Raw genomic sequence first — 57,352 nt, forward strand, 5'->3', positions numbered from 1 at the left:
TGAAGGCACAATTCGTTGTCGCGTGTTGCATTAATAGTTTTAGCCGTTTTAGCGGAATGAGTGTTAAGGCGAGATAGATATCTCGCCTTTTTTATGAAGCGTTAAATGTAACCGGTCGGTAGTTTGTAAAAATCCAGTAATGTTATCAGCGATTTTTTAAATCGCTATAAGTGGGGTATATATTAAGACTATGTAACAGTCTTAAGTTAATGATTCCATTTTCTTCCCATCCTTGGCTCGCTCTGTAGCGATTAATGGCAATGGTTAAGTTGTCGCCGGCACTGTTTATGTCAATTCCTTTTTTAGCCAATTTATTCTCTAATGATTTTTTCACTTGTTCACTAATAGGTATGTTAAAACGTGATGCGTCAATCGTCAGTGTGTTACCGTTTTTTTCGATTTTTTCTTGATTTAATAACTTTCCGACAGCTTGATTTTTGTTGCTTTCAGGGTAGGCATGGTAATACGTTTGTTCTGGTAGCATCAGCCGCGATGATGCATTATTAAATAATACCTGTTGAACAACACGATCGATATTAAGGGCAAAAACATTAGGTAGAGATTGGTAATCATTTTTTTCATTAATGATTTGCCAAGCGCCTAAATCGTATTCTAGGGCGCTATTATAATAGCTTGAAAACTGTCTATCCGACTCCCGGTATCGCCAGCCGTTTTTATTTTTTTCTGATGTGATAACAAAGCCAGAATAAGCGGCGCGTAAAAATTCCAGATCCATTAATAATAATTCATCTGTATTTTTTGGCGCTATATGGTTGGGTATGTTAAGTATTTCTATGGCTTTCAAGTAAGAGTCATAAAAAATATTTTCGTTACTGGCGTATTGCATGACAATTAAATAAAGCTGCGCAAACTGTGTTTTATTCTTTTTATAATCCTTTATAAACTCCGGTTGGCTTTCAGCCTCCCTAATATATTGCACAATGTTTTTTGCTTGCCGAATGATAGTGTTTTCTTTCTCAATGCTGGCGGCACTTGATTTTTCTACAATAGGTGTGATGGGTGCTTCTGAAGATTGATTTTTATTTTCTAGGCGTTTTAATGCAATCACCTCTATTTGCTTTTTTGTAATTTCTTGCTGTATTTTTTGTTGCTGCATAAATTGAGTTAATTGGTCTTGTATGGCACCTATTTTTTCATTTAGTAAAATATTTTGTGTGTAAGTGAGGTATCCTGCTGAAAAATAACCCGCCGCCAATGACAGAGCCGTTGCAATTAAAATAATAATAATGGCGCGGTTTCTCAGTTGTTTAGATGGTTTTTCAAATAGTGAAGCTATAATGGGAGCGTAGTTTTTTTGATTGAAGCTGCGTGCAAGTTCTGAGTCGTCGACTGCTAATTTTGCTTCGGTGCTTGCTTTATGGCTTTCTTTTTCTTGCTCTTTTACAATTTTTTGTAAGTTGTCGACTTCTTGCTCTAAGCGTTGAATATCATTTTTTTGCTGAATTAATTTATTCTTTACCTTGTTGATATCAATAGCAGGGGGCTGTGTGTGTTCGTTCATAGACAAATACTACCTGTGTTTAAAAACTACTATTCTTATTCATTGTTATTGTAGAGGAATAGTGTAATTGAATGATAGTTGAATTCAAGAGTCATAAAAGCTATCGCTAAATCCCCCTCCCCATAAGTGAATCAATAGGCGTTAAGGCATCGCTTGGTTGATACGCGCTAAACTTGCTACACTCTAGCGATTATCAGAATATATATTGCATTAGTACTAATAGGAGATGCTCCATGAAAACACGCGCGGCGGTGGCTTGGGAAGCGGGTAAGCCATTATCTATTGAAGAAATTGACGTTTCTGGCCCTAAAGCCGGTGAAGTGTTATTGCGTATGGTAGCGACGGGTGTTTGTCATACCGATGCTTATACCTTGTCAGGGGCAGACCCTGAAGGTTTGTTTCCTTCTATATTAGGGCATGAGGGCGGTGGTATTGTCGAGGAAGTCGGTGCAGGAGTGACCTCATTGGCGGTGGGTGATCACGTGATACCACTTTATACCCCCGAGTGTGGTCAATGTAAGTTTTGCTTGTCAGGTAAAACCAATCTTTGTCAGGCTATACGTTCAACACAGGGGCAGGGCTTGATGCCTGACGGCACGTCTCGCTTTTCAAAAAACGGCCAGCCACTCTTTCATTATATGGGCACGTCCACTTTTGCTGAATATACAGTGGTGCCTGAAATTGCGGTGGCTAAGATTAATCCGCAAGCACCTCTTGATAAGGTGTGCTTGTTAGGCTGTGGGATTACTACGGGCATTGGTGCGGTGCTAAATACCGCAAAAGTCGAAGCAGGGTCTACGGTTGCTATTTTTGGCATGGGAGGCATTGGTTTAAGTGTTGTTCAGGGTGCGGTGATGGCTAACGCTGAGCGCATTATATGTGTTGATATTAATACCGATAAGTTTGACATGGCGAAGATGCTTGGAGCAACGGATTGCATCAACCCCAAGGAGTACGATTCACCGATACAGGATGTTATTGTCGATCTGACCGACGGTGGTGTTGACTACTCATTTGAATGTATTGGTAATGTCGATGTGATGCGTTCAGCACTCGAGTGCTGTCATAAGGGGTGGGGAGAATCGGTAATTATCGGGGTTGCTGGCGCAGGGCAAGAAATCGCGACGCGCCCTTTTCAGCTAGTGACGGGTCGTACATGGAAAGGAACCGCGTTTGGCGGAGTAAAAGGTCGTTCTCAGCTACCGGATTATGTTGAGCAATACCTGAAAGGGGATATTAAAATTGATCCGATGGTGACACATACTATGCCCCTTGAGGAGATCAATCGTGCATTTGATTTAATGCACGAAGGGGAAAGTATACGATCAGTGATTATTTTTTAACGATGAATCAATGAGGAGTAGCAGGATGGAGCGTTTATCTACGGTTCGCAGTTTTGGTGGCGTTATGGAGCGGTATCAGCACTATAGTCAATCGACTAACACCGCGATGACCTTTGCTATTTATTTACCTCCACAAGCTGAGCACCAACCTGTTCCCGTAGTGTATTGGTTGTCTGGCTTGACCTGTACCGATGAAAATTTTATGCAGAAAGCCGGCGCTCAGCGAGTGGCAGCAGAGCTAGGTGTGGCGATTGTATGTTCTGATACTAGCCCTAGAGGAACAGAGCTACCCGGTGAGCATGAGAGTTATGATTTTGGTTCAGGTGCTGGTTTTTATCTTAATGCAACTCAGTCGCCTTGGAACCAGCATTACCGTATGTACGATTATGTTGTCAGAGAACTTCCCGACATTATCGAGAAAAATTTTCCGGTAACAGATAAACGTAGTATTAGTGGGCATTCAATGGGCGGGCACGGTGCACTCACTATCGCCTTAAAAAATCCACATTTTTATCGCTCGGTTTCCGCATTCTCTCCTATTTGTCATCCGGTAAGCTGCCCTTGGGGCGAAAAGGTTTTTCGGCGTTATTTGGGAAGCGATATATCTGACTGGATACAATATGACACCTGCGAATTGATTGCTCAGGCCGATGTAAAAATTCCCCTTCTCGTGGATCAAGGCAGTGCCGATGAGTTTATGGTGGAACAATTGCAGCCTTCTGCGCTGCAGGAGGCATGCGATAAGAATCAGCACCCACTCAATCTACGTATGCAGCAAGGCTATGATCATAGTTACTTTTTTGTCGCAAGTTTTATAGAAGATCATCTGCGTTATCACGCAAATTACTTAAGCGGTAAAACAGATAATGAGTGATTTACAAGAGCAAAGCCGAAGTGATTGGGTCGATTATGCAAAATGCATCGGCATTGTTTTGGTGGTTTATGGTCATGTGGCGCGTGGTGTTTATAACGCAGGTATTGCGATGCCTGAAAGTTTTTACCATTGGACAGATAGTATTATTTACACTTTTCACATGCCTTTATTCTTTTTTTTATCGGGTTTATTTTTTTTAAATACTTTCCAAAAAAAAGGCGGACTTCGTCTGTCGATAAGTAAAATTGATACGGTATTTTATCCATATATTATATGGTCTCTGTTTCAGGGAGTTATCGAGGCGACACTGTCTTCCTATACTAACGGTACGGTAAGTTATGCCGATGTTTTTCATCTTTTAGTAGAGCCAAGAGCGCAGTTTTGGTTTTTGTACGCCTTATTCTTTATTTTTATTGTATCGGCTATTTTATTTACTTTGCTGCCCAAAAAAGCAGTGAGTGTTGGCCTGCTTGTATCATTAGTATTGTATTTATTGATCGGCCACGTGTATGTGGGCGCAATGCCTAATCATGTTTTTCATAACTTATTGTTTTTTATTTTAGGCATTGCCTTTTTTCATTACTTTACGCTTGATGCTGCTGTTGTTTCTCGCTGGTTCTTGCTGTGGCTGCTTTTGTTTGTGGTCGGGCAATATGGTTTTTATTTGCACGAAGAAAGTTTAGGTGTTTTTTCACGTGTAGCTAAAGTGCTATTGATTGTTGTATCTATATTGTTGGTGGTATCAATTGCTTATTTAGGCGCAAAAAAACCCAAAAAATGGATTGTTTTTGTGGGCACCGCTTCTATGGCTATTTATGTGATGCACATATTGGCGGGTAGTGGAGTGAGAATTATGTTAAGTCGTTTTTTGGATATTGATTCTTATATCGTACATTTATTGTTGGGCACCTTGATGGCTATAATTGCGCCATTACTTGTTTTTGCATTTATTAAAAAATACCGTATCCCTTTCGTATTCTCTCTGCCGGTTTCTCGGTGGATTGATAAACGCTAGGCATCGTTTATGGACAATTGTTGTCGTAAGGCGTTAGCAATTTCTGTAATCGCCGCCTTGCCATCATCTAAAACGCCCGCGAGTGAAATAAAAGGGTGGAACATTCCTTCGTATTCTATAAGTTGGGTCTCGACCCCGCTATTCATTAAGCGGTTGGCATAAGCCTCACCTTCGTCCCGCAATGTATCGTACTTTGCGATAATGACTAGCGCAGGCGGCAAATCGCTAAGGTCTTCTGCAATAAGTGGGGCATAGCGGTAATCTTGTCGGTCTTTATCAGAGCGTAAATAACTGCGATGAAACCAGAGCACAGTTTCGCGCTCTAAAAAATAACCTTGGGCATAGTTGATATGTGATTCACTGTCGGCATAAGGCGCGGTTGCGGGGTATATTAATACTTGATATTGAATAGTGTGTTCAGGGTGCGCTTTGGCGAGTAACGTCACCACCGCAGCTAAGTTACCTCCAGCACTATCGCCACCGATGGCAATACGATGTTTGTCACCATTGAATGTTGAAGCCTGTTGTGCAACCCATAAAAACGCCGCATAAGCATCATCAATGGCGGCAGGGAATTTGTGTTCTGGTGCGAGTCGATAGCCGACAGAGATAACAATGCACGATGACTGCATGCACAGTTGTCGGCATAGCGTGTCGTACCCTTCGATATTGCCAATCACCATCCCGCCGCCATGATAAAAAATAAATACAGGTAGTGGCTCTAGAGAATGCTTTGGCGTGTAGATTCGGATCGGTATGTTAAGCCCGTTGCTAGAGAATGTTTTATCATCGACTGCATGCACATCAATCCATGCGGGTGCTAATTCTGCAGGACGTTGATTGTAGACTTCACGTGCTGCCGCTGCACTCAATGTACGAAGTGGCGTGCGTTCAGTATGATTAACAATATCTAAGAATGCTTGTGCTTGAGGATGTAGTGGCATGATAGGTATTTAGCTCAAGTCGTAGTATGGTTGATCGGTTGTTGCTTATAGTATGCTACTTTTTGGAGCATACTGGGCTATTAATATCATTTCACTGAAAGCAAACGGGTTATTCCAATTGAAGCTATACTTCTTACAGATTCGTAACGCTCGGTTTCAGTTTACACACATTATCAGGTGCCTCTATGATACGTTTAGCCACCATCTTATTAGTTTTACTTTTAAATGCTTGCGCATCAACAACGCAACCTCAAAAAATTACGCTTCCGTTGTTAGTCGGTTGGTATGAAGCATCGGCGGTGCATTACATTACGACAGATGTGTCAAACGCGGCAATGGCGGCTAAAATGCAGGCTAATTATGCACCTAGATTACGTGATGCTATTCCGGTTTACCCTAAAGCACCTCAAGCAAAAACGGTTATTGAGCGGGTTTATGCCTTTCCTGATGGTGAGCAATCACGTAATGTCTTTGCTTCCATTCCTCAGCCTGTGGGGGCGAATAGTCAGGATCAGCATTACAGCCCGATCTGGTTAATGTATAAAGTCGAATGGATCGACAAAAATAATAGTCGCGAGCTGCGTTCTGAAGGTGACATATTGGCGGCTGAGGCTCAGGGTTTAGTGAGTGTTGCGCGTACTGATATTGTCGTCAACTGCCCCATTGTGAGTATAGACGGCCAGTAATTATTGTTGCAGTCACTACTGCCGAATTTATGTTGTGTGCATAACAATAAAAATGAGAGTGTCATAATGCTAGATCTACAAACATGGTTTATTTTTCTATCGTCAGCGCTCGCATTAGCTTTTGCGCCGGGTCCGGGCATTCTTTATGTGTTGTCGCGCACCATCGCTGGCGGGCGGTTTGTTGGTATGGCATCAACCTTGGGTTGTGCTGTTGGCGGTGTTGTGCACGTTATTTTTGCGGCGCTGGGGGTATCGGTTATTTTGGCTAAGTCGGCGAGCGCAATGATGATACTCAAATACTTAGGTGCGGCATTTCTTATTTATCTGGGTATGAAAATGCTTTATTCCATACGCCAGAATATGTTGATAAATAACCACTCGTTAAAATCGCTTGAGCAAGCTGATCCGATGAAAATAGAGCGCGATGTGGTGGCGCAGAGCGATAATTTCTCAACTCCTAGCCAAGACATTCGTTCGGCTTTTTTTCAGGGTATCATTGCCGAGATACTCAATCCGAAGACGGCCATTTTCTTTTTGGCGTTTATTCCGCAGTTTGTACATCCCGAACAAGGTGATATCTTTCAGCAGTTTATTGTTCTCGGTATGGTCGTTGTTGTTATCAATATGATTCCTGATGTACTTATTGCGTACTTTGCGCACCCAGTGGCGCGTCATTGGCAGTCTAATGCGCGTATTCGTGCAGTTCAGACGGCAGCATCGGGTAGTTGCTTGTTGGGCTTGGGTGCGTATTTGGCTATATCAGACCTTTCGGTATCTAATACTTAATACTTTGCCTACTATGGGCTCTGTATTAGGTGTGAGAGCCGAAATGGTAGGAACTCCCTCCAACTTTTCTGTACGGTTTTTCACAATACTAGCCTCTATGCGCATCTGCTGTTACAATTTCGCCCTTTTTTGATCACCAAGCACCATCAAGTCGCTTAGTTTTTCCGCATTTACGCCTACTTTTTCAATGCTTGCCTTATTATTCTTCTGTTTATTAGAGGAGATGGTGAGTTGTTTTTGAAGGTAATGACGTCCAAGCTGCTTAGATAAAGTGCTGATATACCTAGAGATATACCGTTATGAGTGTGACTGTTAGCATTATTATGGGCTCCCGTTCAGATTGGCCGACCATGTCAGAGGCGGCAGGCGTGTTAGATCAACTCGGCGTTACTTATGAAACCAACGTAGTGTCTGCACATCGCACACCCGAACGATTAGTCGAATTTACCCAAGCCGCACATACGCGTGGTATCAAGGTCATTATTGCGGGTGCCGGTGGTGCAGCGCACTTACCCGGCATGGCAGCAGCGCTTACCCACTTGCCGGTTGTTGGTGTGCCAGTAAGCAGTAAACAACTTAAAGGCATGGATAGCTTAATGTCTATCGTGCAAATGCCGCGAGGTGTGGCGGTAGCCACACAGGCTATTGGTGAAGCAGGTGCTTATAATGCGGGTTTAATCGCCGCGCAAATGTTGGCTTTGTCCGACGATGCACTGTCTGAACGTATTCAGACTTGGCGTCAGGCGCAAACCGATAATGTGCCTTGGTCTGTAGAAGATACAGAATAATACAATAGATATCGCCACTTTTTGAGGTGGCTGCCTTGGGGGAGTTTATGCATATCGCAATTTTTGGCTGTGGTCAGTTGGCGCAAATGACGGCACAAGCGGGTATTCCTCATGGCTATCGTTTCTCCTTTATTGCTGATGAAGATGAAGATGCCCGCTGCGTTGATGATTTAGGCGCGGTTGTTGTTTTCCAAGAAGGCATGACGGCAGAGGCTTTATTCAGCGCCCTTGAGCAACCCGATGTGATTACCGTTGAGAAAGAAATGGTCAACGCACAATTGCTGTCTGACCTGCAATCACATACTGCGGTTTACCCCAACAGTAACGCCATTTATTTATCACAAAATCGCATTCGCGAAAAAAACTTCTTGCGCCATAACGGCATTCCCACTGCCGATTTTGAAATTATTGAAAGCCAAGCACAGCTTGATAGCTTGCCTGAGCGTTTAGGTTTGCCTATTTATATTAAAGCGGCCGAATCGGGTTACGACGGATATAACCAATGGCGTATTCAATCCCCCGATGATTTAGCGCAAGTGACACTTAATGAAAGCGTGCAATTAATTGCAGAAAAGCACGTTGATTACACGCGCGAGATTTCGGTGATTGCCGCGCGTAATGCGACAGGCGATATTGTGTATTACCCCTTAATGGAAAATCGCCACGAAGAAGGTGTGCTAATAGCGACCATGGCACCCGCGCCGAATACTGACGTTATTCTTGAAGAAGGCGCGGTGGCTTATATGGAAACCATGCTGTCTGCATTAGATTATGTGGGTGTGTTAACCATGGAGTGTTTCGATACACCACAAGGCTTAGTTGTTAATGAATTAGCCCCGCGCGTGCATAACTCAGGCCATTGGACAATGGAGGGTTGTAAGACTAGTCAATTTGAAAACCACTGTCTGGCGATTGCGAATACCACACTCGGTGAAACAACGCCGAATGGCATCGGTGGTATTGTTAATATGTTAGGAAAGCACGGTAAAGAAAGTGATTTTTCTGCACCAGAGTTCTTTTATCACGCTTACGGAAAAGAAGAGCGGCCGCGCAGAAAGTTGGGGCATATTGGTGTGCTGACAGACAGCTATGAACAATTAACTCAGCAACTCAATGTAGCGTTAAAACAATTGTATGGCGAAAAATACGCGCCGTATAAATAATATAACCCGTGGAGCACTCTAAAATTTCGAACAAAAAAGCAGGTTGTTACTTCAGCAGCACGCTGTAAATATATCCTATAAGCTTCACGGCAGCTTGACCAACATGGAAGTCGGGAATACAGGTTTTGCAGGAGCAAAAACCTGCCTCTGCTACCAAGAGCTGCTAAATAAATATCTCACCGTCATACCTGCGGATGCAGGTATCCATATTGCGATGACTCATTTTTGCACATTATAAAAATTACTATTTTGTCTGTTGTCAGTGTTGTATCTTTAAAATAATTTATCGAATAACTTTTTCTTGAGCTTATCTTTCAATGCGTCTTCAGGGCTTTGGGCGTCATTGCCATCGGTGTTATTTAATTTAAGTTTTTCTGATAACTTATCTTTCAGTTTGTCCTTTTCTTTTGCTAACGTTTTAGCGGTATTTGCTTTCAATAAGGCTTTGGTATCAATCGCATATTTGGGTGAGGCGAGGGCGCCGCTAAAGCGTACAGGAATGGTAAAGCCTTTAAGATTTGCTAAATCTTCGCCGCCTTGCCCTTCATTGGTGTTAACGACAATGATAGACGTAAGATAATCCAGGGTTTGTTCTGCCGTATTTACCGATCCTTCTCCATTCACACGAAATACCGGTGCTTTCATTGAGAGGTCGTTGTTAGTGATAATGTCGTTATCAATTAACAGTGTGGCTGTCATCTCAGCAAAACGAGTGCTGTCTTCACTGGTGTCAGCATTATTTTGAATATCTTTTCCACGTATTTTATCGATAGTATTTTGTGCATCATCTAATACTTTTTTAATATCGACACCTTCAATTGTGCCGTCTTTGACCAGCACTTTCACTGTCCCTTTGCTGCTTGGTTTTTCTGCTGTCTGGGTGACTTTAATATCGGTATTAATCGTAGCGATGCCAGAAAACTGATCAGTGACATCAGCATCGGTTAGTAAGGGGCCAAGATCAACATTAGTGAGTGTATTTTTAACCAACAGCGTTGGTGTATTGCCGCGTTCTAAAATCGTTGTACCGGCTAACTGCCCCTTGTATAAATTAACGGTGGGAGTAATCGTGACACGTTTATCTGTAGAGGTAACCTGAATAATATTGTCGGTGAGTGTGAGTTTACTGGCGACTATTTTGTCAGCACGAAATACACCATTGGCATATATGTCTTTCAGTAAAACAATGGGGGCCGCGAGTGCTTCGGCGGCAGTGGGTGCGGCTGCATCGTCGTTGCTAGCGTTTTTATCGCTCACCGGTAAGTAATCGTCAACGATAAGGCTGCTAAGTGCGAGGTCAAAACTATAACGTGGGTTTGCAAAGTTCACGATTGCTGCATCGCCTGTCAATATGGTGTTATCAATATTGGCAGTGATGTTTTGCAGTGCAGCGCCATTCGCAGTGGCATTAAATTGTGTTTCAATCGACAGTGCGCTTAACGCAGATGCATTGGTCGGTGTGTAATCAATAGCGAGTTTTTTTAATAGTGATTGCGCATCAAACGTGTTGGAGCTGATACGACCAATGGCCATTGGTGCTGTATTCCAATTTTTAAGATCTATGTTACCGGTCAGTGCTAGGTTATGACTGTTAACCGAAAAGGTTTCTATCGATGCGATGGCGGTCGATAGGTTTGCAGTTATGCTTGGGACAGATAACTCGATTGGATACCCTTCAGCTTCGGCAGATAAATTGAGATCAGAGACGGTAAGGGCGCTCTTAGCATGTTGGTAGTCGAGAGAGGCCAAGGTTAAATCAGCGGTATTTTGGGATTGTTGTACGGAAAGGTTAAGGCTGCTCAATGTGGCTGCCATGGTATCTTTATTTAGCGATAAATCACTTTGTAGCGTTAAGATAATTGGCTCGATGTTAGTGCCTGCAGCCTTAGCTGAAATAGAAAAAGGAGCGCTGGCCTCTAAAATGTTGCCGCTTTGAATGGTTAAGTCGGAGAGTTCATAGCGAACCCCAGCTTGTTTATCATCAAAAATAAGTTGTCCGTTACTAATATCAACGCCTGCAATAGAGAAAGCGGCAATGGCTGCAGGGGTATCGGCAGTAGGGGATGATGTATCCGTCGGTGTTGTTTCTGGTGTTTCGGCGGTAGCCGTCGCTGTTTGTAATCCGGATAAGCTATTTTTGCCTGTCTTGTTGACTACAAATTCAATCAGCGGTTGTTTAAGTAAGACAGTATCAACTTCTACTTTTTTACTGAGTAAGGGCAGTAATTTAACCCGAATGTCGATAGCGCTCACATCAACAAAGTTACCGGCATCGGGTATCGATGCTTGGATCACTTTAGGCTGCTCTAATACGACCTGACCAGTACTTACACCTAACCACGGAAATACCGATAATGATAAATCGCCTTCTATGCTGGCATTTAATCCCGTGTGCTGAGTTATCGCATCGGTGATCTGGCGTTTATAATCATTCGGATTCACCAGTTGCGGTAAGGTAATGGCGGCCACCACAATCAGTAAAATAACAATAGTGATAAGGCTAAATGCAATTTTAATCAGTTTCATAATGATCCCAGCAAATGATGATTTTAGGTGGTGGCTGTTATTGTCGAGATGTATCCCGTCGCCTTGTTATGGTTCTATATATGCAAGACAACAGATAATCCTGCACACAGGTAGACAAGCATATTGTAGATCAGTTCGAACATCACTTCACCCGCCGCGTATGAACACGTATAATCCCCTTTTTTATAGCCTGACCTAATACGATAGCCGGAGAAGCTCATGAGCGCCCGTACTGCCAGTGTCCGCCGCGACACGCTGGAAACCAAAATTAATGTTGACCTTAACCTCGATGGTACCGGTGCAGCAGTGTTTAATACTGGCGTCCCTTTTTTAGAGCATATGATGGATCAAATCGCACGTCACGGCTTGATAGATCTTGACGTGACGTGTGATGGTGATACACATATTGATGATCACCACAGCGTTGAAGATATTGGTATCACCATCGGCCAAGCCGTTGCCAAAGCGGTGGGAGATAAAAAAGGTATTCGTCGTTATGGGCACGCCTATGTGCCACTCGATGAAGCGCTATCGCGCGTGGTCATCGACTTTTCTGGCCGCCCTGCGTTGCTTATGGATATTCCTTTTACACAAAAACGTGTTGGGCAGTTTGATACCGAACTATTTTGGGAGTTCTTCCAAGGTTTTGTGAATCACGCTCAGGTGACATTACATATTGATTGCATCAAAGGCCACAATGCTCATCATCAAATTGAAACCGTATTTAAAGCCTTTGGTCGTGCTTTGCGTATGGCATTAGAGCACGATCCCCGTATGGCAGGTGTTATGCCTTCGACCAAAGGGACGCTGTAGCTAGCTCCCGTTTAACCCTGTCACGTTTCAGACATTTCTTTAACGCGTTTTTCTTTATTTTTCTCGCAGGTGATGACTAATGACAACCGTCGCAATTATTGATTACGGCATGGGAAATTTACACTCAGTGGCGAGTGCCTTCACTCACGTTGCGCCTGAGAGCGATGTCGTTGTGACGGCAGATGCCAATGTGATTGCTAACGCCGATAAAATTTTATTTCCTGGTGTGGGCGCTATTCGTGATTGTATGGCAGAAATTCGTCGCTTAGAGTTCGACCACTTGGTCCCTTCTCTTATTGCCGAAGGCAAACCCGTATTGGCGATTTGTGTGGGTATGCAAGCACTGATGTCTAGCAGCGAAGAAAGTGGTGGTGTTAATTGTATTAACCAGCTCCCCGGCGACGTTAAATTTTTTACCGAAAATGCTATAGATGACCACGGCCAAAAACTTAAAGTCCCGCACATGGGCTGGAATCGTGTGCAGCAAACACTTCCTCATCCTCTATGGCATGGCATCGATAATCACAGCCGTTTTTATTTTGTGCATAGCTACTTTGTTGAAGCACAAAACACCGCGCAAGTGGCAGGTATCTGTGATTATCAATTACCCTTTGCGGCAGCGCTAGCGCACAATAATTTATTTGCCACACAATTTCACCCTGAAAAAAGTGATGTTGTCGGTCTGCAATTACTTAAAAATTTCGTTGAGTGGAACGGTAAACTTTAATCGTATTACTCTTAACGCCATTATTATCGGAATAACTTTATGCTTATTATCCCTGCAATAGATTTAAAAGATGGACAGTGCGTTCGTCTACGCCAAGGCCTAATGGACGACTCGACCGTATTTGGCGATAACCCCGTAGATTTTGCTAAGCAGTGGGTCGACCAAGGTTGCCGCCGTTTACACCTCGTTGATCTTAATGGTGCTTTCGCAGGCGAACCCGTTAATGGCGAAGTCGTCACCGAAATTGCCAAAGCGTTTCCTTCGCTACCTATTCAAATTGGTGGCGGTATTCGCAATGGTGAAATCATAGAAAAGTATCTACAGGCGGGTGTTAACTACGTCATTATCGGCACCAAAGCCGTCAAAGAACCGGAATTTGTTAGCGAGATGTGCCAGCAATTTCCCGGACATATTATTGTCGGTTTGGATGCTAAAAATGGTTTAGTTGCGACCGACGGCTGGGCTGAAGTCTCAGAAACAAAAGCCACTGATCTCGCCAAGCGCTTTGAAGCCGACGGCGTAGAGTCTATCGTTTATACCGACATCGCACGTGATGGCATGATGCAAGGCGTCAACGTCGAAGCCACGGTTGCTATGGCGCAAGCGTCGAGTATCCCCGTGATTGCATCGGGCGGTATTACGAATATGGATGATATTAAAGCGCTAAAAGCGCAAGCGCATCACGGTATTTGTGGCGCCATTACCGGTCGTGCTATTTATGAAGGCTCGCTCAATGTGCAAGAAGCACAAGCGTATTGCGATAAACAAACTAGTGGTTCAGCATCGTGACCTCACAACCTTCTGCAAAATGGCACATTATTAATAGTGTGTTCGTGTGCGTGATTGCAGCGGGGGCGATTGCGTGGTTGCTGCAGTTGAATACTTTTGGTATTACTCTAGGTTTAGCTGGCTTAGTGATCAGTTATTTTTTATGGAAAAAAAATCGCATCGCGTATTTTGTGGCCGCCGTATGGTGTTTTGGTTTGTTGCGCATCGCCATGGATGACGGTTATGCTTTTCACGGTGATTATGGCGCTTACGTTAAACTACCTTATGTTATTGGTATTATTATCGCGATAATTTTGCATGAAAAAGTGGCGATAAAATCACAGCGTTCAAAGCAGTAGTTCTCGCTTTTTATTAGTGCTTTAGGGATGAAATGATATGAGATTGTTGTACGAAGCGCAAAACTCAATAGAAGCGCATATGATTCGGCATCTTCTTGAGCAAGAAGGTTTGTCAGTCCAAATTGATGGGGAGTATCTGCAAGGCGGCGTCGGTGAAATTCAAGCGTCGGGTATAGTCAGAATAATGATTGCAGAGAGTGATTATCTTGAGGGTAAGCGGATAGTTGAAAAATGGGATGAAAGGCAACGGGAGTCAAATTCGCCGCCCCCTGCGAATTATCGTCGAAAAAGTTCGTTTTTAGTTATCCTTACGGCTTTTCTATGCGGCATAATTCTTACAGTAGCATATTATTATACTCCGATAACGGAAGACGGCATTGATTACAATGACGATGGTGTATTAGATGAAACATGGACTTACTTCAATAACCGTATTTCCAAGTCAGAAGTAGATCGAAACTTCGATGGAAAAGTTGATTATAAATTGCTTTTTGATCGCAAAGGATTTGTAAAATCGTTTTCCTCTGATGAAGATTTTAATGGTGTCTTTGAGACACAAGCTCACTATGAAAAAGGCAATGTCGTCTGGGTGAAATCAGATACAACAGGTGATGGTTTTAAGAACTATAGAGAAAACTATAGATATGGCATTATCGAAACAGTGATTTTTTTCAAGCCAGGTTCCACCAAAGCACTAAAAATTCAACGGTATAACAGTAAAGGGATGCTCGTGAGAGCAGAAGTAGATATTGATGGTGATGGGCTTAGAGAGACTGTTTATCAGTACAATGATATTGAAGAAATTATTAGTAAGACCGTTAAATAATCATAATTTTTTATCTCGTATATAAAAAAACAGTGCGTCTCTCTCTTCTTTTTTTAAGCCCTCTATTTTTTCAATATTATTCTTAGGAATTTCTTCAGGGTTATCCACATGCTTTAGCGCAGTGGTCACACTGGCTTCGCGCAATAGGTGAATCAATGGATAGGGTGAGCGATTAGTGAGATTGCTTGCATCGCTAGGCTCAGTATGAGCAAAACAGTAATCGGGATGAAAGCTGGCGATTTGGAAATCGTTATGCCAGTTATTTTGTTGCAATGTGCGTTCGGCTTCAGAAATAAAAAATTGGTAGTCGTAAAAATCACTTAATAGCTGTGTAACGATAATCACGGTCGTTTCACAAACGGAAGGGGGAGTCGTTTCTAAATACTGAGTCTCTTGCTTTACTTTTTTAAGGAGTTCGCTTTCTGTAGTGGCATCACAGGCGATAAAACGAATGGTTTTTTCTCGTGCGGGTTTGTGCGCAAATGGGCATAAGTTAAGGCCAAGTACAATGCGTTCAAACCATTGTTGTGTTAGCTGTTCGGGAGATAGCGCGGAAGGTGGAGGGATCGGTGCTGGCATGGCTGCATATTAATGCGGCAAGCCACAGGTCGCAAGCCGCATGTCATCTCCCACCATCAATGAGTCGTGTTTATTTATTCGCCAACCACTGCTCTAAATCATCGGCTCCACCGACATGTTCACCGTCAATAAATACTTGGGGTACAGTGCCAGCACCGGTTACCGCCGCTAATGAGCTGTAAGTAATGCCTTTGTCACCTAGTATAATTTCCTCGTAGTGGTAACGGTTGTCAGTCAGTGCTTTTTTGGCGCGCAAGCAGTGAGGGCAGCCGGGTTTGGTAAATAGTGTTACGCGCTTAGGCAGTACCGCATCGGCGTTAATGTAGTTAAGCATTGTATCGGCGTCACTCACTTCAAACGGGTCGCCGGGTACATCGGGCTCGATAAACATTTTTTCAATGTTGCCGTCTTTCACCAGCATCGAGTAGCGCCACGAGCGATTACCAAAGCCAATATCATTCTTGCCCACAAGCATACCCATACCGTCACTAAATTCGCCATTTCCGTCGGGAATAAACGTAATGTTGTCAGCATGTTGATCGGCGGCCCAAGAGTTCATTACAAAGGTATCGTTTACGGACAAGCAGATAATACTATCGACGCCTTCGGCCGCAAATGATGGCGCTAATTCGTTATAGCGCGGTAAATGGGTTGATGAGCAGGTGGGTGTAAAAGCACCCGGTAGTGCAAATAGCACAACAGTTTTGCCTTTAAATAGGTCGCTACTGGTCACATCGACCCACTGGTCGCCCTGTCGGGTGCGGAATGTCACGTCGGGTACCTGTTGTCCTTCTTTATTCGTCAATGTGTTACTCATGATGTCGCCTTTTAGTTGGTGGGTGGTCGTCTTAATGAATTGCGCCAACGGGTCAATTACCGTAGTACGGAGGTCAATATAGCGGCTGGCCGGTAATTTTTAAAATTAATTGCTTGTATAGTTTCGATAATTTTTATTAATCAATTTAATTCTCTTGATAGTTTAGTGCTTATAGTTGTTCTTTTTGGTTTTATGCTGGGTCGATGATATTGGCTAAGACTTGCTGCTCTACAATCGCATTTCGCAGCCAAGCATTGGCATTACCCGCTTGTGCGGGTTTCCAGCACATATAAAAAGGATTGAGTGGGTGTGGTGCTGTGCCTAGATCACAGAGTTGGCCTTGTGTGATCATCGGTTCTGCGAGGTAGCGTGGCAAATGGCTTACGCCTGCGCCACTGAGTAGAGCCGATAATTTTTGTGACAAATTGCTGACAGATAATGTTTGTCGAATACCCAATAGACCCACATTGCGCTGCGGTAACAAGCGCGCACTATCGTTAATGACAATGTGTGTGTAGTTTTTCAGCTGTTCACGTTGTACAGGTTGCTCAAGTTGTGCGGCAGGGTGGGCGGGGCTACAACAGAGTATCATCTTTAGATAACCTAAGTGATGGCGCTGGCAGTGAGCACCTATGGGTTCGTCACCGCTCACGCCAATAATAATATCAGCTCTATCAGAAGTAAGTGCTTCCCAACTACCGCTGAGTGCTTCATCAATCATCTGTATATTCAGCCACGGATGTTGTTCGCTGAGGGTGTTGATCAAAGGCCAAAACGGCTCACAAGGTAAGATGGTGTCGATAACAATACGTAGCTGGCTTTCCCATCCGCTATCTGTTTGCTGTGCCTGGGCTTCAAGTTGTTGAACCTGTTGAAGTATTTCTCGCCCTTTTTCGAGCACCAATTGACCGGTTGGTGTTAATACCGCACGCTGTTTATTTCTATCAAATAATTTGATGTTTAATTGGTCTTCGACCTTTTTAATAGTGTAGGTAATCGCCGAAGGCACGCGAAATAATTCCTCTGCAGCAGCGGCAAAACTTCCCTTTCGATCTATTGCATCCAGTACTTGTAGTGCTTCTAAGGGAATCATTGCTGTCTCGTGTGGGAAAATGGTTATTTTTGTGTTTTATTGTTATTCAAAATATTTGAACATTCATTGCAAAATAAATCAATTTTCTTTTATTTCTCGTCCGCTATAGTGAGCATATGGCTTTCGTGCAAAGGCCTCTATGACTGATTGATAATAAGTTGCATTCCTTACCCACAATAACGACATCACCGCTAGGAGAAACACAATGAATATTAAAACGATCTTACATACCGACGATCAATGGGCGAGCCTCGCCTTACGCTTGCCTGCAGGTATCATATTAGCCGCTCATGGAGCACAGAAGTTGTTTGCTTGGTTTGGCGGCTATGGTTTAGAAGGCACCGGCCAGTTTATGGCATCACAAGGCTTAGAGCCCGGTTTTTTGATGGCCTTATTAGCGGGTAGTGCAGAGTTCTTTGGCGGCCTTGCGCTTATCATTGGGTTGCTGGTTCGACCAGCGGCGGCGGTTTTAGCCTTCACCATGTTTATCGCTGGTGCTGTGGTGCACGGCTCTTCTGGCTTGTTCTTATCCAATGGCGGGTTTGAGTTTGCGCTCGCACTATTCTCTATGACGGTGGCACTTGTGTTATTAGGTGGTGGCAAGCTATCGCTTGATCAGTGGTTAGTGACGAGAAAACTTTAGAGGAAACACTTATGAAAACATTACTTAATGTTGATGCCAGCGCGCGTTACGACACCTCGTTATCACGCCAAGTTACTCAATATATTGCTGATAGCTTAGCTGTAAATACAAACCACCGTGATCTTGCAAGTACGCGGCTAGAGTTCGTCAGTGAAGCGCATATCGGTGCTTATTACACCCGCGCTGAAGAGCGTAGTGATCCTCAAAAAGAAACGTTAGCGCTATCGGACGAACTTATTACTGAGCTAAAAGACGCAAGCCAGTTAGTTATTGGTGCACCGATGTATAACTTTTCCATTCCAGCATCGCTAAAAGCGTGGATCGATTTAGTCTGTCGTGTTGGTGAAACATTTCGTTATGGCGATAACGGGCCGGAAGGTTTACTCAATATTGATCGTGCTTTTATTGTTGTAGCGACGGGAGGGACACCCGTCGGTGGCGAGGTTGATTTTGTAAGCCCTTATTTAGTACAAGTGTGTCGTTTTATGGGTATTGAAAACATTCACATTATTGATGTATCTGGTTCAAAAGGCGAGCCAGAAAAATTATTAGCCGATGCTAAGCAACAAGTCGATCGTGTGCTTGAAACACTTTAAGCAAAAACTCACTAGATCTCTGTCTTCACTGGAGTGAAGCATTAAGAGGTTTTATACCGGCCCCGTGGTTATGTTGAAGTCTTAATCATAACGACTTACCGTCATGCCGGACTTGATCCGGTATCGGCCTGAGCAGGTAAACACTAGATTCCGGTTATTCATCAGAGTGATAGGGTAAGAAATATCATAAATTTTTTGCAAAAAATGGGTTGGCTAAAAGATAGTCGCACAGTGAAGTGTGATAAATCGTAACAGTAGGAGGCGACAATGGGTTTATTAGTAAAAGGGCAGTGGCACGATAAATGGTACGACACCGAAAAATCGGATGGCGAGTTTATCCGCGAAGGTGCGCAGTATCGCCATTGGATACAAAAAGAAAGCAACAGCGATGATGAAACAAACTTTATCGCAGAAAAAGACCGCTACCACTTGTATGTCTCTCTTGCTTGCCCCTGGGCGCATCGCACCCTGATTTTTCGTCAGCTTAAACAACTAGAAAATATTATTAGTGTATCTGTGGTGCATCCGCATATGTTAGACAATGGCTGGACATTTGAAAGTGATATCAGTGATGCAACGGGTGACTCACTTTATCAAAGCCAGTTCCTGCATGAGATTTATACACGCGATAACGCACAGTATTCCGGTAGAGCCACCGTGCCTATTCTTTGGGATAAAAAAACACAGGGTATTGTGAATAACGAATCATCCGATATTATTCGCATCTTTAATACCGCGTTTAATCACATGATTCATAATAATGACGACTACTATCCTGAAGAAAAGCAAGCGACTATTAATACCATTAATCAAATGGTTTACGATAAAATTAATAATGGTGTGTATCGTGCCGGGTTTGCAACAAAGCCAGCGGCTTACAAAAAAGCTGTGAATGAACTGTTTGAAGCGTTAGATGATTTGGACAATCGCCTATCAATGCAACGCTACTTAGTGGGTGAAAAAATCACAGAGGCAGACTGGCGACTATTTACCACGCTTGTGAGATTCGACGCGGTATACGTAGGTCACTTTAAATGTAACCTGCGTCGCATAGCGGACTATCCTAACCTGTCGAATTATTTGCGTGATTTATATCAACATAAAAACATTGCCGATACAGTGAACATTGAACACATCAAACGCCACTACTATTATAGCCACGATATGATCAACCCCACGCGTATTGTCCCCGAAGGGCCGGTACTTGATTTTGATAAGCCACATAATCGACGATAGTAAAAATTTTACTCAATGCATTAACCGAACGGTCGTTTACCCATGCAACCTAAAAAAATTATTAACATTATTAACGCTCAAGAAACCCAAGATGGTGATGGTGTAAAAATATTTCGCAGTATTGGCTCTCGCGAACTGATTGATATCAACCCATTTTTGCTGCTAGATGAATTACGCAGTGATAAAACCGCTGACTATATCGGTGGGTTTCCTTCGCATCCGCATCGGGGTTTTGAAACAATCACGTATTTATTGTCAGGGCAAATGCGCCATGAAGATAGTGAAGGTAACCAAGGTGTTATCAGCGCCGGAGGCCTACAATGGATGACAGCGGGTTCTGGCATTATTCATTCAGAAATGCCAGAAGTGGTTCAGGGTCGTCTGTGGGGTTTTCAGTTTTGGTTGAATCTACCCGCCGAACAAAAAATGCGAGCGCCACGCTACCAAGAGATTCAACCGAAAGAAATTCCAGAATTAATAATGAGCAACGGAGTTGTGCGTGTGTTAGCCGGTGTAGTAGAAAGTGGCGAGCAAAAAAAAATTCAAGGAGTGATTACGGATATTGCAACCCGCCCGACACTACTCGATGTGCAATTAGAAGAGGGAATATGGTCAACCGAGCTGCCATCGACACAAGTAACGTTGGTGTATGCCTATAGTGGGTCACTCAATATCGAGGAAGTAGTACTCAAAGAGCAACAATTAGCGATACTATCTGATGGTGATAGTGTGAGGATTAATGTGAATGACGCACCTTTTGGCGCACTCATATTATCGGCCGATGCGATACATGAACCTATTGCACGCTCCGGCCCTTTTGTGATGAATACACAAGAAGAGTTACTGCAAGCCTATCATGATTATCGCTCGGGCCATTTTATAAATCGCTAAGTGGACTGCGCACCGCATGACCGCCACGATTGAGCACATGCGTATAAATTTCGGTGGTGCGAATATCCGAGTGGCCTAATTGCTCCTGAACTGTACGAATATCGGCACCGCGCTCCAGTAAGTGTGTTGCAAATGAATGTCGCAGAGAATGACAAGAGGCCGGCTTTGAGATGCCCGCACTGCGCAGCGCTTTCTTAACTGCTCGCTGAACCGACTGTGCGCCGATATGATGTCGGCGGCGTTGACCACTGCGAGGATCAGTACTAAATTTACGCGCAGGGAATAAATATTGCCAGCCAAGCTCGGTAGCAGCATTAGGATATTTTCTTTCAAGCGCATAAGGTAAGTATACGCCGCTCCACTGCTGTTCTTTTTTATCGCTTGAATGGAGTGCGCGCACCTGCTGCATATGTGGCTTAAGCCGACCAACCAACTCCGGTGCTAACGTAGTGATACGCGATTTTTTACCTTTCCCCTCGCGCACCATAACTGTGAGTTTATGACAATCAATATCCTGAAAGCGTAACGATACCGTCTCCATTAAGCGTAAACCCGAACCGTACATTAAGCCTGCACACAACAGCATGTAACCATCCAGTGCTTGTAATAAACGTGATACCTCCGCACGCGTTAATACCGTGGGCAACTTTTTAGGTGCACGCGCACGGTAAAAATCACTAAAGTCACCCACTTCCTTATTAAGCACATGGCGATAAACAAACACCAGCGCATTGAGCGCGACTTTTTGGGTGTTCGCAGCCACATTGCGTTCTAGCGCTAAAAAATTTAAAAATAATCGAATATCATCATCAGACATTTCACGTGGATGTCGCATCTTGTGAAAGCGAATAAAGTAAGTCGTCCAGTAAAGGTAGGTTTGTTCGGTGCGAATGCTGTAATGCTTAGCACGAATAGCATCGCTAACTTGACGTAAAAATGCAGATTTCATCATTCTCCTCCATGAGAATATATAGTGAATAATGTAGTATTAAAGTAGGTTACTCAACGAGATCAATTGCTTATTCATAATTCTTAATTGCGCTTGCCAGTATGACTTTCCAGTATTAATAGGTAACCCCAGTGGCAGCCACCAAAATTGCCACTGAGTATTGTATTAAACACTAATAAAGTCAATAATTCTAAATGCGACGTGTTATATCGCGTATTTGCCTAAGATAAAAGGGTAACGCCTTGAATAATAGAGAAAAAATAAAAGTTGAAGGAAACGTCTCGTGGATACATGTCCTCAAGACGCTTTTAATCGCGTCAAAACGACGTCTAATAAGCTGTTATGCGTCTAGGTAAATTTTTGTAATTTTGGCGAGCATCGTACCATCGTACCAATGTTAGGATAGACACTATTTAGCTCATGCCAAGTAACTCTGTTCGTGCCTTCGTTCTTCGTGCTATTAGTCACAATGTAGTAAGTTTCGTCGTTATCATGTTCGTGGTTGTGTGCAGTTAGTTACAATAGCTTGTGGTTTGTTTATCGCAAAACAAAGGTAGTATGTTCAGTATCGCCAAATACGGTTTTTTGGTTTGGCTTTACAAATAATAATCGCTGGCTGCGTTTGCACTTCGCAAGTCAGTTTAAAATTAATGTCGTCCGTAGTCGCATAACAAGGCGCTGTAATCGCAGCAAAGCTGCTAGGACGCTCGCAAGCTCGCGCCTTTAAGCGCGGCGTTATGTGTAATGGATAAAACAATGGATTCTGGCGTTAAGAAAAAATTCGAATCATACCCTGATTATGTTCGCCCAAAATTAAATTTCTTACGTCAGTTAATTTTGGATGAAGCTGCCAAGGATAAGTCTATAGGTATTCTTGAAGAAACATTAAAGTGGGGAGAGCCTTCATATTTAACTACAGTAAGCAAAAGCGGCACCACATTAAGAATTGATTGGAAATCTAAAGCCCCTAATGAATATGCAATTTATGTAAATTGTAAAACGACATTAATTGACACATTTAGGTCTCTTTTCCCAGAGTTAACTTATGAAGGTAATAGAGCTATCGTTTTCAATATAGACCAAACAATTCCAGAAAATGAAGTTCGGCTTTGTATTAATATGGCGCTTAAGTACCACTTAAATAAAAACATATAACAAGTTGCTCAAGTTTACTCCGGCCACAAAAAAGCATGGCCTCCGTGGGACACACTACGCGTTGCTTCGTGTGCCCCTTAGCAAGGCGTTATGCGTCTAGGTGATTCTTTGTTATTTTTGCGAGCATCGTACCAATGTTAGGGTAGGCAATATTTGGCTCATCCCAAGTAACTCTGTTCGTGCCTTCGCTCTTCGTGCCATAATTAGCAAAGTATTAATTTCGGCTTTATTCTGTTCGTGGTTGAGTGCAGTTAGTCACAAACGTTTGTGTTTAGTTATCGCAAAATAAAGGTGCAATATTCGGCATCGTCAAATGCGGTTCTTGGTTTGGCTTTACTATTATTAATCACTGGCTTCGTTTGCACTTCGCAAGTCAGCATAAAATTAATGTCATCCGTAGCTCGCATAACAAGGCGCTGTAATCGCAGCAAAGCTGCTAGGACGCTCGCAAGCTCGCGCCTTTAAGCGGGGCGTTATGCGTCTAAGTGATTTTTTATTGTTCTACTAAGCATCTTACCAATGTTAGGGTAGGCAATATTTAAGTTCTCCCAGTTGGGCTTGTTCGTGCCTTCGCTCTTCGTGCTATTAGTCACAATGTAGTACGTTTCGTCATTGTCATGTTCGTGGTTGTGTGCAGTTAGTTACAATAATCAGGTTTTGGTTATCGCAAAAAAAGGTATTATATTCGGTATCGCCAAATACGGCTTTTTGGTTTGGCTTTACCATTATTAATCACTGGCTTCGTTTGCACTACGCAAGTCAGTATAAAATTAACGTCGTCCGTAGCTCGCATAACAAGGCGCTGTAATCGCAGCAAAGCTGCTAGGACGCTCGCAAGCTCGCGCCTTTAAGCGCGGCGTTATGCGTCTAAGTGATTTTTTGTAATTTAAATAAGCATCGTACCAATGTTGGGGTAGGCAATATTTAAGTTTTCCCAGTTGGGCTTGTTCGTGCCTTCGCTCTTCGTGCTATTAGTTACAATGTAGTAAGTTTCGTCATTGTCATGTTCGTGGTTGTGTGCAGTTAGTTACAATAATCAGGTTTTGGTTATCGCAAAACAAAGGTAGTATATTCTGTATCGTCAAATACGGTTTTCTGGTTTGGCTTTACCAATAATAATCGCTGGCTTCGTTTGCACTTCGCAAGTCAGTATAAAATTCACGTCGTCCGTAGTCGCATAACAAGGCGCTGTAATCGCAGCAAGGCTGCTAGGACGCTCGCAAGCTCGCGCCTTTAAGCGCGGCGTTATATTAAAGAATAATTATTATGAATGGATTAAATATACCTAGATCTTTTTGGCATTCAGTTAGCTTGTGTTTGGTATCGTCAATAGTTGTTTTACTTTTGATAGCCTACCGATCTTCATCAGTATCAATTGAAATCTCTAGTGCTAAAGTTCATCTTTCTTCTGCCGTACAGGAAGCAAAGGTAATAAGCGGTCAATTAGAAAAAGAGCGTGATAGTTTAATAAAAGCAAATGATTCGCTTAAAGAAATGATTATAACTAAAAATATAGAAATCTCTTCAATGTCAAACCTTTCATGTGAAGAAATTGAAAGCAAGATGTGTATGCCGTCGCATGATTTTTTTAACGAAAGTAGTATTGATTTTAGCAGGTTAAAAGAAGCAATTAATGAGGCCAATATCAGTGTTGGTAATATACGTGTGCAATAATATAACAAGCGGCTCAATCCGACCTCCACTGCGTTGCTCGTTTTGTGCTTTTCCGCTACGCTAGCACAAAACAATCAACTCCGTTCCGGCGGCTTAGCCGAGCGTTATATGTATATGGAGATATTTTGAAGATTAACTCTTTATTTTATGGACTTGTATCTGCTATTGGGATATTTTTTATATTCAAAAGTATGTCGTTATGGTTTCTATTTAGCTATCCGGCTACACCTAAAACTGTGGATGAGCTTGAAGCATTTAAAAATACTCTTTTAATTGTTAGGGCTATAAAATTTATAGGTGTAATGCTAGCCTGTTATTGTGCAATTGGGTTTGCTAATCGTATTAGCATTAAACGGTGGCACTATAGTATTTTCGCACTATTCATAGCTACACCTATTGTTTTGTTAGCGACTTTTCCAGAACTAGATAGTTTTAGTAGGTTTCGTATGCACACTTCACTTTTAATTTATTATAGTTGTGCAGCATTTGTAGGGCTATTTTTTGGGTATAGGTTTAATAAACTTAATGGCATATAACAAAGCCATTAAATACGTTCCGGCCCAAAAAGCGTGGCCTCCACCGGACTGCCTACGCGTTGCTTCGGCATCCGTTTATGGCGGCGTTATGCGTCTAGGTGATTTTTTGTTATTTTTGCGAGCATCATACCAATGTTAGGGTAGGCATTATTTGGTTCGTCCAAGTAACTCTGTTCGTGCCTTCGTTCTTCGTGCTATTAGCAGTAAAGTAGTAGTTTCGGTTTTATCCCGTTCGTGGTCGGGTGCAGTTAGTCACAACAGTTTGTATTTAATTATCGCAAAACAAAGGTATTACATTCGGTATCGCCACATACGTTTTTTGTTTTGGCTTTACCGCTACTAATCACTGGCTTCGTTTGCACTTCGCAAGTCAGTTTAAAATTAATGTCGTCCGTAGTCGCATAACAAGGCGTTCAAAACGGACTGCAAAAACGCAGCCGTTTAACGCGGCGTTAGGTTTCTCGATAGATGAGCAAATATGATGAAGCTAAAACTATTGCCATATCAGGTTTAGAAAAAGCACTGTTGGCTCATGAAGCTGGCAAATGGCTGGATGTAGAAGATAATTTAGATAAATATGAGGTTGCAATACCACGTAATGAAATACCTTCTAACTCATTACTTTATTTAACATTGGAGTTTTGGTCTGCTTGGGCAGATTCAGCTAATCATGAGCATTGGGGGTTTTATCCTCCTATGGATAAAAACGATTACCCTCGGTTAGCTAAAGTTATACTGAGTAACCTTCGCTCAAATACAGAAATTACAGATGAAGAAATTATTAAAAATTTTTGTGTGTATCCAAGCGAATCTATATTTTCAAAGCTTAAAAATGTATTTAAAAAAACCTAACAAAAATATTAAAATTCGCCCTGCGGGCTGGACGCTCCTTGCGTCGCGCCTTTTATGTGGGCGTTATGTTTCTAGATAAGTAAATTTGAGAGCGCGAATGAAGTTTAGAACAGTTGGTATATTCTCAAATGAAACGGATGAAGAGTTAATTCTCTGTCTTGAAATGACATGTGAAGAAATACATATGTTACCCGGACATGAAGTTGAACTTTTAGCTGAAGATAATGATGATCATTTCCCAATGAATATTTTATATCATAAGGGTAGCATACAAATTTATCCTCGCTTAGGCTCGCCAGAGTGGAAGTTCATATTTAATGGTAAAGAATATGAAGCCGAGCATCCGAGCAAATTAAGTGAGTTAAAATAAATATACAAAACATAACAAGCGGTTAAAGTACGCTCCCTTTGGTCGCCGGATGCAGCAAAGCTGCACCGCTTAACCGGGCGTTATAAGGCTAATTGATTTTTTATTTTTTGTAAGCATCGTACCAATGTAAAGGCTGTCACTATTCAGTTTTTACCAAGTCCATAAGTATATGTGCGTTCGTTCTTCGTGCTATTAGTGGTAACGGTGTGGTTTCAGTATTATCATGTTCGTCGTTGTGTGCCGCTAGTAACAATTGTTTGGCATCAGCATCGCACAGCATAAGAATAAAGTTAGGTATCGCCACATACGGTTTTCTTGTTGGCTATATCAATAATAACCAGTGGCTACGCAACGTGTTTTAAATCAATATCAACCGTAGCCTTTATAACAAGCGGTTAAAGTATGCTCCCTTTGGTCGCCGGACTGCGAAAAGCGCAGCCGCTTAACCGAGCGTTAGGCGTCAGAAAGTTAAAAAGTATGAGTGAATTAGACCCAAAGCAACACATAGATTTTTACAAGCATATAAGCGTTCTTAGTTTAGCTACTTTTGCTGGTTGCGTTACTTTAATAGGGGTTCTTAATAATTACCAATGGCTTCTTCTTTTGGCCTGTTATTGCTCACTAGCGTCAACCTTTCATAGCTTGTATACAATAAAAACTATAATATCTGAAGGGCGTATTCCTTACTCTAAAAAAGGCCCTATTACTAAAACACTTGGCCTTTATGCTCCGTATAAATTCTTATTGTTTTCGTTAGCTATTATTGCAATCATTATGTGGTTATCTAGTATGGAAGCAGCTAAAAGTATTGGCGCCTAACAAGGCCATCAATCTGACGGCTTTTCCGTTGCTCGTTTTTGTGCTTGAATAGCACAACACTCACAACTACAAAGCCGCAGCTTATGGCGGCGTTATGCGTCTAGGTGATTCTTTGTTATTTTTGCGAGCATCGTATCAATGTTAAGGTAGGCAATAGTTAGGTTTTCCCAAGTTGGCTTTTTCGTGCCTTCGCTCTTCGTGCTATTAGCGGCAAAGCAGTAATTTTAGTTTTATCCCGTTCGTGGTTGCGTGCAGTTAGTTGTAATAATCAGGTTTTGGTTATCGCAAAACAAAGGTAGTATATTCAGTATCGCCACATACGGTTTTTTGTTTTGGCTTTACCGCTATTAATCACTGGCTTCGTTTGCACTTCGCAAGTCAGTATAAAATTAACGTCGTCCGTAGCTCGCATAACAAGTATATAAAGTGCGCACGCAAAAGGCGCGTGCCGGACGGCTATCGCCGCCGCTTATATGGGCGTTATGCGTCTAGGTAAATTTTTGTTATTTTGGCGAGCATCGTACCAATGTTAGGGTAGGCAATATTTGGCTCATACCAAGTAACTCTGCTTGTGCCTTTGTTCTTCGTGCTATTAGTCACAATGTAGTAGTTTCGTCGTTGTCATGTTCGTGGTTGTGTGCAGTTAGTTGCAATATTTTGTAGTTTATTTATCGCAAAACAAAGGTAATATATTCGTTATCGTCAAATACGGTTTTTTAGTTTGGCTCTATGGTTTTTCCCTATAGTAGTTGCTAAATCTATTTTAAAGTCAGAGATAGATCGGACTATTGAACCACAAAATAAGCAAAGCATATTTGCTGTCTTAGTAGCATCACTTGGTTTGTATGTATCCTTGTATGCAATTGTGGATGCAGCTTATTATTTTATACTATGGCAATTCGCTGTTTCAGCAGACAACTATGGAAATGTTAGCAACCTATTTAATGAAGACACAAAGGCAAACATGTGGGCTACAGGTGTAGAATTGATATTGGGTCTTACGCTTATACTTAAGTGTAAGACTATAGCTCAAAAACTATTTAGCATTGCACGCTAATGCCTTGTAACAAGCGGTTAAAGTATGCTCCCTTTGGTCGTCGGACTGCGAAATATGGATATTACAGTTCATCTGTTTTTATAAAATGTATCACGTGCAGCATTTAAATTTGGCATTTTGAATTGAGGTTACACAAGTGATGGATAATACGGGTATGTTTTAACATGAACCAATAATGCATCGATTTCTTCCTTGCTCTTTCGCTTGATATAGTGCCTTATCTGCACGTTCGAACACTTCTTCAGCGGTATCTCCTTCTCTAAATTCTGCAATACCTATAGAGACGGTGACGGTAAACTTAGTTTCTTCTCCCTCTTTTTTACTGCGCATATGGGTTTTTGCGAGCCTTTCACGTGTGCGGTTAAGCATGCTTAATGCGTCTTCGGCGCTAGTTTCCGGTAGCAATAAGACGAACTCTTCTCCTCCAAATCGAGCCATAAAATCGACTTCTCGCAGGCGATTTTCGACAGATGTTGATACGGCTTTTAGTACTTTATCACCCATTTGGTGGCCATATTGATCGTTGACCTTTTTGAAGTAATCGATATCTAAAACGGCCAGCGATAATGGGTGCTGGTAGCGTTGCCAGCGCAGCATTTCATTGTGTACCCGCTCTCCATAGGCCTCTCTATTGGGAAGGCCGGTTAAGGTATCGGTTACAGCACGTATTTTCTCGGCCTCTAATTGCTGACGGGTCGCTGCATCTTGCTGTTCCATTTTATGCACTCGTTCAACTAAGGCCGAGAGTTGTGAAGTAAGTGACTCTTGCCCATTGTTCTGTGCAGCTTGTGATTTTTCTAAGGCTCCTTGAATGGTGTGTACTTGGCTTTCGACAGCCATTTTTAATCGGTCTATATCATTGTGTTCGTTAAGCGCGTCACTGATGGTGCGCATACCGTTGCCAACACTATCTTGTAATGCGGTATTGGCGATGCGTTGCTGCTCTTCTTCTTTGATGGCAATGCCCAAGCTATGGGTGATGTGACTGAGCTCTTCGTAGACGTGATTGAGGTAGGTGCGGTAGTTATTGTCCGCGCCGATGGAGGACTGGATAACGAAGTCGCGGATGTCTTCTAATGTGGGTGCGAGTTCATACCAGCTTAGTCCTCGATTAATACTTTGTTTTATCTTAACAGCTTTTTGCTCGACGCAGTCGACCACAGGGAAGTGATCCAGTAATTCAATGAGAATTATCGTGACACGGTCTGAGATAGTAGAAAAATTGCCTGTTTGGTTGGTGTCTGTGAGTTGTTCAGGTGTTGCGCGCTCACGATATTTTGTTTCTAGTATTTCTCCTTCAATATCACTGGGTGATGTTTCTGGTTGAACGTGAGTCGCAGGTTGTTCGCGGTGACCACTCTCATCGACCTCTTCCCATTGAGCGGTTGCAGTATCTCCATTATTAGGTGGGTTTTCGGTGCTATCTTTATTGAATAAGCGGCTCATTAGGCCCGTCTTGCTCTGTGTTGAATCGCTTTTTACCTGAGCCTGTAGCTGGCTAAATTCGTCCAATAGCCGTTTTAAAGTAGCGGGTAATAGCTCGCCTTTGGGAATACGCTTTTTATAGGCTTTTATTGCCGATTTTACACTGTTATTTGAGGCGCTAGATTGTAGGTGGTTGGCTATCGAGATCAATTGCTTATTGATGTCTTTCCATTGTAGCTGTCGATTTTTATCGGCATCACTAATGACGCGCTCTAGTGATTTGATCATTCGATCAAAGCCGCCTACATCGTTGTTTTTGAGGCTAGATCGGATTGCCGACAATCGTTTATCAACTTCAGTATCGTGCCCCTCTGCAGCGCTTGATAATGCTAAAACGGTACGGTGAAGTAATGACTGTTGAGCCGCAAGGGTTTTTTCGAGCTGTTCCTGTTGATTAACGGATTGGCGATACTTTTCACGCCAACGATTGTCTTCTGAAGCCACGATAGTCGTCCGATATAGTTGTTTGTCTATTGAGTATAGACCTTAATAAGCGGTCGAGTGACAATGAATTAAATCGTGTAAAGACGGTGTTTTTATGAAGGGGGCTAGAGAGAAAATATCCGCATTCAGCCAGTGTTCGGTTGAATGCGGAGAATGGTATAAGAGGTTTATTGAGCGAGTTCGCGGCGTTCTTTGTCGATCAGGTAGCTAGCAACCTTTAGCATCTCGCCTTGCGAGCCCGTCATACGTCCAGATACGCGGTATTTACCATTGACGACAACTTCTGGCGTGCCGCTAATGCCGTAACTGCGCGCGCGTGAGCTGGCTTGTTGCACCTGTGACTTAATGCCGAATGAATCAAACGTCTTATCAAAGTCTTCTTGCGAAACGCCGTGTTTTTCGAAGAGTTTGAAGATTTGCTTTTTACTGGTTAAGCGCTTTCTTTCTGTATGCATAGCATCAAATATTTCTTTGTGCATTGTGTCTAATAAGCGAAATGCCTTTGCGGTATAGAATATTTGAGCGTGTGTGATCATAGGCTTGCTCCACATGGCTGGAGAATGGTCAGTGGCGACATCGTCGGCTTGCTGGTTTTTCCACGCCTCAAATATAGGGCGGAATTGGTTGCAGTGAGGGCAGCCGTACCAAAAAACTTCAACGACCTCTATTTTGTCGTCTTTACGCATTTTTAGTGGGGTAGCAATACGCTGGTAGTGTGTGCCTTCTACATATTTGCTAGGCGCTTGCGCTTGTGCAGGGGTAACGATAATGGCGATGGCGGCGATAAGTGCGCCGATTACAACTAGTCCAAAAGCGGGAATCGCTCGCATGGTGGTTCTCCTAGGTGGTCAATTGTTAAGGGTTTTGGCGCTTTTTGGTTGTTAGCAGCCTTTATTGAGTTGTTTATGAGGCGTGCAACGTATTGGTTCAGCACATAAAAAAGGTGACCTAAGCCACCTCTTTCACTCGTCATGCTCTTTATACGTCGATTAAACTGAACACATGCTTAATCGCTGAGCATTGCTGTGTATACGCTTTAATTTAAGCCGCTAATATAATTAGCGACAGCATCGATTTCTGCATCACTCATATGCTCTGCTACCGAACGCATGATTTTAGATTCGCCATCATTGGTGCGCTCGCCGCCACGGAAATTACGTAACTGTAGGGCGATGTATTCCGCGTATTGGCCTCCAAGGCGTGGATAGCCTGCTGGCTCGTTACCTAGACCGCGGGGAGAGTGGCAGCCCATGCAAGATGGTACGCCTACTTCAGGATTACCTGCACGGTAGACTCTTTCGCCGAGTTTAAGCGCATCCACTTCAATACCCGAATTCACTTTTACTTTGGCGTCTGTTGCGCCAGAGATTTGTAGTGCTTGCTGATTAAAGTAAGCCGCAAGATCTCTCAGATCTTGATCGCTTTTATTGTCGAGTTGCCCGGCCATTGCTGCGATAGCGCGTGCACCTGATTGAATGTCGCGTAATTGCTTGTAGAGATACTTTTCTCCAAGACCAGCTATTTTAGGAAACGATGGGCTAGGGCTGTTGCCGTCGTTTCCATGACATGCCGCACAGCTACCTGCAATGGCTTCACCGGCTGTTGGATCGCCGGGTGTCGCTGCATCAGCGGCAATAGCAGGTTGAGACATCGAAAATACAATGGCGGCAATACTGAATAGGGAGCGTCTGTTTATCATGTTTTCAATCCGTCTTGTTAATTTCTGTTCGCGTAATCTACGTTCAGAAGGATACAATAGTGCTGAGACTATGAGAAGTTTACCCAGCCAAAGTCTTCAATTATATACTAAGCCGTTATTCCACACCATTTTTGAGGCCATATGTCACGTTCAAATATTTACCAAAGAGCGACATTTTTACAAAGCGCATCCAAATTAAGCCAGTGTCCGTCATCGATAAAGGCGGAGGTTGCCTTTGCTGGCCGCTCTAATGCGGGAAAGTCTAGCGCTATCAATACGCTTACGGCCAACAAAAAGTTAGCGCGTACCAGTAAAACACCGGGGCGTACGCAATTAATTAATTACTTTAGCATAGATGATGAACGCAGCTTGGTCGATTTACCCGGTTACGGGTATGCCAAAGTACCTTTATCAATGAAGCGTGAGTGGCAGAAAAACCTCTCGCAATACCTTCAGCAGCGAAAGACGCTAAAAGGCTTGGTGATTGTTATGGATGTTCGTCACCCGATGCAAGACTTCGATACGATGATGCTTAATTGGGCGGTTGAAGGTGAAATGCCCGTACATATACTGCTGACGAAATCGGATAAGTTAAAAAAAGGGCCTGCCAAAAGCACATTGTTAGCGGTAGAGAAACATATGAAAGAAGCCAAAGTCGATGATTTGGTGAGTGTTCAGCTGTTTTCGGCGCTTAAAGGCCAAGGCATTAAAGAGTTAGTGTCAGTATTGGATCGTTGGTTAGATGATAAACCGGAAGCGCTAGCCGAGCTCGATGAACAAGAGCAAGGTGAGGTGGGTGATGAAGAGGGTCAGCGTTGAGTTAGGCGCTTGTTGATTAATCTTTAGCAATAATGTTGTCAGCTTCACTTTCGAATTCTTCCAACACGCTATTTAAAAATCGTTGGCCCACCGGTGTGGCTTGTAGTCTATTGGCGGTTGTCGTTAATAAGCCTCGCGCTTGTAATGTCTGAATGTGAGCGCCAATGGTATCCAGAGGTAGGCCGGTTCGCTCTGCAAAATAATCGCTAGGCACGCCTTCTTGTAAACGTAAGCCGTTCATCAAAAATTCTAAAGGCCGCTCTTCTAAAGAAACCTCCCACTGTTTGGTCGTGGGATTGTCCGAATGTTGCATGTAGTGATCAGGTAGTCGAGTTTTTTGTCGTCGAATAATCTTTTGGTTTTCTATATCTGTTATCTTGCCATGCGCGCCCGCGCCGACACCTAAGTAGTCACCAAATTGCCAATAGTTGAGGTTGTGCTGTGATTGTCGATTGGGTTGGCTAAACGCAGAGATTTCGTACTGATTAAAGCCTGATTCTCCGAGTAATTTAATGCCTTGCTCTTGAATGTCGGCCAGTATGTCGTCGTGAGGTAATGTCGGTGGTTGTCGATAAAAAGCAGTGTTGGGTTCGATGGTGAGCTGGTACCACGAAATATGTTGTACCTTGTGTTCTATAGCCTGTTGTAAATCATCCATTGCATCATCGGCTGTTTGCTCGGGCAGGCCATGCATAAGATCGATGTTGATGTTATTGAATCCCGCCTGTTGCGCAATATTAACAGCGTTAATGGCTTCTTGCTGATTGTGAATTCTGCCGAGTATGGAGAGGTGCGTCGGATTAAAACTTTGCACACCAATTGACAAGCGATTAACACCCGCCTGATAAAAACCTGAAAACTTTTTTTGTTCGAAAGTGCCTGGGTTGGCTTCTAATGTGATTTCTATATCATCGCTAAAACCAATGGTTTTTTCTGCGTGCTGTAGAATATCTTCAATGCCTGCAGCAGAAAAAATGCTCGGTGTTCCTCCCCCAAAAAATATACTGGTGATTTTTCTGCCTGCAGAGAACCGACTTTCTAGCGTTAAATCACTTTTGAGGACGCGAATATATTTTTTTTCATCAAGCGCATGTTGTTTTTGCGTGGCTTGATGAGAATTAAAATCACAGTAAGGACACTTTTGTACACACCAAGGAATATGAATGTAAAGTGATAATGGGGGCGGTGTGAGCGTCTGAAGTTTAGTGGTCATTAGGGGCATGGCTAGATGCAAATATTCCCTGCTGAGCAAATGCGAGAAGCATGGCGTCTAAGGCTTGTGCGCGATGGCTAATTAAGTTTTTTTTCTCTTTGGTCAATTCTGCCGAAGAACATTGATGATCGGGTAGCCAAAATAATGGATCATAACCAAAGCCGTTTCCCCCATGCTCTTGTTCGGCAATGACTCCCTCCCAACTTGCCTGACAAACAATTGGCGTAGGATCATTGGCATGTCGCATAAACGCTAGGGCGCAAATAAAGCGGGCAGTGCGTTGTTCGGTGGGCACGCCTTGTAACTCATGTAATACTTTTTGGTTGTTGGCGCTGTCATCACCGTGAGTGCCTGCATAGCGTGCAGAGTATATGCCGGGAGCACCCTGTAGATAATCGATCGCTAGGCCAGAGTCGTCAGCGATAGCTGCATGTTGTGTTTTTTGACAGGCATGGCGCGCCTTGATAATCGCATTTTCAATAAAACTTAATCCGGTTTCTTCTGCATCATCAACAGAAAATTGGTTTTGTGAAATGATAGTCAGTGGCTTGTCGGCAAAGAGGCGATGAAACTCACGTAATTTACCCGCGTTATTACTGGCAAGCACAATAGTTTTGTAGGTAGTGTTTTCTGTTGTCATAAATGCATGTTTGTATTAATTGTTTTTGCTGATCGGTTTGGTTTTTTCGATTTTTTAGTCTCGATAGAGCTTTTTTGTCAGGCTAAACGTACTTTCTTTTGATTGATGATCAGGCTGTACGGTGATATCGATATGAATGATTTCTTCATTGTTAAAGCGAATCGGCGCTAGGTAATACGTTGCTGTTGCTTCTTTAATTTCAATAAATTCCAATTCAAAGCGTTGCTGTAATAAGTTGCGATGTATGCCACTGAGTTTTCTCGGTGCTACCCCATAACCGCCAGACTTTTTAACCACTGCAACATTGATATAAGCACGATTTTTGGCGCGAACTAAATTATATTCTTTGGCAATATCCGCTGAAATGAGAGCGCTGTTGAACACATTGTAGTAAATAATGTGGTCATCTAATTCATAAGAAATATTTTTTTGGGCGCTAGCGAATTGGGCAGCAAGCAGCAACGTAATAGCGAATAAAAGTGTTAATGTTTTTTTCATAAAAAATAATCGATAGCGGATGAGTTATTGGGCGCGAGCCTTTTTGGTTAAATGGTAGATAGCGGTTTCACCAAATAAGTTAGGTAACGCTTGCGCAAGCATTTGGCTAGAGCCCACTTCGCTAACGACTGTATTGTTAATAATAGTAATGCCTTTTTCTTTACACAAAATTTCAAAATCTTTGATGGTACAAAAATGAATATTGGGTGTGTTATACCACTCATAAGGCAGTAAATCTGATACTGGCATACGCCCATTAACCATTAAGTGCCAGCGCGCTTTCCAGTGCGCAAAGTTGGGAAAAGTGACAATGCATTCTTTGCCAATGCGTAACATATCATCAAGCACGACATCGGGATGTTGCATGGCTTGTATGGCTTGTGTCATGACAACAACATCATAAGAGTTGTCATCAATATGCTGCAATCCTTTATTTAAATCGTGCTCCACCACGTTGACCCCATTCTTTATACAGGCGGTGATATGTTGTGGATCATTCTCTAGTCCTATTGCGCTGATATTGCTGTTTTTTTGTAACGCCAATAGTAGTTGACCACTGCCACAGGCAAGGTCGAGTACGTGACTGTTTGGCTTGATATAAGACTGGATAGTATTGAGATCTATGCGCATGTTGCCGCCTCTGTTGCCTGACTTTCTAACGTTATATTATTCATATAAGCGCCAAAGACATTGGCGTAGCGTTGGTTTTTAATCAGGAATGCATCGTGACCAAAATCCGACTGTATTTCTGCATAGGTGACTGGCTTTTTGGCATGCATGAGTGCGTCAACTATTTCTTGTGAGCGCTCCGGCGAGAAGCGCCAATCGCTGGTAAATGAAATAACTAAAAATTGGCTTTGCGCATGGCTAAAAGCTTCGATAGCGTCATTGTTGTATTCGCGGGCGAGGTCAAAATAGTCTAGCGCGCGGGTCATTAAAATGTAGGTGTTGGCATCAAAGCTGGTCGAAAAAGCATTGCCTTGATAGCGAAGATAGCTTTCTATTTCGAATTCTAAAGGTTCATCAATCCCTTGTTCAAAAGTTCCGCTGCGTAAGTCTCGGCCGAACTTTTGCTTCATGCCATCACCGGACAAATAAGTAATGTGGCCAATCATGCGAGCAACCGATAACCCTTGAGCGGGTAACGCATGGTTTGCCAAATAGTGCCCGTCGTTAAATTGTGGATCGGCGGTGATGGCCTGACGAGCGGTTTCGTTAAAAGCGATATTTTGTGCGGTGAGTTTTAATGCTGAAGCAATAGTAACGCAATGACGCACCCGCTCAGGATGTTCTAGTGCCCAGCGCATGGCTTGCATGCCGCCCAAGCTCCCGCCGACAACCGCGGCCCATTGGTTGATACCGAGTATATCGGCCAATCGCTTCTGGCTTTCTACCCAGTCTCTAACGCGCAATGTCGGAAAGTCACTGCCCCAGGGTTTGCCTGTTGCTGGGTTAATACTGGTAGGGCCAGTAGAGCCATGACAGCCGCCAAGATTGTTGACAGAAACCACAAAAAAACGACGTGTATCAATCGCTTTGCCGGGTCCAATATAGTTATCCCACCAGCCGGGGCGCTTGTCATCAAGTTTATGTAGTCCGGCGGCATGATGATTTCCAGATAGGGCGTGACAAATAAGCACGGCATTATCTTTTGTCGCGCTGAGCTCACCATAGGTTTCGTAGATCAAATCGTAGGCGTTTAACGTACGGCCGTTGGCTAGCCTTAACGGTTGATCAAAATGTTGTACCGTGGGAGAAACAAGTCCCACGCTATCGGGCGCAGCAGAAGAAGACATAAATTTGAGTAGAGCGATATAGTGTCGATTTAAGTGGATGAAAACGATGAGGGTGTAGTCTACGGGCGCGTCCGGTTGCCTGCAAGCATTGAACGTTTTGTTACGTAGTGGCCGGTACTTTTTGTATGTAGGTGCCGCTGCTATCTTTTAGTGATTTAGAGGCGCGGTGACGTCTGTTTTATGCAATCAGTATTTTAAGTATGTAGATGATCAAAATGGCAATCATCACTGAGAAGTCTAAACCGCCAGATGTGGGTAGGATGCGACGTATTGGCCGTAGTACCGGTTCAGTAATGCTGCTTAGCAGAGCGATTGCTGGGTTATGTCCGTGAGGAGCAATCCAGCTAACGATCACGATGATGATGAAGGAGAATAAGTAAATGTTGAGTATTAAAGAAAGGAGTTCGAAGACAGAAAAAATAAATAAGGGCAGTATAGGAGGTACAGCATTACCTTTAATGGTGATTAGCAGTAGGATACTGGCTATTTGTAGAACAAGTGCCAGCACTAGGCTGGCAAAGTCGATGCCAAAAAATCCGGGTATGATTTTGCGCAATGGCATGAGCAGCGGATTGGTAGCTTTAACAATGAATTGAGATAGAGGATTGTAGAAATCGGCTCGGACGAGCTGCAGCAGAAAACGCACCATGACAATCATGATGTAAATAGATGACGCAAATGTAATGAGAAGCTCGGCGATTTGAACTAATTTATCCATCACTAATACCTAAGAGATCAAGTTAACTATTGATGCGTTTATCATAGCAGAGCAAAGCGGTTTATACCGCTTTGCTTGTATGAAATAAGCTGATTATTCTCGTTTACCGCTCAATATATTGATTGAGGGCGTGTTAGCCAAAGTCTTTTGCCATTTCTACGGAGCGTTCTGCGCAGCGCTGCATGGCTTCCTCGACCATGCCTCTGAAACCGGCTTGCTCATAAGATAAAATGGCCTGCTCGGTTGTTCCGCCTGGTGACATCACGCGTCGGCGTAGCTCGTCAACAGCCACGTCGCTGCTTTTAGCCAACGTTGCTGCGCCCATTGCGGTTTGCAGGGTCAGCTGTGTAGCACTTTCTTTATCGAGCCCCTGTTTGATGCCAGCGTCGATCATGGCTTCCATTAATAAGAAAAAGTACGCCGGAGCGCTGCCTGAAATTGCCGTGACGGTGTCAATCAGTGATTCTTCTTTGACCCAAGTGGCATAACCTACGGCTTGCATTAACTGCATCGCGATGGTTTTTTGTTCGTCATTCGTATATTGATTGGCGTATAAGCCACTCGCGCCCTGGCCGACCAATGAGGGGGTATTGGGCATGCAGCGCACTACAGCGACGTCACAGTCTAGCCATTGTTGAATGTGATCGCAGTTAATACCTGCCGCAATTGACATAATCATTGGGGGTGTTTGGCGTTGAGTGATAACTTCGCGTAGCTCGGTGACCACCTGTTTTAACACTTGTGGTTTGGTGGCAAGCACAATGACATCGCAGGTTTGGCAGGCATCATGATTGTTGGTAGTGGTTTGGATGCCAAATTTATGATGAATGCTGGCCAAGCCATCAGTGTTGGGGTCGCTTGCGGTAATGTCGTTGGGTGAGTAACCCTGTTCAATTAATCCGCCGATAATGCTGCTAGACATATTGCCTGCACCGATAAATGTGAGTGTTGCCATAATATGTTCTCTCAAAATGCGTTTGTGTGTTGCTAAAAAATCATGCGTTATTATTTTGTGATCAACCCCTTGCTCCGAACAATGCGCTGCCAACCCGAATAATAGTAGCTCCTTCGGCGATGGCCGCTTCTATATCCTCTGACATACCCATCGATAGGGTGTCGAGTGGTGTGACGGCAGAGTATGCTTGCTTGGCTTGAGCTAAGCGAGCAAAAGCGGTGCGCTGTTGGTCAATGCTGTCTTTTTTTGCGGGTATTGACATCAAGCCTCGCAATTTTATGCGCGGTAACTCGCAGATGCTTGCAATTAACTCTGGTAATGCATCAAGGCTAACGCCTGCTTTCGTCGTCTCTTGCTCTATATTCACCTGAATACATAGGTTGAGCGGGGGTAAATTGTCGGGGCGTTGTTGGCTGAGGCGTTTGGCAATTTTTAGTCGATCAACGCTATGTACCCAAGCAAAGTTTTCGGCGATGTCACGTGTTTTATTCGATTGTATTGGGCCGATAAAGTGCCATTCTATATCCAGTGTAGAAAGTACCTGTTGTTTATCTCTAGCTTCTTGTAAGTAGTTTTCACCAAACGAACGCTGCCCTAAATGATAGAGTGCTTCTATCATGTCAGCCGGTTTTGTTTTGCTGACAGCTAGCAGCGTAATATCGTCCAATTCGCGCTGATACTGTATTGCCGCATCGGCCATACGTTGTTTAATCGTGAGGAGTTGCTGGTTCAAGTTGGTCATAAATTGCCAGTGCTGCTTAGAGTGTGGGTAAAGCCTGTTGTCGACAGTATTCTAGTCGCAATATAGACTAGTATATTACAAGGCGTGCGCGTGAGGTGTACTCTTGGGCTTTAATACTTAATGGGCGTGAGTTTTTTTATTCACGCTATGCTATGTTTGTTTTCTGGTTTTGGTAAAAAATAAGAGGCACCATGGATATCACCGAATTATTAGCGTTTAGCGCTAAACAAAATGCATCTGACTTACATATTTCTGCGGGCTTGCCTCCGATGATACGCGTAGATGGCGATATTCGGCGGATTAACTTACCGTCAATGGATCATCAGCAGGTGCATGGTCTGATCTACGATATTATGAATGACAATCAGCGTAAGGATTTTGAGAAAGATTATGAAACTGATTTTTCGTTTGAAATTCCAGGCGTTTCCCGTTTTCGTGTGAATGCATTTAATCATAATCGAGGCGCTGGCGCGGTGTTTAGAACAATCCCTTCTAAGGTGTTGTCGTTAGATGAATTAGGAATGGGATCAGTGTTTGAGGGTATAGCAACGGTTCCCCGAGGCTTAGTGTTGGTGACTGGGCCCACGGGTTCAGGTAAGTCAACAACGCTTGCTGCAATGATTGATCATGTGAATCAGCAGCGGTATGACCATATTCTGACTATTGAGGATCCCATTGAATTTGTCCATGAAAGTAAAAAATGCTTAGTGAACCAGAGGGAGGTTCATCGGGATACTCATAGCTTTACCGATGCTTTACGCTCTGCCCTTCGAGAAGATCCTGATATTATCTTAGTCGGTGAAATGCGTGATTTAGAGACTATTCGACTAGCGTTAACTGCTGCTGAGACAGGTCACTTGGTGATGGGAACCTTGCATACCACGTCCGCAGCTAAGACGATTGACCGTATTGTAGATGTATTTCCCGCGGATGAGAAAGCGATGGTACGTTCTATGTTAGCGGGTTCTTTAGAAGCGGTTATTTCGCAAGCATTGCTGAAGCGTAAAGGTGGTGGGCGTATAGCTGCTCATGAAATTATGCGGGGCACCTCGGCGATTCGTAACTTGATTCGAGAAGATAAGGTTGCTCAAATGTATTCGGCTATTCAAACGGGATCGAATGTGGGTATGCAAACAATGGATCAGTCGTTGTTGAATTTGGTTGAGAAAGGCATTGTTGATAGAAATGAAGCAAAGAAAAAAGCTGTTAACCCAGAAATAATTCCTTAGTGATATTTATAAGATTAACCTGCAATATGCGAAATTCACCCCTCGTTTGAAAGACATAGGTAGTGCCCGATGGATATTCATAAATTATTGACTGCAATGGCTGATAGATCGGCATCTGACTTGTTTATTACGGCTGATTTACCTCCGTCTGTCAAAATTCATGGCGAGCTTTTGGCGTTATCTTCAGCGCCTGTCTCGGCGGAAGCCGCAGCAAAAATTGTACTGAGTATTATGACTGAATCTCAGCGACAGGAATTTAAAAAGAAGAAAGAGCTTAACTTTGCTATTCACCTTAAAGGAGTAGGGCGCTTTCGTTGCAGTGCATTTTTTCAGCGTAATTTGATGGGTGCGGTGATTCGACGAATTGAATCTAAAATCCCTGATATGGATCATCTTGGCTTGCCGTCTTCGCTTAAAGATATGGTGATGTCAAAGCGTGGTTTATTAATCTTTGTAGGTGCAACCGGCAGCGGTAAGTCTACATCACTAGCGGCCATGATAGGTCATCGTAATAAGCATGCCAAAGGACATATCGTATCAATCGAAGATCCTATCGAATTTGTTCACGAGCATCAATCGTCGATTGTTACTCAGCGAGAAGTAGGCATTGATACTGAGTCATTTGAGATTGCACTGCAAAACACACTGCGCCAGTCGCCAGATGTGATTATGATTGGTGAAGTGCGCAGTCGCGAAACGATGGGGCACGCCATTTCTTTTGCAGAAACAGGACACCTTTGTTTGTGTACGTTGCATGCCAATAATGCCAATCAAGCACTTGATCGTATTTTGCATTTTTTTCCTGCAGATCGTCGTGAGCAACTGTTGATGGACTTATCGCTTAACCTTATTGGTATTGTTGCCCAGCAGTTAGTGCCATCTGTTGATGGAGATAGTCGTCGAGCATGTATAGAGTTATTACTTAATACACCGTTAACGGCCGATCTTATTCGTAAAGGTGAAATTGATAAGTTGAAAGATGTGATGCGTAAATCGACCGAACTGGGTATGCAAACATTCGACCATGCACTGTATGCATTGTATCTTGACGCGCGAATCAGTTATGAGAATGCTCTTGCTTATGCAGATTCGAAAAATGATTTGAGATTGTTGATTAAATTGCAATCGCAATCTAACCCTCGCGCATTGGATTATGCGGCTGATGATTTAGAGTTAGAGTAGCTTTTAATGCTTAGCTTGAGGGTGTGGCAAACCAACTTTCTAAAATAAGACGGGCGGCAATAGAGTCGATAGGGTTTTGTTTGTAATTGCCTTTATGTCCTCGTAATTTGGCTTCTTGTTTTGCATCAAAGGTGGATAATCTTTCGTCCATATACGCAATCGTTACACCAAATCTTCCGTGTAAACGGCGACCAAATTTTTTTACTCTTGTACATAGTTCGCTTTCACTGTCATCCATGTTGAGCGGTAATCCAATGATGATGATCGAGGGTTTCCATTCAGTTAGCAAGTTAGCGATATCCTCCCAATGAGGTACGCCGTCCCGTGCATTAATGGGAGGCAACTCCTGGCCTTGTCCAGTTAAGGATTGCCCGTAAGCAACGCCTATATTGGAAATGCCATAATCAAATGCGATAGCAGTAGTTGTCATTATTTTATGCGTGCCCAGCTTGTGAGGAAAGCAAATGCAGGTCAATGCCCAATTGTTGAGCGGATGATTCCCAACGTTTTTCAATTGGCGTATGAAATATAATTTCTTTATTGGCGGGTACCGTTAACCAACTGTTGTCAGCAATTTCTTTCTCGAGTTGATTTGTGCTCCATCCTGCGTAACCTAGAGCAATCAGTGCGTCTTTGGGGCCATTGTTGTTGGCGATATCTTCTAAAATATCTTTTGAGCCCGTAATAGATATGTCTGCTGACACAGACATTGTTGATGCCCAGTGACGGTCTGCAGAGTGTAGGACGAACCCGCGCTCTTTTTTGACCGGGCCACCGAGTAATAGCGGGAAATCGTTTTGTATATTCGCGCCTAGCTTGAGTTGGCTAAATAGCTCGCCGTGAGAAATGGATGCCGGCTGATTGATCACGATACCCATTGCTCCGCCTTCATTATGCTCGCAGATGTAAGTGACAGTTTTTGCAAAACGATTATCGGCCAGTGTGGGCATGGCGATTAAAAAGTGATTTTTTAGTGAATGGCTATGCATGGTAACTCGAAGCATTGTGTTAAGACCTTTACACGAAAGCCATTTTGCTCTCATTCGGCGTTTACCTTAACCAAATGGTAACGGAAAAGCGTGCTCAAGCGGTCATTTATGATGCATAAAATCTTTCATTTGGTGCGTTTTTCCCTTGCCTGAAAACAAATTGTCTTCCGTGTTAAAGATTTTATGTCGTTTATTTAATAAACGATTGTATCCGAGAGCAGTCGACGAATCTATGTTTATATAAAGCTATGCCTAATCATAGTTATTGAGAGGTATAAAGCCCGCTAATGTCAAAATGCCATGTGCGGATGATCACCAAGTGTTCGTAATCTTGTCTTATTTCGGTGGGGAAGGCTTGAAATGGAGCTGACTGTCTAACGATTTGTTGCGCGCTATCATCGAAGAGTTTATATCCTGAAGATTGCTTCAAGTTTATTTCGTATAAAGTGCCGTCATGCCTGATCACCACTTCCATTCGGAGCTTCCCGGTGAGTTTTTTGTTGAGTGCTTCTTGAGGAAAGTTTTTATTACCAAAGGCCTCAATTTTTTGCGTCCATGCGTTGAGGTACTCGGCTTCTTTACTGGCGAGAGTGGATACCGATGTTAGGACCCGTTCTCTGGGCTTGTTGGCCAGTGTTTGTCGTTGTACAGCCAGTTTTGCTCGCAGGCTCGCTATTTGAGTATTTAAAGCCTTGATGTTGATAGCGTCATTGCCAGTAGTTGCTTGCTGCTTGATGGCGACTGCTGGACTGTTGTGGAGTGTAGATTCGGCTTGCTTGGTAGTGATAATGGGGTTGTTACTTGGCTTGTTGTCCGTAAGTTTGCGTTTTTCTGTAATCAAGGTGTCGTTAATTCTGTCGCTTTCAAAGGGTGGGGGGATAACATCGGTCGTTATTTCTTTGGCATCGCTTTCGCTGCCGCTACCAAGTTGGTTTGCTTGCGCCATAAAATCAGCTTGATCAGGTTTCTTGTCCGTACTGTGAGTGGCTAGTGTGACAGTGACGCTGGGTGCGCTTTGGCTTGGTTTACTGAGTTCAAAACCGATGCCAAAAATAATAAGCCCATGAATGGCGATCGCTAAAAAAAAAGTAAAGCTCAATCTATCCCCGCTAGATGTGGAGGGGATAGATTCACTCTGGTAGTGATGGTTTTTTGTTGCGGGTATGGGCATGATCTACGGCTGATTTAATCGTTTTTCGATGGCGGCCATTAGGCGTGCGCCAATATCGGTTTGGTGTGCGCGATCAATTTCTTGTGCGCAGGTAGGGCTGGTAACGTTGATTTCGGTCAAATAATCACCAATAACATCGAGGCCGACAAACAATAACCCTTTTTCCCTTAGCGTAGGAGCGACTTGATCGACAATCCAGCGGTCTCGTTCGGATAGTGGCTGCGTATGTCCAGTGCCTCCAGCGGCTAAGTTACCGCGCGTTTCACCTTCAGCGGGGACGCGTGCGAGGCAATAGGGAACGGCTTCGCCATCTATCACCAAAATACGCTTGTCGCCATTGCGAATGTCCGGAATAAATTTTTGTGCCATCACCATTTCGTTGCGACTTGTCAGCGTTTCTAAGATAACGCCAATGTTGGGGTCGTTAGATTGGCAGCGAAAAATACCGCTGCCGCCCATGCCATCGAGTGGTTTGAAAATCACATCTTGATGTTGTTGGTGAAATTGGCGCAAATGCTCGGCGTCTTGACTAACAGTTAACGGTGGGCAGCATTCGGGGAATTGGGTGGCAAATAACTTTTCATTGCAATCCCTTAAGCTTCTTGGGTCGTTAACGACCAGTGCGCCTTGTTGTTGTGCGGCTTCAAGTAAGAATGTTGTCTGTAAAAATGGAATGTCAAAAGGTGGGTCGGTACGCATAAGTAATACGTCAATATCCCCTAATGTATAAACCGATTCCTCGCCTAATGTATGCCAATGAGAATTGTCATCGAAGACAGAAAGTGTTCGACCATAGCCTTTTGCAATATTGTGATCAAAAAATAGGTTTTTTTGCTCAAAATAGACTAAATTCCAGTCTTTTTTGATAGCCGCCAACAGTAGCAATAAGGTAGTGTCCTTGTATGGATTGATGTGTGTAATGGGATCCATTATCACACCGAGTTGTATCGACATAATGATCTCACTCAGCGAGTTACAGGTTGTGTTATATTGATTGCGGAGTCTACAGCAGATTTCTATTTTTATCAGTGCCAAGAGCGACATACACTATTCTGTTCATGGAAAATGTGCATTTCATCTACTCTCGTATAGATATGTCGATGCTTCTGTGTTAAAAATGAATGCCAGCGTCCTAGGCTTCATATTATAGGTTGCTCAAAGTTGACGATTGTAAATAGCAGAGAAGTCATTTTACAGAGGATTATAGTTGTATGAGTGTAGCGTTAGATAACCTAAAGGTTATGGTTATAGATGACAGCAAAACGATACGGCGAACGGCGGAAACTCTGCTGTCTAAAGCGGGTTGTGAAGTGATAACAGCAACAGATGGCTTTGATGCATTAGCTAAAATTGCTGATACCCGCCCTAGTATTATCTTTGTCGATATTATGATGCCGCGTTTAGATGGTTACCAAACGTGTGCACTTATTAAAAATAATAGTGAATTCAAATCGACCCCAGTGATCATGTTGTCGAGTAAAGACGGCTTGTTTGATAAGGCTAAAGGCCGAATTGTTGGGTCTGATCAATATCTCACCAAGCCATTTAGCAAAACAGAGCTCCTAGGTGCCATTGAGGCCTACGCAAAGTAGAAGTGCTAGAAGGCAGATTTTGTGTTGAGTGAATGGGGCGATAGCTTAGAGTTTTGTCCCTGTTAACATTTAGATAAATTAAGTTGTGGAATTAAGAAGTAAGAGGATTGTATGTTGCGTGTATTAATTATTGATGACTCTCCAACCGAGGTTTATAAGCTAACCACTATTCTTGAAAAAAATGGTTATGCGGTTGAAGTGGCCGATACGGGTGAAAAAGGCTTAGATATGGCAAAAACGAATCCGCCAGATCTTATTTTGATGGATGTGGTAATGCCTGGCCTTAATGGTTTTCAGGCAACGCGGCAGCTCAACCGTGCCCCGCAAACTGCAGACGTTCCCGTTGTTATTGTTTCTACTAAAGATCAGGCAACCGATAAAATATGGGGTATGCGACAGGGTGCAAGTGCGTACTTAGTTAAGCCAATCGTTGAGGCTGACTTGCTAGCTTCGATTAAAGAGGCGCTATCAAAATAAGGGCGCGTACGCCCAACGTATGTTGTTTGTGATGCGTCTCTGTATCACAAAGCGCAGCAGAGATAAGCACATTGAGTGACTATAATAATTATATCTGTGGTATTTCGTCATGACCGAATCATCATCAGCCTTTGAGGTGTTGCAGTCTTTGGCTGCAAAAAGCATGGGCGCCGCTCAGCAATTGCCAGCACAGTCGGATGTTGTTGAGCAGTGGCGAGGCGTTGGTTTTTCATTGTTGGGTTTCGATTTTGTTGTGCCAATGGAGCAGTTGGTCGAAATGCTGGAAGTGCCTACTTACACCCGTCTGCCGGGTGTTAAACCATGGGTTAAGGGTGTGGCTAATATACGCGGTCGCCTACTTCCTTTGTTTGATCTCGCTGCTTTTTTTTCCGGAACCTTGACCGGCAACAAAAAACAACAACGTTTGCTGGTGCTTGATAAGCAGAATGTGTATGCAGGGTTGTGGGTGGATGCTGTACACGGTATGCAATATTTTCCAGCGCACATGCGCTCAGCGGTTTTGCCTTCTCACTTGCCGGATAAAATAACCCAGTTTACGGATGGCTGTTTTGACGTCGATGGTCGTCAATGGATGGTGTTTCATCCACTGGCGTTGACCCAAGAGCCTAGCTTCTTGGATGTTGCGGTTGCTAATTAATTATCGCCGATAAGGCTCTTTTTGCCTTCGCGAACAATATAAAAATATAGCGCATCGCGCTAGATCTCTAACTTAGGGGAAATGTATGAAAGAGTCGAGAGTATCCATTTTCACGCAGATCAAATCTAACAAAAAAGTGATTTTTCTCGTTTTTGTTATCGTCGTTGCATTGGGCGTGATGCTATATAACAGTTACCGGCTACTCAATAACACTGATGAAGCCCCTGGCGCACGTGAGCAAGAGCTCATTACCGCGTTACAGGCACAATTTACAACGCTGCCTTCATTTGTAGTGGCATTGGCTTCTGAAGGCGATGCGGCCGGCAACCGTATTCGTGATGTGCAACGGGATATATCAACTAAATGGAAAGAGCTAGAGGCTTTCCCTTACTTTTCGACCGAAGTGGTTAGTGATGTTGATAGAGCCATTCAGGAATCGTTTAATTATTTAAATCTAGCTCTGGGTGGCAGTGAGATCAATGAGCAAAATATATCAAAGCTCACGATTCCATTCTTTCGCCTACAGGCAGTGCGTGACGAAGTTAATTTAAAAGCGAAGCAGCCTAGGAACAATATTCGAGTTCAGGCGATTGTAGCCGCTGTAGGTGTTATTGCATTGACATTGATTATCATGGCAACCGTGCTGTGGATCGATGCCTCTAAAGTACTGGAGGTGGCTGATGAAGAAAATATGGCTCACCAATCAGCTATTTTGCGTTTACTGGATGAGTTGGCTGGCTTAGCAGATGGTGATTTGACGGTAACAACAACGGTGTCGGAGGATTTCACGGGTGCCATTGCCGACTCGGTAAACTACACCATTGACCAATTGAGACAGCTAGTATCGCGGATTAATACGACAGCGGTACAGGTGTCGGGTGCAGCACAAGACTCTCAGCAAACTGCGCTTCATCTAGCGGAAGCATCGGATCATCAGGCGCAAGAAATTGCTGGCGCATCAGCGGCCATTAACGAAATGGCAGTTACCATTGACCAAGTATCGGCGAATGCGGCTGAGTCTGCGCTTGTTGCAAGTAAGTCGGTATCTATTGCTCATAATGGTTCGAAGATGGTGCAAAATACGATCCATGGAATGGATACGATTCGAGAGCAAATTCAGGATACATCAAAACGAATTAAACGCCTTGGTGAGTCGACACAAGAGATTGGCGACATTGTAAGCTTGATTAATGATATTGCGGACCAAACCAATATTCTTGCACTAAACGCCGCGATTCAGGCGTCAATGGCCGGTGATGCTGGTCGAGGCTTTGCGGTGGTTGCGGATGAGGTTCAGCGACTAGCAGAACGTTCTGCGGGTGCGACGAAACAAATTGGCTCGCTCGTAAAAACGATTCAGACGGATACCAATGAAGCGGTTAAATCTATGGAGCAAACAACGACGGAAGTGGTTGGTGGTGCTCGTCTTGCTCAAGATGCGGGTGTCGCTCTAGAAGAGATCGAAGGAGTATCTGCGAATCTGGCGGAGTTAATTCAAAATATTTCGAATGCGGCGCGCCAACAAGCATCTTCTGCTGGCCATATTTCAAACACGATGAACGTCATTCAAGAAATTACTTCGCAAACCTCCGCCGGTACAGGAGCTACAGCGCATGCCATTGGTGATCTTGCTGATATGGCATTGGAGCTAAGAGAGTTCGTTGCTGGCTTTAAACTACCGGATGAAATGAACACCGCAATTGCCATCGATGAGCCTGCTGAGGACGTTGCGATTGATAGCATGAATAAGCATGACACCGCTCCTTCATCGACAACGCCTAGCGCTTTACAAGAAACTACGTTGGCTTCAGCGTCTTCAGCATTTGCGGGTTCAACTATAGCGAGCACGCCGGCTTATAGCGCTCCCCAAGTTGCTGATTCTCATGTGGCGGATTCGGATATCGACGATGATATGATGGGGAGTGATTTTGCGCACCTATTTGAGGGTGAGCATGTGAGCGACTTTAGTGAAGAAAGCGTTTTGCCGGGCAGCGCGCCATTTGAAGGTGCTGACTCGTTGCCGGTGCTTGATACAGCGGATGCTATTTCGTCTGAAGGTGAGTCTTACGATATGCCGGATGATGAAGTACTACAAATGGTCGAAAACGAAGAGCAGGACTCGCTCGAAGAGGAGTTCGACCTAGACGATCTGGATTTTATTGATGAAAAGCCGACTCAGCATAGCTAGATTATGACATGGTCTTTTAAGAAGTTTGATGTCCTGCCGGAAAGCAAATTCCTACTATGGGAAAAGTTGCTAGAAGCGCGCACGGGCATCCAGCTGGCTTCGCAACAAAAAGTACTACTGCAAACGCAAATTGCTATACGTATGCGTGAGCTAGGTATTGCTGATTATGACGATTATTTCAATCAAGTTAAGCAGGATAACAAACAAGGGCTTATTGAATGGCAAGTACTTGTTGACCGCTTGGTGGTTAAAGAAACGACGTTTTTTCGTCATCGCCCATCTCTTGACTTTGTTCGCCAATATTTCAAAAATCAAATAGCACAACAGCGATTAAATGGAAGTATTGATATTTGGAGTGTCGGATGTTCTACGGGTGAAGAACCCTATGGTTTGGCGATGTTGGCGCATGAATGTTTGAGTGATTCTGATCAGCAGGTCTACTTTGGCGTAACAGCGGTTGATGTAAGTTTGCCGGCCTTGTCTATTGCTCGCAGAGGTGTCTATGGCGAGCGCAGCATGTCTTTTTTAACTGACTATGAAAGGCAAAATTTTTTCCGTCCTTATGATGATAAGCATCACGAAGTTCTTCCACGCTTAAAAAAGCGAGTGTGTTTCTCTCAGTCTAATATCAACCAGTTAGAAGGTCTGCCGATACAGACTATGGATGTTATTTTTTGTCAAAATGTACTCATTTATTTTCGCCGTTGGCGTCGGCGAGAAATACTTAATCAGCTTGTTAAGAGGCTAAAATCGGGGGGATTGCTGGTGATTGGTCTTGGTGAAACAACCGATTGGCAGCACCCTCAAATGCAACGGGTTGATAATAACGAAGTACAGGCGTACATCAAAACTGCATAATAATGAGTATTGTCTTAAGAAAGCCTAGGTTTTCATTAGGTAATAGTAATAAAAAATAGTGATGAGAGGATGGTATGGCTGATAATCGCCAGTACATGGCCCTAGAGTGGGTGATCAGAGATATTAAAGACACTCTTGCGCAGGCTCAGCGAGCACTGGATGCTTATGTTCGTGATGCCAATGACGTTATTCAGTTAAAATTTTGCCTTACCTATATTCACCAAGTCTATGGTGGTTTACATATGGCAGGCTTTCATAGCGGCGCGATGATGGCGTCAGAAATGGAAGCGCTTGCACAAAGTGTATTAGATAATAAAGTCTCTCATCATAAAGAAGCTTTAGGCGTTCTTCAAAAAACGATGACAGAGCTCCCCATTTACCTTGAAACATCATTAGCGACCAAGACTGATCAGCCAAGCTTGGTGTTTTCGCTGTTAAATGACTTGCGTGCAACACGCGGTGCTAATTTCTTAAGTGAATGTACTTTATTTTCTCCAGACCTAAGTGTTGCACAAACAGTCCGTGGGGATCGACATCCAATAACGCAAGATGAGCAGCAGTTTGTTGGCATGCTCTCTAAGTTACGAAAGATGTATCAGGTCGCAGCGGCGAGTGTTATCCACAAAAAAAATGTCGAAGAAAACTTTACTTACCTTGTCAAAGTTTGTCAGCGCTTAGAAAAGTTATTACAAGGCACACTCCGCTTAGCTTTATGGGAGATTGCCTCAGCATTTATTGTGGCACTTAAAGATAACCTCCTTGAAGATACCGCATCCATTAAAAAATTATTGCGTCAATTAGATGATGAAATAAAAATACTTGTTGATGGCGGTTCTCGTGCGCTCGACGAAGGAACATCAGAAGAGCTTCTTAAAAATCTACTCTATTATTTAGCGTCTTTAACTGAAACAAGTGCGCCTATTGAAGCGCTGCGCGAGCAATATCAGTTAAATCATTCTGCGACAGATACATCCGTAGCGGTGTCTACGCCGGACACTATGGCGTCGTACAGCGCTGTTGCGGGTTCGATACTCAATCACCTTGATGGCATCACGAAACGACTCGATGAATGTTATGAAAGCGAAGATTTCTTTGATGGGATTGCATGGTCGATAACAAAACTTAATCAGGTGGCTGATACCTTGGCGATGCTGAGTGTGAATGCATTGCGTCAAAAAGCCTTGGATGGGGTCGCCATATTGTCCGAGCTTACATATGATCAGAGCTCCTCAGATGAAAAATTATTGCTCGTTAATCGTTATCTTCAAGATATATCCATTGCACTTGAAAAAGCCCTGACCGAAAAGGAAGCGGCGTTTCAGCCAGAGACTCGACAATTTAATGCGTCCGAAGAGTTAGCTTTGCAGGAAAGTCGTAATGGGCTTGAAGAAGCAAAAGACGCGGTTGTTAATTATATTGCCACACAGTGGAATATAAAAAACTTGCAGCCAGTACCGGCTTTATTAAAAGGTGTGAGTGAACGGTTAAACCAGTTAGCGCTTGATGTACCTGCTGATATATTGTTGATTAGTGCCAATTATATAGAAATGACAATGGTTCATCAGTCGGCTCAGCCGGAGTGGAAACAACTAGATAGCTTGGCTGATGTTATTGCAAGTATCGATTACTTTTTAGAAGTGTTGTCGCTCACAAAAGAAGAAGATATTGCCATTTTAATGGGCGCAGAAAGTGGATTGCTGAACCTTGGTGTTTCGGTACAAAAGATACAGAGCGTGATGCAGCGCTTGAAACCTGAAGAAAATATTATTGCATCACCAGAATCTCAAGCGACAGAAAATACCGAGGCAGTATCTGAAAATGATATAGAGCCAGATCTTGATGAAGAAGCTGAAGCAGAGATCATCGAAATTTTTGTTGAAGAAGCCGGTGAGGTTCAGGAAACTATAGCGGAATATTTACCTGCATGGGAAGAAAAGTATGAAGATAACGATGCGTTAATTGAAGTGCGTCGTGCTTTTCATACCTTAAAAGGCAGTGGTCGGATTGTTAAAGCCTCAGATATTGGTGAGCTTTCTTGGTCGATAGAAAATATGCTCAATCGCGTGCTTGATGGCACGCTTAAGCCTCATAAAATACAAACAGACCTTATTCATAAAGTGCTTGAGCTATTGCCAAGTATGGTGAGTGATTTTTCTCGCCGGCAGCCTACAGATCAAATCGAATTGTGTGAACAATATCGTATGTGGGCGCACGATATTGCGAACCATGAAACGCCCGATGACTTGTTAAACTATTTTGCTGGCAATATTTCTGCAGAAATAGATGAGCCAAGTTCCGGTGTGGAAAATATTGATGATGAAGAAATCGATGTTCAGTTGTGGGAAATATTCGGTTCTGAAGCAGAAAGCCATTTAGCGGTTGTGCGAGAAGAAATTGTGGCGATGGATGCTGCTCGGCCATTTTTTGAAACGCCCAGCGATGCCATGCAGCGCGCCATGCATACCTTGAAAGGTAGCGCGCATATGGCGGAAATTACCCCGATAGCATCGTTGATGACACCGATGGAATTGTTCATCAAAGATTTGCGTGCTTACCAAGTGAGTATCGACGAAGATATTTTGCAACTAATAAAAGATAGTGTGCTTTATACAGAAGATGCACTAGAGCAAATCTCTCGATTGATTTATCCAGAAATTGAAAAATTAGATTTGTTTTTGGCGCGTGTAGCGGAATTGCGTGAGCGCTCTGTTGGTCATTTAATTAAGCATGCTGAAGATGATGGACCAAAAGTAGATCCGGCCTTTTTAGAAAAATTAATGAACGAGGGCATGAATTTGCTCTTGGATATTGATGATGTTATTGCCGGCTGGAAACACACCTCGGCAACCCCACAGGATTGGCGAGCGGTTGCTAATGAGGTCGCGAATGTTCAGCATGGTGCAGAGCGTGCTAACTTAGATGCAATGACACGCCTCAGTGAAGTGTTGCATGCGCAATATGAAAAACTGATTGGCCAATCGTTACAGCCCGATGATGCGCTTTACGACGTACTACTAGATGCTCATTATGCATTGCTTGATATCATTGACGCGATTGCTGGGGGCCAAGACTTGCCGCCCGTTAATCAGGACATGATACAGCAGCTTGAGGCTTTATCTGAGACGCACAGCCCTGCAATAAACCGCAGTGTTGCCGATACAGAAACGTCATCGAATACGCTAGATAGCACCGTATTACCTGAAGAGGGCGACGCTAGTTTATCTGGTTCAGAAAATACATCAGTTGATGTCCCGATATCCGTTGAGGTGAGTGAGCCTGAAACGCCAGCATTACATGATACTGTAGTGGCGCAAACTAACACTACGCCTCCCGAACCGCCAACGCTACAAGATACCCAATCGTCAGATGAGATGGCATGGCTTGAGGGTGAAGAAGTTGATGATGAAATTGTTGAAATTTTTATCGAAGAAGCTGCCGAACTTATCGAAGATTTGGATGCCACTATTGATGACTGGGAAAATGGGGATGATGCGGGTCTAAGTAACGAGAATTTGCAGCGTTTGTTGCATACCTTCAAGGGCGGAGCGCGTTTGGCGGGTTTAGGTTCTCTAGGTGATCTTGCGCATAACTTTGAGTCTTACCTTGTTGGCCAGTCTAAAACAGAGCCTGCGGCAGATGTATTGTCTACAGTGCATCATTTTCAAGATCAGCTTATTGAGGGCGTTAATAATATCGGTCTCAGGGCACATGAGATTGAAGAAGTGGTTGATACTGGGTCGCCAGAACAGCCAGAACAGCCAGAACAGCCAGAACAGCCAGAACAGCCAGAACAGCCAGAACAGCCAGAACAGCCAGAACAGTCACCCAGTGTTCTAACTGAACAGGTAGATCAGGTTGTTACTGAACGACCAGCAGATGAGCCACAAGTAGAGACTTCTTCGGGTTTGTCCGATTCTGAACGATCAGAACAGGAACCATTTGAGCAAGACGTTGATGCCTCTGTAACACGGGAGGAAGAGCTTTCTCCTTCAGGTTCAGAGGGGAATGAAAATCATACAGACGCTGACATTGATACAGCACCTGATGAGGCCTATATCTCTGCTAATGATGAAAACAACCTTGCCGACGAAAGTGTGGACCTCGTAGAATCGAGTTCTGAAAATACAGATAATATGATTCAGACAGGGCAAGTATTATCAGAAGTTGAGGTTGTAGAGACAAAAGAGGGAAATGTGGTTTCTTTCCCTACCCGCTCGCCCGAAACTGTGTCCGATTCTTTGCCAGCCCCCATTTCCTCGCCACCTACTCCTCAGCAAGCGATAGCACCTAATCGTACTTCAAATGCTGCCGCTGCTCGTCGCCCAACACCTCAGGAAACGGTTAAGGTTTCGGCAGACTTAATGGAAGAACTGGTGAATTTAGCCGGTGAAACGTCAATTAGTCGTGGGCGAATGGAAGAGCAAATGAGTGACTTAGGCTATTCGTTGGAGGAAATGGAGCAAACCGTTGGTCGCTTAGAAGAGCAATTACGCAGACTGGATATAGAAACCGAAGCGCAAGTCGTTTTTCGCCAAGAGCAGCTAAGTGAACAAGAAGAATTTGATCCTTTGGAGATGGATCGTTATTCGCAGCTTCAACAATTATCACGCTCGTTGATTGAATCAGCCTCCGACTTAAAAGACCTAAAAGAGACATTAAGTAATAAAGCCCGTGATGCAGAAACGGTATTGTTACAGCAATCGCGTATCAACACAGAGCTGCAAGAAGGTTTGATGCGCTCTCGAATGGTGCCGTTTTCTCGTATTGTTCCTCGCTTGCGCCGTATTGTTCGTCAGATATCTTCTGAGCTAAGTAAAGAAGTGGTGATTGAATTTGATCAAACGGAAGGTGAGTTAGACCGTAATATGATGGAGCGTATGGTTGCGCCTCTTGAGCATATGTTACGTAATGCCGTCGATCATGGTATTGAATCCGCCGCCACTCGTCGTGAATTGGGCAAGCCGAGCGAAGGGCGCATTAGTCTCTCCCTCTCGCGAGAAGGGGGTAACGTACTGTTGCTTTTGACGGATGATGGCGCTGGAATGAGTGTGTCTCGTATTCGGGAAAAGGCCATTCAGCAGTCGTTGATGAATACGGATGCTCAACTGAGTGACCAAGAGATTTTACAATTTATTTTTCAGGCAGGTTTTTCAACAGCTGATTCTGTGACACAAATCTCTGGACGTGGCGTAGGCATGGACGTTGTGAGCAGCGAAATTAAGCAGTTGGGTGGCAGTATTGATATTGCATCGACGGAAGGCCAGGGAACTCAATTTACTATTCGTTTGCCATTCACGGTTTCGGTCAACAGAGCATTGATGATAGGTATGGGAGATGATCGATATGCGATCCCTCTTAATTCCATCGAAGGTATTGCGCGGATACAGCCATCAGAACTCGCGGGATATTATAAAGACCCCGAAAGCCGCTTCCATTACGCGGGCACAGACTATCAGTTGCAGTATATGGGTACCTTATTGAATAGCGATGTATTACCTAGGCTTGAAGGGCACGAGTTGCCGGTTCCGGTACTATTGGTGCGTAGTGCAGACCATGCCGTCGCCATTCAAGTGGATATGCTCAATGGTAGCCAAGAGATCGTGGTAAAAACCTTGGGAGCACAATTTAGCTCAGTACAAGGTTTATCGGGCGCCACGATTATGGGTGATGGTCACGTGGTCGTTATCTTGGATACTAATGCTATGATCCGCCAGCATTATGTGTTGTCTACTGCGCCATCGGCATTGATTGAGTCGAAGCCAGAAAGCGAAACACCTGCTATTAATCAAAACCCCATCGTTATGGTGGTGGATGATTCGGTTACCGTGAGAAAAGTGACCACACGTTTCCTTGAGCGGGAAGGGTTTGATGTTATAACAGCAAAAGACGGCGTCAATGCGATAGAAGTGCTACGTGACCATACGCCGGATCTTATGTTGTTAGATATTGAAATGCCCAGAATGGATGGCTTTGAGGTTGCTCGACGAGTCCGTGCCACAACAGTAACGAAAGACTTACCCATTATTATGATTACCTCAAGAACCGGAGATAAGCATCGCCAGACGGGTCTTGCGGCAGGCGCGAATGAATATATGGGTAAACCGTTCCAAGAAGATATTTTATTGGATGCGATTCATCAATTGCTGAACCATCGTCACGTTCACTGAAGCATGGATAGTGTATAACGAATGAGTGTATTAACTATAGGTATCGTTAGCGAGACACTTGTCCAGCAGCACTATTTAAAACATGCCGCTGAAGAAATGGGCTGTGTTTTAGGGGGAAGCTTCTTAGTTAACGAATTGTCGACTGAAAAAACACGCTCTAAAATTGAATGTGCTGACATTAATGCATGGATTGTCGATATTGATATTGAGCGCTTGGGTGATGATGCAGAGCCATTTGAACAGTGGTTATATGCGTTGGATTCGCCCATTATTTTTAGCGAAGGCAATACTTATAATGCAGCGGGCGCCGACTTTGTTTCTTGGACGAGGCAACTAAAAGCTAAGCTGCTTGGTTTGGCAGGGCAGCACCATATAGAGCAAACGGATCAAATAAGAGCAAAATATATATGGGTATTAGCCGCCTCTACGGGAGGGCCCGAAGCGGTTAAGGCGTTTTTGGATACCATGCCTCATACTCTAGATGTTGCCTTTATTTATGTTCAACATATTGGTGAAGGTCACAGCCAAGCTCTAAGCCAGTCGATAGTAAGAGATAACCAATACATCGGTCGTGTTGCAGCTCATGGGGATGTGCTGGTGGCTGGGCATGTTTTTATTATTCCGCCTGAACATCAAATGACGTTACAGCCTAATGGTTCATTTGTGGCTCATCCTCAAAAAAAATGGCGCGGTATTTATACCCCGTCTGTTGACCATGTGGTCGCGAGTGTCGCGAGTAATTATCAGCAGAGTGCCGGCGTGATTTTTTTTACGGGAATGGGCGACGATGGCGTTAAATCTTGTCGTCTTATGAAGTTACATGGTGGTCAATCATGGGTGCAAGCGCTGCCTTCCTGTGTGGCCACTTCTATGCCAGAAGCCATTATTAAGGTCGGCTGTTCTACAAAAATGGATAGCCCAGAAAATTTAGCACGACATTTAAAAGCGCATATCCTCCAAACAGCCTCATAAGCCTGCCCGTAGGTCTGTTATTGAGTAAAAATAATCGGTAATACTTGTAAAAAGGTAGTTCTAATATGAGCGATATAAAAACCATAGCTGTCGGCCATGCCGTTGAGCCGGCTAAAAAAGCAGAGATCCCCAGCCTCATTATCCCTATTGCTAAGCGCAATATATTATTACCCACCGTTTCTGTCGCAGAGATGTTACCGTTTGTGAAGCCACAATTGCGCCGCACTGACTTGCCACCTTGGTTTTTAGGCGCCGTGCAGTGGCGTGGTGTGTCTGTTCCTATGTTCTCTTATGAGCGTCTTAATGGTGAAGAGCCATTAGCTATTAAGCCGACAAGTCAAATGGCAATTTTAAATTCAACCGGTGTGAGTGCAGAGTATCCGTTTGTCTGTTTCCCTACTCAAGGTATTCCACGTCTAAGCCGAGTCGCTCCAGACGCCATTAAGCAAGATA

General features: G+C 43.6%; 55 protein-coding genes (2 of these 55 cut by a window edge). 33 read left to right on the top strand and 22 right to left on the bottom strand.

The features are described 5' to 3' along the window. On the top strand, positions 1-34 hold the 3' end of the coding sequence (serA, locus tag ACZ5O6_RS00540; RefSeq protein ID WP_447092656.1) for a phosphoglycerate dehydrogenase. The gene continues 1,196 nt to the left of window position 1, outside the view; the window shows 34 of its 1,230 coding nt (coding positions 1,197-1,230); its start codon lies off the left edge, out of view; the stop codon is at positions 32-34. A gap of 111 nt (positions 35-145) precedes the next feature. Here the strand turns inward: serA and ACZ5O6_RS00545 are convergent, their stop codons facing one another. After that, the gene (locus ACZ5O6_RS00545) at positions 146-1,522 is read right to left on the bottom strand and encodes a hypothetical protein (protein ID WP_447092655.1); all 1,377 of its coding nucleotides are present in this window, start codon (positions 1,520-1,522) and stop codon (positions 146-148) included. A 233-nt stretch (positions 1,523-1,755) separates the two neighbouring features. Between ACZ5O6_RS00545 and ACZ5O6_RS00550 the strand changes: the two genes are divergently transcribed. From ACZ5O6_RS00550 to ACZ5O6_RS00560, 3 genes are read left to right on the top strand one after another with little or no spacing between them, the layout of a single operon-like run. Continuing rightward, positions 1,756-2,865: an S-(hydroxymethyl)glutathione dehydrogenase/class III alcohol dehydrogenase gene (locus ACZ5O6_RS00550; protein WP_447092654.1), complete on the top strand. Its 1,110-nt coding sequence runs from the start codon at positions 1,756-1,758 to the stop codon at positions 2,863-2,865. Between the two features lie 25 nt (positions 2,866-2,890). Continuing rightward, on the top strand, positions 2,891-3,739 hold the full coding sequence (fghA, locus tag ACZ5O6_RS00555; RefSeq protein ID WP_447092653.1) for an S-formylglutathione hydrolase: 849 nt from the start codon (positions 2,891-2,893) through the stop codon (positions 3,737-3,739). Beyond that, entirely contained in the window at positions 3,732-4,754 is a 1,023-nt protein-coding gene (locus ACZ5O6_RS00560) for an acyltransferase family protein (protein WP_447092652.1), read from the top strand. Before fghA ends, ACZ5O6_RS00560 begins: the two co-directional genes overlap by 8 nt. Here ACZ5O6_RS00560 and ACZ5O6_RS00565 read toward each other — a convergent pair. Beyond that, on the bottom strand, positions 4,751-5,698 hold the full coding sequence (locus ACZ5O6_RS00565; protein ID WP_447092651.1) for an alpha/beta hydrolase: 948 nt from the start codon (positions 5,696-5,698) through the stop codon (positions 4,751-4,753). The genes ACZ5O6_RS00560 and ACZ5O6_RS00565 overlap by 4 nt on opposite strands. A gap of 185 nt (positions 5,699-5,883) precedes the next feature. Between ACZ5O6_RS00565 and ACZ5O6_RS00570 the strand changes: the two genes are divergently transcribed. The 4 genes from ACZ5O6_RS00570 (at position 5,884) to ACZ5O6_RS00585 (ending at position 9,121) form a co-directional block, all read left to right on the top strand. Continuing rightward, positions 5,884-6,384, top strand: coding sequence for a DUF7482 domain-containing protein (locus ACZ5O6_RS00570; protein ID WP_447092650.1), 501 nt, complete (start codon positions 5,884-5,886; stop codon positions 6,382-6,384). Positions 6,385-6,450: 66 nt separating this feature from the next. Continuing rightward, a complete protein-coding gene (locus ACZ5O6_RS00575; protein ID WP_447092649.1) occupies positions 6,451-7,170 on the top strand; it encodes a LysE family translocator in 720 nt (239 codons plus the stop codon). Between the two features lie 299 nt (positions 7,171-7,469). Next, positions 7,470-7,958: a 5-(carboxyamino)imidazole ribonucleotide mutase gene (gene purE, locus ACZ5O6_RS00580; RefSeq protein ID WP_447092648.1), complete on the top strand. Its 489-nt coding sequence runs from the start codon at positions 7,470-7,472 to the stop codon at positions 7,956-7,958. A 47-nt stretch (positions 7,959-8,005) separates the two neighbouring features. Then, complete coding sequence (locus ACZ5O6_RS00585; protein ID WP_447092647.1) at positions 8,006-9,121, top strand: 5-(carboxyamino)imidazole ribonucleotide synthase; 1,116 nt, start codon at positions 8,006-8,008, stop codon at positions 9,119-9,121. Between the two features lie 273 nt (positions 9,122-9,394). On the opposite strand, the gene ACZ5O6_RS00590 is transcribed toward ACZ5O6_RS00585, so the two are convergent. Then, positions 9,395-11,647, bottom strand: coding sequence for an AsmA family protein (locus ACZ5O6_RS00590; protein ID WP_447092646.1), 2,253 nt, complete (start codon positions 11,645-11,647; stop codon positions 9,395-9,397). A 219-nt stretch (positions 11,648-11,866) separates the two neighbouring features. Between ACZ5O6_RS00590 and hisB the strand changes: the two genes are divergently transcribed. From hisB to ACZ5O6_RS00615, 5 genes are all read left to right on the top strand, one after another. Then, complete coding sequence (gene hisB / locus ACZ5O6_RS00595) at positions 11,867-12,460, top strand: imidazoleglycerol-phosphate dehydratase HisB (protein WP_447092645.1); 594 nt, start codon at positions 11,867-11,869, stop codon at positions 12,458-12,460. 79 nt (positions 12,461-12,539) lie between these two features. Next, positions 12,540-13,187 carry an imidazole glycerol phosphate synthase subunit HisH gene (hisH, locus tag ACZ5O6_RS00600; protein WP_447092644.1) on the top strand — a complete coding sequence of 216 codons (648 nt, stop codon included), beginning with the start codon at positions 12,540-12,542 and terminating at the stop codon, positions 13,185-13,187. A 39-nt stretch (positions 13,188-13,226) separates the two neighbouring features. After that, entirely contained in the window at positions 13,227-13,976 is a 750-nt protein-coding gene (gene hisA, locus ACZ5O6_RS00605; protein WP_447092643.1) for a 1-(5-phosphoribosyl)-5-[(5-phosphoribosylamino)methylideneamino]imidazole-4-carboxamide isomerase, read from the top strand. Further along, positions 13,973-14,314 carry a hypothetical protein gene (locus ACZ5O6_RS00610; RefSeq protein WP_447092642.1) on the top strand — a complete coding sequence of 114 codons (342 nt, stop codon included), beginning with the start codon at positions 13,973-13,975 and terminating at the stop codon, positions 14,312-14,314. Before hisA ends, ACZ5O6_RS00610 begins: the two co-directional genes overlap by 4 nt. 37 nt (positions 14,315-14,351) lie before the next feature. Beyond that, positions 14,352-15,140 (top strand): putative signal transducing protein, encoded by a 789-nt coding sequence (locus ACZ5O6_RS00615; protein WP_447092641.1) that lies wholly within the window; start codon positions 14,352-14,354, stop codon positions 15,138-15,140. On the opposite strand, the gene ACZ5O6_RS00620 is transcribed toward ACZ5O6_RS00615, so the two are convergent. From ACZ5O6_RS00620 to ACZ5O6_RS00630, 3 genes are all read right to left on the bottom strand, one after another. Beyond that, positions 15,141-15,719, bottom strand: coding sequence for a DUF1415 domain-containing protein (locus tag ACZ5O6_RS00620; protein WP_447092640.1), 579 nt, complete (start codon positions 15,717-15,719; stop codon positions 15,141-15,143). 70 nt (positions 15,720-15,789) lie between these two features. Further along, positions 15,790-16,536, bottom strand: a complete 747-nt coding sequence (locus ACZ5O6_RS00625; RefSeq protein ID WP_447092639.1) for a glutathione peroxidase — start codon at positions 16,534-16,536, stop codon at positions 15,790-15,792. A 190-nt stretch (positions 16,537-16,726) separates the two neighbouring features. Next, complete coding sequence (locus ACZ5O6_RS00630; protein WP_447092638.1) at positions 16,727-17,629, bottom strand: LysR substrate-binding domain-containing protein; 903 nt, start codon at positions 17,627-17,629, stop codon at positions 16,727-16,729. A 205-nt stretch (positions 17,630-17,834) separates the two neighbouring features. Between ACZ5O6_RS00630 and ACZ5O6_RS00635 the strand changes: the two genes are divergently transcribed. From ACZ5O6_RS00635 to ACZ5O6_RS00650, 4 genes are all read left to right on the top strand, one after another. Continuing rightward, positions 17,835-18,272, top strand: coding sequence for a DoxX family protein (locus ACZ5O6_RS00635; protein ID WP_447092637.1), 438 nt, complete (start codon positions 17,835-17,837; stop codon positions 18,270-18,272). A gap of 11 nt (positions 18,273-18,283) precedes the next feature. Next, positions 18,284-18,868, top strand: a complete 585-nt coding sequence (locus ACZ5O6_RS00640) for an FMN-dependent NADH-azoreductase (RefSeq protein ID WP_447092636.1) — start codon at positions 18,284-18,286, stop codon at positions 18,866-18,868. A gap of 267 nt (positions 18,869-19,135) precedes the next feature. Continuing rightward, positions 19,136-20,104: a glutathione S-transferase family protein gene (locus tag ACZ5O6_RS00645; protein WP_447092635.1), complete on the top strand. Its 969-nt coding sequence runs from the start codon at positions 19,136-19,138 to the stop codon at positions 20,102-20,104. A gap of 42 nt (positions 20,105-20,146) precedes the next feature. Beyond that, a complete protein-coding gene (locus tag ACZ5O6_RS00650) occupies positions 20,147-20,995 on the top strand; it encodes a pirin family protein (RefSeq protein WP_447092634.1) in 849 nt (282 codons plus the stop codon). Here ACZ5O6_RS00650 and ACZ5O6_RS00655 read toward each other — a convergent pair. Then, the gene (locus ACZ5O6_RS00655; protein ID WP_447092633.1) at positions 20,982-21,947 is read right to left on the bottom strand and encodes an integron integrase; all 966 of its coding nucleotides are present in this window, start codon (positions 21,945-21,947) and stop codon (positions 20,982-20,984) included. The genes ACZ5O6_RS00650 and ACZ5O6_RS00655 overlap by 14 nt on opposite strands. A 741-nt stretch (positions 21,948-22,688) precedes the next feature. Between ACZ5O6_RS00655 and ACZ5O6_RS00660 the strand changes: the two genes are divergently transcribed. The 5 genes from ACZ5O6_RS00660 (at position 22,689) to ACZ5O6_RS00680 (ending at position 27,350) form a co-directional block, all read left to right on the top strand. Beyond that, entirely contained in the window at positions 22,689-23,099 is a 411-nt protein-coding gene (locus tag ACZ5O6_RS00660) for a DUF1801 domain-containing protein (protein ID WP_447093011.1), read from the top strand. A gap of 1,266 nt (positions 23,100-24,365) precedes the next feature. Beyond that, the gene (locus ACZ5O6_RS00665) at positions 24,366-24,773 is read left to right on the top strand and encodes a hypothetical protein (protein WP_447093010.1); all 408 of its coding nucleotides are present in this window, start codon (positions 24,366-24,368) and stop codon (positions 24,771-24,773) included. Positions 24,774-25,777: 1,004 nt separating this feature from the next. Beyond that, on the top strand, positions 25,778-26,161 hold the full coding sequence (locus ACZ5O6_RS00670) for a hypothetical protein (RefSeq protein WP_447093009.1): 384 nt from the start codon (positions 25,778-25,780) through the stop codon (positions 26,159-26,161). Between the two features lie 97 nt (positions 26,162-26,258). Then, complete coding sequence (locus tag ACZ5O6_RS00675; protein ID WP_464283522.1) at positions 26,259-26,531, top strand: hypothetical protein; 273 nt, start codon at positions 26,259-26,261, stop codon at positions 26,529-26,531. Between the two features lie 477 nt (positions 26,532-27,008). After that, the gene (locus tag ACZ5O6_RS00680) at positions 27,009-27,350 is read left to right on the top strand and encodes a hypothetical protein (RefSeq protein ID WP_447092036.1); all 342 of its coding nucleotides are present in this window, start codon (positions 27,009-27,011) and stop codon (positions 27,348-27,350) included. A 1,216-nt stretch (positions 27,351-28,566) separates the two neighbouring features. Here the strand turns inward: ACZ5O6_RS00680 and ACZ5O6_RS00685 are convergent. The 3 genes from ACZ5O6_RS00685 to ACZ5O6_RS00695 form a co-directional block, all read right to left on the bottom strand. Further along, the gene (locus tag ACZ5O6_RS00685; RefSeq protein WP_447092035.1) at positions 28,567-30,336 is read right to left on the bottom strand and encodes a GGDEF domain-containing protein; all 1,770 of its coding nucleotides are present in this window, start codon (positions 30,334-30,336) and stop codon (positions 28,567-28,569) included. Positions 30,337-30,503: 167 nt separating this feature from the next. Further along, complete coding sequence (locus ACZ5O6_RS00690; protein ID WP_447092034.1) at positions 30,504-31,166, bottom strand: thiol:disulfide interchange protein DsbA/DsbL; 663 nt, start codon at positions 31,164-31,166, stop codon at positions 30,504-30,506. Positions 31,167-31,372: 206 nt separating this feature from the next. Further along, positions 31,373-32,035 carry a c-type cytochrome gene (locus ACZ5O6_RS00695; protein ID WP_447092033.1) on the bottom strand — a complete coding sequence of 221 codons (663 nt, stop codon included), beginning with the start codon at positions 32,033-32,035 and terminating at the stop codon, positions 31,373-31,375. A 141-nt stretch (positions 32,036-32,176) separates the two neighbouring features. Between ACZ5O6_RS00695 and yihA the strand changes: the two genes are divergently transcribed. Further along, on the top strand, positions 32,177-32,854 hold the full coding sequence (gene yihA / locus ACZ5O6_RS00700) for a ribosome biogenesis GTP-binding protein YihA/YsxC (protein ID WP_447092032.1): 678 nt from the start codon (positions 32,177-32,179) through the stop codon (positions 32,852-32,854). Between the two features lie 16 nt (positions 32,855-32,870). Here yihA and hemW read toward each other — a convergent pair whose 3' ends face one another. From hemW to ACZ5O6_RS00740, 8 genes are all read right to left on the bottom strand, one after another. Then, a complete protein-coding gene (gene hemW / locus ACZ5O6_RS00705; protein WP_447092031.1) occupies positions 32,871-34,067 on the bottom strand; it encodes a radical SAM family heme chaperone HemW in 1,197 nt (398 codons plus the stop codon). Beyond that, positions 34,057-34,707 carry an RdgB/HAM1 family non-canonical purine NTP pyrophosphatase gene (gene rdgB, locus ACZ5O6_RS00710; protein WP_447092030.1) on the bottom strand — a complete coding sequence of 217 codons (651 nt, stop codon included), beginning with the start codon at positions 34,705-34,707 and terminating at the stop codon, positions 34,057-34,059. Before rdgB ends, hemW begins: the two co-directional genes overlap by 11 nt. Before the next feature lie 54 nt (positions 34,708-34,761). Next, positions 34,762-35,205 carry a DUF4426 domain-containing protein gene (locus tag ACZ5O6_RS00715; RefSeq protein ID WP_447092029.1) on the bottom strand — a complete coding sequence of 148 codons (444 nt, stop codon included), beginning with the start codon at positions 35,203-35,205 and terminating at the stop codon, positions 34,762-34,764. 24 nt (positions 35,206-35,229) lie between these two features. Beyond that, positions 35,230-35,835, bottom strand: coding sequence for a methionine biosynthesis protein MetW (gene metW, locus ACZ5O6_RS00720; RefSeq protein WP_447092028.1), 606 nt, complete (start codon positions 35,833-35,835; stop codon positions 35,230-35,232). After that, positions 35,826-37,001 carry a homoserine O-succinyltransferase MetX gene (metX, locus tag ACZ5O6_RS00725; RefSeq protein ID WP_447092027.1) on the bottom strand — a complete coding sequence of 392 codons (1,176 nt, stop codon included), beginning with the start codon at positions 36,999-37,001 and terminating at the stop codon, positions 35,826-35,828. The genes metW and metX overlap by 10 nt, the downstream gene beginning before the upstream one ends. Before the next feature lie 178 nt (positions 37,002-37,179). Then, positions 37,180-37,719: a YggT family protein gene (locus tag ACZ5O6_RS00730; protein ID WP_447092026.1), complete on the bottom strand. Its 540-nt coding sequence runs from the start codon at positions 37,717-37,719 to the stop codon at positions 37,180-37,182. 133 nt (positions 37,720-37,852) lie between these two features. Beyond that, the gene (gene proC / locus ACZ5O6_RS00735) at positions 37,853-38,674 is read right to left on the bottom strand and encodes a pyrroline-5-carboxylate reductase (protein WP_447092025.1); all 822 of its coding nucleotides are present in this window, start codon (positions 38,672-38,674) and stop codon (positions 37,853-37,855) included. Positions 38,675-38,735: 61 nt separating this feature from the next. Next, positions 38,736-39,416, bottom strand: coding sequence for a YggS family pyridoxal phosphate-dependent enzyme (locus ACZ5O6_RS00740; RefSeq protein ID WP_447092024.1), 681 nt, complete (start codon positions 39,414-39,416; stop codon positions 38,736-38,738). Between the two features lie 191 nt (positions 39,417-39,607). Between ACZ5O6_RS00740 and ACZ5O6_RS00745 the strand changes: the two genes are divergently transcribed. Together ACZ5O6_RS00745 and ACZ5O6_RS00750 are read left to right on the top strand one after the other, a co-directional pair. Further along, positions 39,608-40,645 (top strand): type IV pilus twitching motility protein PilT, encoded by a 1,038-nt coding sequence (locus ACZ5O6_RS00745; protein ID WP_447092023.1) that lies wholly within the window; start codon positions 39,608-39,610, stop codon positions 40,643-40,645. Positions 40,646-40,714: 69 nt separating this feature from the next. Further along, positions 40,715-41,827, top strand: coding sequence for a PilT/PilU family type 4a pilus ATPase (locus ACZ5O6_RS00750; RefSeq protein ID WP_447092022.1), 1,113 nt, complete (start codon positions 40,715-40,717; stop codon positions 41,825-41,827). Positions 41,828-41,837: 10 nt separating this feature from the next. Here the strand turns inward: ACZ5O6_RS00750 and ruvX are convergent, their stop codons facing one another. From ruvX to gshB, 4 genes are all read right to left on the bottom strand, one after another. After that, the gene (ruvX, locus tag ACZ5O6_RS00755; RefSeq protein WP_447092021.1) at positions 41,838-42,257 is read right to left on the bottom strand and encodes a Holliday junction resolvase RuvX; all 420 of its coding nucleotides are present in this window, start codon (positions 42,255-42,257) and stop codon (positions 41,838-41,840) included. Between the two features lie 4 nt (positions 42,258-42,261). After that, positions 42,262-42,831, bottom strand: a complete 570-nt coding sequence (locus ACZ5O6_RS00760; RefSeq protein WP_447092020.1) for a YqgE/AlgH family protein — start codon at positions 42,829-42,831, stop codon at positions 42,262-42,264. Between the two features lie 247 nt (positions 42,832-43,078). Beyond that, the gene (locus ACZ5O6_RS00765; RefSeq protein WP_447092019.1) at positions 43,079-43,987 is read right to left on the bottom strand and encodes an energy transducer TonB; all 909 of its coding nucleotides are present in this window, start codon (positions 43,985-43,987) and stop codon (positions 43,079-43,081) included. A 3-nt stretch (positions 43,988-43,990) separates the two neighbouring features. Next, positions 43,991-44,941, bottom strand: a complete 951-nt coding sequence (gene gshB, locus ACZ5O6_RS00770; RefSeq protein WP_447092018.1) for a glutathione synthase — start codon at positions 44,939-44,941, stop codon at positions 43,991-43,993. 257 nt (positions 44,942-45,198) lie between these two features. Here gshB and pilG point away from each other — a divergent pair, with 257 nt between their 5' ends. The 8 genes from pilG to ACZ5O6_RS00810 all read left to right on the top strand — a co-directional run. Then, positions 45,199-45,579 carry a twitching motility response regulator PilG gene (gene pilG / locus ACZ5O6_RS00775; protein WP_447092017.1) on the top strand — a complete coding sequence of 127 codons (381 nt, stop codon included), beginning with the start codon at positions 45,199-45,201 and terminating at the stop codon, positions 45,577-45,579. A 111-nt stretch (positions 45,580-45,690) separates the two neighbouring features. After that, positions 45,691-46,056: a response regulator gene (locus tag ACZ5O6_RS00780; RefSeq protein ID WP_447092016.1), complete on the top strand. Its 366-nt coding sequence runs from the start codon at positions 45,691-45,693 to the stop codon at positions 46,054-46,056. A 109-nt stretch (positions 46,057-46,165) separates the two neighbouring features. Continuing rightward, positions 46,166-46,714, top strand: a complete 549-nt coding sequence (locus tag ACZ5O6_RS00785; protein WP_447092015.1) for a chemotaxis protein CheW — start codon at positions 46,166-46,168, stop codon at positions 46,712-46,714. 85 nt (positions 46,715-46,799) lie between these two features. Beyond that, on the top strand, positions 46,800-48,902 hold the full coding sequence (locus tag ACZ5O6_RS00790; protein WP_447092014.1) for a methyl-accepting chemotaxis protein: 2,103 nt from the start codon (positions 46,800-46,802) through the stop codon (positions 48,900-48,902). Positions 48,903-48,905: 3 nt separating this feature from the next. Beyond that, positions 48,906-49,760 (top strand): CheR family methyltransferase, encoded by an 855-nt coding sequence (locus tag ACZ5O6_RS00795; RefSeq protein ID WP_447092013.1) that lies wholly within the window; start codon positions 48,906-48,908, stop codon positions 49,758-49,760. Positions 49,761-49,834: 74 nt separating this feature from the next. Beyond that, positions 49,835-55,927: a hybrid sensor histidine kinase/response regulator gene (locus ACZ5O6_RS00800; protein WP_447092012.1), complete on the top strand. Its 6,093-nt coding sequence runs from the start codon at positions 49,835-49,837 to the stop codon at positions 55,925-55,927. A 21-nt stretch (positions 55,928-55,948) separates the two neighbouring features. Then, complete coding sequence (locus ACZ5O6_RS00805; RefSeq protein ID WP_447092011.1) at positions 55,949-56,899, top strand: chemotaxis protein CheB; 951 nt, start codon at positions 55,949-55,951, stop codon at positions 56,897-56,899. 65 nt (positions 56,900-56,964) lie between these two features. Then, on the top strand, positions 56,965-57,352 hold the 5' portion of the coding sequence (locus ACZ5O6_RS00810; RefSeq protein WP_447092010.1) for a chemotaxis protein CheW. The gene runs 116 nt beyond the window's last position; only the first 388 of its 504 coding nucleotides appear in the window; it begins with the start codon at positions 56,965-56,967; the stop codon falls past the right edge of the window.

This window comes from Eionea flava, assembly GCF_055393785.1.

Coding starts and splice junctions, on each gene's coding strand:
- ACZ5O6_RS00545 (WP_447092655.1), bottom strand. CDS start 1,522: ATGAACGAACACACACAGCCCCCTGCTATTGATATCAACAAGGTAAAG.
- ACZ5O6_RS00550 (WP_447092654.1), top strand. CDS start 1,756: ATGAAAACACGCGCGGCGGTGGCTTGGGAAGCGGGTAAGCCATTATCT.
- fghA (WP_447092653.1), top strand. CDS start 2,891: ATGGAGCGTTTATCTACGGTTCGCAGTTTTGGTGGCGTTATGGAGCGG.
- ACZ5O6_RS00560 (WP_447092652.1), top strand. CDS start 3,732: ATGAGTGATTTACAAGAGCAAAGCCGAAGTGATTGGGTCGATTATGCA.
- ACZ5O6_RS00565 (WP_447092651.1), bottom strand. CDS start 5,698: ATGCCACTACATCCTCAAGCACAAGCATTCTTAGATATTGTTAATCAT.
- ACZ5O6_RS00570 (WP_447092650.1), top strand. CDS start 5,884: ATGATACGTTTAGCCACCATCTTATTAGTTTTACTTTTAAATGCTTGC.
- ACZ5O6_RS00575 (WP_447092649.1), top strand. CDS start 6,451: ATGCTAGATCTACAAACATGGTTTATTTTTCTATCGTCAGCGCTCGCA.
- purE (WP_447092648.1), top strand. CDS start 7,470: ATGAGTGTGACTGTTAGCATTATTATGGGCTCCCGTTCAGATTGGCCG.
- ACZ5O6_RS00585 (WP_447092647.1), top strand. CDS start 8,006: ATGCATATCGCAATTTTTGGCTGTGGTCAGTTGGCGCAAATGACGGCA.
- ACZ5O6_RS00590 (WP_447092646.1), bottom strand. CDS start 11,647: ATGAAACTGATTAAAATTGCATTTAGCCTTATCACTATTGTTATTTTA.
- hisB (WP_447092645.1), top strand. CDS start 11,867: ATGAGCGCCCGTACTGCCAGTGTCCGCCGCGACACGCTGGAAACCAAA.
- hisH (WP_447092644.1), top strand. CDS start 12,540: ATGACAACCGTCGCAATTATTGATTACGGCATGGGAAATTTACACTCA.
- hisA (WP_447092643.1), top strand. CDS start 13,227: ATGCTTATTATCCCTGCAATAGATTTAAAAGATGGACAGTGCGTTCGT.
- ACZ5O6_RS00615 (WP_447092641.1), top strand. CDS start 14,352: ATGAGATTGTTGTACGAAGCGCAAAACTCAATAGAAGCGCATATGATT.
- ACZ5O6_RS00620 (WP_447092640.1), bottom strand. CDS start 15,719: ATGCCAGCACCGATCCCTCCACCTTCCGCGCTATCTCCCGAACAGCTA.
- ACZ5O6_RS00625 (WP_447092639.1), bottom strand. CDS start 16,536: ATGAGTAACACATTGACGAATAAAGAAGGACAACAGGTACCCGACGTG.
- ACZ5O6_RS00630 (WP_447092638.1), bottom strand. CDS start 17,629: ATGATTCCCTTAGAAGCACTACAAGTACTGGATGCAATAGATCGAAAG.
- ACZ5O6_RS00635 (WP_447092637.1), top strand. CDS start 17,835: ATGAATATTAAAACGATCTTACATACCGACGATCAATGGGCGAGCCTC.
- ACZ5O6_RS00640 (WP_447092636.1), top strand. CDS start 18,284: ATGAAAACATTACTTAATGTTGATGCCAGCGCGCGTTACGACACCTCG.
- ACZ5O6_RS00645 (WP_447092635.1), top strand. CDS start 19,136: ATGGGTTTATTAGTAAAAGGGCAGTGGCACGATAAATGGTACGACACC.
- ACZ5O6_RS00650 (WP_447092634.1), top strand. CDS start 20,147: ATGCAACCTAAAAAAATTATTAACATTATTAACGCTCAAGAAACCCAA.
- ACZ5O6_RS00655 (WP_447092633.1), bottom strand. CDS start 21,947: ATGATGAAATCTGCATTTTTACGTCAAGTTAGCGATGCTATTCGTGCT.
- ACZ5O6_RS00660 (WP_447093011.1), top strand. CDS start 22,689: ATGGATAAAACAATGGATTCTGGCGTTAAGAAAAAATTCGAATCATAC.
- ACZ5O6_RS00665 (WP_447093010.1), top strand. CDS start 24,366: ATGAATGGATTAAATATACCTAGATCTTTTTGGCATTCAGTTAGCTTG.
- ACZ5O6_RS00670 (WP_447093009.1), top strand. CDS start 25,778: ATGAGCAAATATGATGAAGCTAAAACTATTGCCATATCAGGTTTAGAA.
- ACZ5O6_RS00675 (WP_464283522.1), top strand. CDS start 26,259: ATGAAGTTTAGAACAGTTGGTATATTCTCAAATGAAACGGATGAAGAG.
- ACZ5O6_RS00680 (WP_447092036.1), top strand. CDS start 27,009: ATGAGTGAATTAGACCCAAAGCAACACATAGATTTTTACAAGCATATA.
- ACZ5O6_RS00690 (WP_447092034.1), bottom strand. CDS start 31,166: ATGCGAGCGATTCCCGCTTTTGGACTAGTTGTAATCGGCGCACTTATC.
- ACZ5O6_RS00695 (WP_447092033.1), bottom strand. CDS start 32,035: ATGATAAACAGACGCTCCCTATTCAGTATTGCCGCCATTGTATTTTCG.
- yihA (WP_447092032.1), top strand. CDS start 32,177: ATGTCACGTTCAAATATTTACCAAAGAGCGACATTTTTACAAAGCGCA.
- hemW (WP_447092031.1), bottom strand. CDS start 34,067: ATGACCACTAAACTTCAGACGCTCACACCGCCCCCATTATCACTTTAC.
- rdgB (WP_447092030.1), bottom strand. CDS start 34,707: ATGACAACAGAAAACACTACCTACAAAACTATTGTGCTTGCCAGTAAT.
- ACZ5O6_RS00715 (WP_447092029.1), bottom strand. CDS start 35,205: ATGAAAAAAACATTAACACTTTTATTCGCTATTACGTTGCTGCTTGCT.
- metW (WP_447092028.1), bottom strand. CDS start 35,835: ATGCGCATAGATCTCAATACTATCCAGTCTTATATCAAGCCAAACAGT.
- metX (WP_447092027.1), bottom strand. CDS start 37,001: ATGTCTTCTTCTGCTGCGCCCGATAGCGTGGGACTTGTTTCTCCCACG.
- ACZ5O6_RS00730 (WP_447092026.1), bottom strand. CDS start 37,719: ATGGATAAATTAGTTCAAATCGCCGAGCTTCTCATTACATTTGCGTCA.
- proC (WP_447092025.1), bottom strand. CDS start 38,674: ATGGCAACACTCACATTTATCGGTGCAGGCAATATGTCTAGCAGCATT.
- ACZ5O6_RS00740 (WP_447092024.1), bottom strand. CDS start 39,416: ATGACCAACTTGAACCAGCAACTCCTCACGATTAAACAACGTATGGCC.
- ACZ5O6_RS00745 (WP_447092023.1), top strand. CDS start 39,608: ATGGATATCACCGAATTATTAGCGTTTAGCGCTAAACAAAATGCATCT.
- ACZ5O6_RS00750 (WP_447092022.1), top strand. CDS start 40,715: ATGGATATTCATAAATTATTGACTGCAATGGCTGATAGATCGGCATCT.
- ruvX (WP_447092021.1), bottom strand. CDS start 42,257: ATGACAACTACTGCTATCGCATTTGATTATGGCATTTCCAATATAGGC.
- ACZ5O6_RS00760 (WP_447092020.1), bottom strand. CDS start 42,831: ATGCTTCGAGTTACCATGCATAGCCATTCACTAAAAAATCACTTTTTA.
- ACZ5O6_RS00765 (WP_447092019.1), bottom strand. CDS start 43,987: ATGCCCATACCCGCAACAAAAAACCATCACTACCAGAGTGAATCTATC.
- gshB (WP_447092018.1), bottom strand. CDS start 44,941: ATGTCGATACAACTCGGTGTGATAATGGATCCCATTACACACATCAAT.
- pilG (WP_447092017.1), top strand. CDS start 45,199: ATGAGTGTAGCGTTAGATAACCTAAAGGTTATGGTTATAGATGACAGC.
- ACZ5O6_RS00780 (WP_447092016.1), top strand. CDS start 45,691: ATGTTGCGTGTATTAATTATTGATGACTCTCCAACCGAGGTTTATAAG.
- ACZ5O6_RS00785 (WP_447092015.1), top strand. CDS start 46,166: ATGACCGAATCATCATCAGCCTTTGAGGTGTTGCAGTCTTTGGCTGCA.
- ACZ5O6_RS00790 (WP_447092014.1), top strand. CDS start 46,800: ATGAAAGAGTCGAGAGTATCCATTTTCACGCAGATCAAATCTAACAAA.
- ACZ5O6_RS00795 (WP_447092013.1), top strand. CDS start 48,906: ATGACATGGTCTTTTAAGAAGTTTGATGTCCTGCCGGAAAGCAAATTC.
- ACZ5O6_RS00800 (WP_447092012.1), top strand. CDS start 49,835: ATGGCTGATAATCGCCAGTACATGGCCCTAGAGTGGGTGATCAGAGAT.
- ACZ5O6_RS00805 (WP_447092011.1), top strand. CDS start 55,949: ATGAGTGTATTAACTATAGGTATCGTTAGCGAGACACTTGTCCAGCAG.